Genomic DNA, 57,671 nt, shown 5'->3' with positions numbered 1-57,671 from the left:
CAATTCTCTTAAAGACAGCGAAGATTTTGAATCAACCACCCAGGTAATGAAGCAGATACAGGAAGAATGGAAAACTATTGGGCATGTGCCAAGGAAGTATTCTGACTCTGTTTGGAAAGACTTCAAGGCTGCTTGTAACCATTACTTTGACAGGCTGCATGCTCACCGCAACGAAGCCAACAAAGATGAGATCGAGGCATTTGATAAAAAGAAGGAATACCTTGACACCCTCAAAGATTTTGAGCTTACAGGAGACCACAAAACCGACCTTGATGCCATTAAAAAGCACATAGAGAACTGGAAAGGACTGGGCCGCGTACCGCAGGCAAGAAGGCACATTGAAGGCAAATTCAATAAAATACTTGATGCGCTGTTCGAGAAACTGAGCCTGTCCAAAAAAGAAACCGACATGGTGCGCTTTACCAACCGCCTTGAGCAGATGGCCGAAGGTGATGACAGTCGCAGGCTGGAGAACGAGCAGCTGTTCATCATGCGCAAGATTGATGAGATACAGGGTGAGATTTTCCAGTTGGAAAACAACATCCAGTTCTTCTCTAATGCTAAAGGCGATAACCCGCTGGTGAAAGAGGTGCGCAAGAACATCGAGCGACACAAAGAGGAGCTTGTAACCTGGAAGGACAAGCTAAAGCAGATTAGAAACATGAAAACTGAATAATGAAATCCCGCTACGGCGGGATTCTTATTTTTAATAATTCTGTTTTACTAATAGCAATAATTCAAAGTCTTTCCCTGCCTGCCTAAACGGCCTTGTGAAGCTTGCGTGAGCGATCGAAGCGGCATCCTGCGGAGAGCAGCGGAGCAGATACAGCGCAGAGCGCGACGGCGGAGGCACGGAGCCGGCACGCCCAAATTATCTTCAGCCCATTCAAAAAAAATCCCCGGAAGCCATTACAACTCCCGGGGACCACACATGTAGCAGAAACTAATTACCGCTTCGCTATTTTTAAGGATGCTGTTCCTTTTTCTGTATATACCTGCAGGATATAGTTGCCCTGCTGTAATTGTGATATATCCACCTGTACCTCATTACCGTCTGTTGCCCTATCCATGACTTTTTGGCCCAGGAGGTTCGTTACGGCGATGCGGATGATCTCCAGATCATTAGTAATGTTTAAGACATCGGCCGCAGGGTTCGGGTACACCATAAGGTTGCTTAAGCCAAACTGTCCGGTCGACAGCACTTCATTAGCCGTTACTGCAAGGAAAGCGCTCTCACAGCCATCTGCCCATTGGGAGCAATAGTAGGTTTGGCCATCTTCAAGCACCGTTTCTTCGCTTACCGCGCCGTATGTTGTCCCATCCAGGACATACCATGTTACCGTAGCGCCTTCGTCCGTTGTAACTTCCAGTGAAGCAACTGTCTCACCTTCGGTAAAATCCTGCTCCGCCTCTCCTTCCGGGCTGTCCGGCGTTGCGTGTACCATTGCTACGTACTGGGATGGTTCGCTTTCACAAACACCCAAATGCTGTACGGCAAAGTATGAGGCTCCGTCGACAATTACAGTTGATGAAGGCAATGCTTCGCCGCCTGCAGTTGCATGCCAGGTTACTTCGGCTGATGTACTGTATTCCACCACCACATCGGCCAGGGTGGCGCCGGAACAAAACTCCTGGTCCTGGGCTATGGCCGGCTCATTGAGTTCTATAACAGTCACTTCAACCGGTACACGCGCACTCTCGCAACCGTCAAGGGTTTGCGAAACGTAGTATGTTCCGCTTGTAAATACATAACTTCCCTCGAGTTCCGTACCTCCTGTTTCCGACTCATACACATGGAATATGTCCAGTCCGCCCGTAGCATCGTCTACCGTGATGCCGTAGCAGCCCGTAGCTTCAGGCTCTACTTCCGGCACAGGTGTTACCATAATTGTCACATCAATGCTTTCCCTGTCGCTCTCACAGCCATTTAGCGACTGAGACACGTAATAAGTGCCTTCAGCAAGCGCTGTTGTCCCTGCCAACGGTGTACTGCCTGTGGGCACATCATACCAGTGCAATTCTGCAGAAGCGACACCCGAGGCCACAAGCCCTGCCACTGTCCCGCTTACGCAGAACGCCTGGTCAGCAGCTGTGGGAGCGGGCAGTGCCGTAATTGTAACGCTGACAGCAGCCCTGGCGCTCTCACAACCGCCAACGGTTTGGGACACATAATAGGTAGTTGCAGTCAATGCGGTATCTGAAGAAAGTTCGGTGCCACCTGTTGCAGCAGCATACCAATGGAATGTTGCCCCTGCCGTGCCGGTTGCCGATAGCCCGGCTACTGTGCCCGAGGTACAGAAATTTTGCGGCGATGCAGTTGGGGCGGCAACCGTGTTGATTGTAACCGCAACCGGTGTCCTGGCACTTTCGCAACCGGATACGGTTTGCGAAACATAATATGTTGTTGCCGATAGTACTGCTGTTGTTGCAAGTTCAGTTCCCCCTGAAGCGCCGGCATACCAGTTAAATTCGGCACCCGCGCTTCCGCTGGCGGTCAGGCCGGCTACCGTTGCACCGGGACAAAAACTTTGCGCCGATGCTGTAGGCGCCGCAACCGAATTGATTGTAACCGCAACCGGTGTCCTGGCACTTTCGCAGCCGGACACGATTTGCGATACATAGTAGGTAGTTGCCGTAAGTGGCGTTGTACCCGGTAAAGCCGTACCGCCGGTAGCAGCCGCATACCAGCTGAAAGTAGCTCCAGCTAAGCCCGTTGCCGTTAGAGCGCTTACCGTACTTCCGCTGCACACATTTTGGGCCGCCGCCGTTGGGCTGGCAGGTGGCGTACAGTTAAGCGGCGAATACGTTACAGTAACCGTCCAGCTGTTATTGTCTACCCTGTTCCAGGTAGTGTTGCAGCCCGAACCGCCAAAAGTACGCCAGGCACGTAATTCAAATGTCACAGCGCCCGTAGCCCCGTTGGCTAACGTTAAGCCCGTGCGGTTATAGGCCTGTGTACCTCCGCTATTATTTGCGCCTGCAGTGACTGCAGCTTCAGTAGTATTGGTTGTTGTACAGGCCAAAAGTGAACGTTGTTCGGATGTCCAGCCGTTGGAAGCGGTGGTCATGGTATAGGCAGTAGCAACAGAGGCAATCTGGTAGCCGGCAGGCACGTTTATCGTTATTATACCGGGGCAGGTATTTGCTGTTGTAGTGCTTGGGGTTCCGTAAAGCGTAGGGATGTCGCCGGAATTATACCCACCTGATATCTGGCCGGGTGTAAAAGTGACCATTACCCAAGGGCCTTTTTCGGTTTCACTGCAATTGGACCGTACCCAGGCGTAATGCAACTGTCCTGTTGCCAGGCCGGAAAGGCCAACCGTATTGACACCCGACGCCACATTGCCGGAAGGTACTGTAGAACCGGTAGGCGGCGTACTGCTTGTTGAATAATAGTAGTCATAACCTGCGGCAGGAAGCAGTACCGAAGGTGTCCAGTTTAAGGTTGCCGCGTCGGCTGTGGCTACTGCCGTGAGGCTGCCCGGCGAAGGGCAGGCGCCTGTCAGTTCGGCGGTTACTGCAAATACATTCAATATGCCTTCAGCTGAAGAGGTTTTAGTAAACTGTATGCCGGTAACGGTTTTCAGCTGGTTTTCAGGCAGTATATTTAATGCCAGCTGGTACATCCTCGGATTATTTGCCGGGTTTTCGATTGCATTGGTAGTACGCAATACCCTCCCGAAGCCCCATGCAGCGATTGGCTGTGCGGTACTGTCAAACCAATCGGGAACTGCGACACCCGGAATTACCTGTGTTGACGCATCAGAAAATTGTATGGTCGCTGTAATTGTTGAAGCACCGCTGCCTGTAGTGGCTATAACATAAAGCCTTGATGCAATGACTGTATTGGTAAATGTAATTGTACCGCTGGCATTTTGGGCAGAAACCTGCAAAGCATTATTGCCGCTCAGGGGTGCAAGTTGGTACGTAATGGCACTGTTGACTAAAGAAGTAATCAGGCCCGAGGCAGGCAACGCATAAGCCGGCGGGGGCGCAGCTGTTGGCTGGAAATCGTTACTCATAAAGTTATAGTTTGCAGCATCTACAGCCGCAGTGGTAGAGCTCATGGCCGTACCGGCACCATTGGCAATCACGTCGGCCGAAAAGCCCGTAGCTACCTGAAGGTGTTCATAAGTTTGTGCCTTTGTCACATAAGAAGATAAAACAGCAGCAAAAACAGTAAGAGTGCTAAATAATTTTTTTTTCATGCAAGGGATTTTTAATTGGTTGCACAGTCAGTAAATTTTGTGCCTTCAAGTTACCCAAAACCAACCAATTAACAAGAAGCTTACGCATTTTGCCCTTTTATCCCAAAAAACACCTGCACAATGACAAAAAATTAAAATAAACCATTTAAAAAACAGTTCTATTAATAATAATTTAAAAAACGAACCTCTAAAAATATAAATAGCCTTTGCGGAAAAGAAAAGGCTTGAAGTTTTCACAAAAAAGGCAGCGAATGTTATTTACCCACAGGAACCGGTATCTCCCGGGTCATTATTTGAGGTTCACGTACAATTTTTTTTCCATAACGCGGCGTGATTGTCTGATCAGTATACTTTTCGTCTTTGTATTTGATATGCTCAATGATCACTGCAACTTTTACATTTACATCAATAGGCTGTACAAGGTTGTCATTAGCCAGGGCAATGTTGAATTTCCCCTGTAGCCTGTCGGCATCGGTAATGCGCTTGTAGCCCGCTACGCCTTTACCGCTATCGAACGCCTTATAAGGTTTGCCTTCGAGGAACAGCTTATAATTTTGGTCATTTACCAACGCATACTCTACATCTTCGCCGTTAACGGGCAGCATCAGGTTGGTTATGGCTCCTGCGGCAATTCCCCCCAAAGGCGATGTAAAATAAGTTGCAGCGCCCTGTACGGCACCGGTAATGAGCTTGCGGTTCTGCTTCCAGAATTCATTGCTCTCCTCACCCACGCCTACCCAATAAGCCCAGGCTACCACTTTTTTGGTTTCGTCTTTTGCAACAACACTTAAAGGAAGTGAAAAGCTGAGACCCGATTTTGTTTCCCCAAAACTGCTCCTGGCATTTACCCTTTGGCTTTTGTCGAAAACCATTTCCTCATACTTCTTTTCAGAAGCAATCACGCGGCGGGTTTTCTGCGCATGCAGGGTATCATAGCCCACAACAACCTCTTTGGTAACCGAGGTCCAAACGGTATCCTGCACTTTTATCCATTTTACCGCGGTATTGAAGTTTTTTGTTTCAGATCTCTTTGGGGCTCTTTGGATGGATACCCGGCAGTTACGCTTACCTTTGGTAATATTGCCGAACCGGAACACATATACCGAATTGCCCTGTACTGTAAATTCCCTTTTTTCCTCTTTTACGTTCTGTCCTTTATATTTTAGGGCCGACGGATATTCGGTCACTGTGACCTCGCTTATGGCGCTGCCATCAGCTTCTATGGTAAAGATGATCCTGTCGCCATCGGCAAAACCATACATGAGTTCTTCGGTTGCTCCGGGATTAAGTTTTATCTGCAGGTCGGCAACGGGTATCTTTTGTGCGAATGCTGTAAATGTACACAACAGCATCAATAGGACTTTATTCATCGGGCTCTATAACTTTTTAGCTTCATTCCAAAACACATCCATCTCGGCCAGGGTCATGTCGGCCAGCGACTTGCCCATCTCGCCCGCTTTGCTTTCCAGGTAGGTAAAGCGCTTGATGAACTTTTTGTTGGTACGTTCCAACGCATCTTCGGGGTTGATGTTGAGGAAGCGCGCATAGTTGATCATCGAAAACAGCACATCGCCAAATTCCGATTCTATCTTTTCGGCATCACCATTTTCTACCTCATCCTTAAACTCCTGAAGCTCTTCCTGCACTTTTTCCCACACCTGCTCCGGCTCTTCCCAGTCAAAGCCAACGCCTTTGGCTTTGTCCTGTATGCGGCTGGCCTTCACCAGCGCGGGCAGGCTTTTCGGCACGCCTTCCAGCACCGACTTCTTGCCTTCCTTCAGCTTGAGCTTTTCCCAGTTTTGCTTTACCTGCTCTTCGTCCTCCACAACCACATCGCCGTAAATGTGCGGGTGGCGGTGTATCAGCTTGTCGCAAATTTCATTGGCCACATCGGCAATGTCGAAGTCGCCCGTTTCACTTCCTATTTTTGCATAAAAAACAATGTGCAGCAATATGTCGCCCAACTCTTTCTTTATCTCCTGCAGGTCGTTGTCCAAAATGGCATCGCCCAACTCGTAGGTTTCCTCAATGGTAAGGTGGCGCAGGCTTTGCAGTGTCTGCTTTTTGTCCCACGGGCATTTTTCGCGGAGGTCGTCCATTATGTCGAGCAGCCTGTTGAAGGCATCGAGCTGTTGCTGGCGTGTGTTCATGGTGAGAATTTTGGGGCTAAATTACAAATAGCTACCGAAATATACTTCTTACGGGAAATCTAAAAAAGTTCTTTTGCGTGAATAAATAAAAAATCCTGCCTCTTGTTACCAAAAAGCAGGATCAATTAATTATATAAGTAAGATGAATTATTCTTCAGCTTTTACCTCTTCGGCAGGCGCGGCTTCCGCTTGTGCAGGCGCAGCAGGCTTTTCTTTGCTTACAAGGCCTTTTGCCTGAAGCATGTTGTACCAGTTAAGGATCTTTTTGATGTCAGACGCATATACCCTGTCCTCATCAAATTCAGGAAGCACCTCGCGGAAATACGTTTCCAGTTTGGCATTGTCTTCTTTATGCGAAAGCGCAGGGCCGTTGTCCTCTTTTTCGGCAATGGCACGGAATACTTCAGAAAGCTTGATCTCGCCATCATAGGTGTACACCGATATTTCAGACAGCAGGCTTACATTGCTCCTCATGCCCACGGTCATCTTTTTGCCGTCGATAAGCGATTCGGCAACAAAACCTGTGCGCGTTTGTATCTTCAGTTCATATAGTCCTGGCTTGCCTGATATGGCTAATATTTTTTCAACACTCATTGTTCAATTTTTTTAAGGGATGGCAAATATGCAATCTTTGGTTTTAAAAACAAAAAATTACCTGCCTTTTTTGGCAATAAATTTCATTTTATAGTCGGGCCTTGTCTTGCCTTCCATGATGTTCTGAAGCTTTTTTTGTATCAAACGTTTTTTGAGCGATGATATTTTATCGGTAAATAAAACACCCTCAATGTGGTCGTACTCGTGCTGTATCACCCTGGCGATCAAACCGTCATACACACCGGTATGCTTGTTGAAGTCTTCATCATAATATTCGATGGTGATCTTTTCGTGGCGGTACACGTCCTCGCGGACTTCAGGTATGCTCAGGCAGCCTTCGTTAAAGCCCCACTCCTCGCCTTCTTCCTTTAGCATTACCGGATTGATGAAGGTTTTTTTGAAGCCGGCCAATTGCTCCTGCTCCTCCTTGGAAAGGTCTTCATCTTCGCTGAACGGCTTGGTATCTACTATAAACAAACGTATGGCAAGGCCCACCTGAGGCGCAGCCAGGCCCACGCCGTAAGCATTGTACATGGTCTCGTACATATCGGCAATGATCTGTTTCAGGTTCGGCATATCCTTTGCGATGTCTTCGCCCTTCTTCCTCAGTACCGGGTCGCCATATCCTACAATAGGTAATATCATATCAAATGTCTTTTAAAATAAGGCAATACGCTTTTTTCCAAACGGCAAAAGTAAGAAATAAAAATGATTCTTCAGCCCCCGTCCAAATGCTAAAGTTTTGTGAGAATTCACTTTATCCCTGTTGAATGATTAAACCATTAAGTACCTTTGCGGCACAGCCGATTTGTATGTTCGAGAAGATCAGGGAATTTACCGACAGTACCAATTTTACGCGGGCCGTAACCGTTACGGTAGCCGCAGTCCTGCCTGTACTCATCCTGGCACAGTTCGGGCATTTTGAGACCGGATTTGCAATGGCTATCGGGGCACTTCTTACATATCCGGCCGATATCCCCAGCAATCTGCTGCACCGCACCAAAGGGCTGCTTACAGCCTCGGTTATCGTAGCGGGATGCATGCTGGCTGTAAACCTCCTCCACCCCTGGCCATGGCTGTTTTTCCCGATACTCACTGTACTGGTTTTCTTCCTGTCGATGATTTCGGTTTACGGGCAGCGCGCCACAATGGTCTCGTTCTCGGGACTGCTGGCACTTGCATTGGCATCAGGGCATATACACACAGGGTGGGACATTCTTACTTATGCAGGAATGGTACTTGGCGGAGGGCTTTTTTACACGCTCGTTTCGGTAACATTCAACTACCTCAGCCCGCACCGCTACACCGAATTGCAGATTGCCGAGTGCATGAAGCTTACGGCAAAATACATGAAGCTGCGCGGCCACCTGTGGGACGCCGATGCCGACAGGGCTTCCATTGTAGAGGAACAGCTCAAGCTGCAGGTAGAAATCAATGCCACACACGAAAACCTGCGCGAGATACTCATACGCAACCGCAGCAACGCAGGCCATTCCAACCGCAGCCGCCGTATGCTGCTGGTGTTTATTTCGCTCATGGAAATACTGGAACTGGCGCTGTCTACCTCGTTCGACCATAGCAAGCTGCACGAAAAGTTCAACGAGCATCCCAAAGTACTCGACACCTATCAAAACCTGGCCTATAATCTTGCGGCGACACTAAAAAAGATATCCAAAAGCATTATAAAACGCAGGAAATACATCACCAAACACAAGCTGCACAGAGACATTGCCGCACTGGAAAATGCCATTGCCGCATACCAGGACCAACTTGGCAGGGAGGCGGCTTCCGAAGGTGTATGGATGCTGAGCAACATGATGCACTATGCCGAAAAGCAGGTAGAAAAGATACGCATCATAGAGCGCACCTTTACCAATAAAATCGACTTTAAAGACCTGAAAGGCCGCGACAAGGACCTCGAGAAATTCCTTGCACCCGAATATTATCCTTTGCATACACTAAAGGAAAACCTGGGCTTTTCATCCACCATATTCCGCCATTCGCTGCGGCTGACGATCACCATTGCCCTGGGGTTCATCATAGGGTTGGTTTTCAATTTTGAAAATACCTACTGGATCCTTCTTACCATTGTTGTAATCATGCGCCCGGGCTACGGGCTTACCAAGCAGCGTTCTTTCCAAAGGATTATAGGCACAATAACCGGAGGCATCATTGCATTTGCGTTTCTCAGCGTTGTAGACCACTCCATCATTATCGGTACGCTGGCCATTGTGTGCATGATACTTGGCTTTGCGTTTACGGCGACCAATTACCGCATCGGCGCTACATTCGTTACCATATATGTGGTGTTCGTTTATGGAATGCTCAACCCGAATATTACCGATGTGATACAGTACCGCATTGTTGATACCGCCGTTGGGGCCGCACTGGCGTTTTTGGCGAATTACTTCCTCTGGCCGGCATGGGAATTCATGAACCTGCCCGGATTCATCAAAAAATCCATCGAGGCCAACCGAAACTACCTTGAGGAAATTTCCAGCTATTACAACCATAAAGGCAATGTACCCACCTCCTATCGCCTGGCAAGAAAAAATGCGTTCATAGAGCTCGGGAACTTAATGTCGTCCTACCAACGGATGGCGCAGGAACCCAAGTCCAAGCAAAAACAGCAGCAGCAGGTGTACAAGCTGGCGGTACTGAACCACACCCTGCTCTCGTCGCTGGCATCGTTAGGCACCTATATACAGTCGCATAAAACCTATAAGGCCTCCGAAGCATTCAATGTGGTGGTAACTACAGTAATCCGCAACCTTGACCATGCCATTTCGCTATTGAACATGGAAATACAGGCTGCCGAGGCACAGCAGGCCCAAAGTGAGGAACTGGCCATGCGCTTTACCGAACTTAAGAACATCCGCGCGCGGGAGCTTCGCGAAGAGCACCTCACTGAAGAAGAGGAATTCCGCCTAAAGATGGAGGAAGCCCATCTTGTTATAGAACAGCTGGTATGGCTCAACAGCCTGTCGGAAAAGATCGTAAAAGCGGCACGGCAGCTGGAGCTGAAGTAGTTTTTTAATCACACATTGAGAAAATAAAAATCCCGAAGGCAAACCTCCGGGATTTTTTATTTTTATATACAAGCCACCGATGTTACTCCGCCAGCCCAAGCACCTCCGCGCTGTGGTGCCTTACCGCATTGAGCGCGCTCGGGTTGCTGTTAAGCGACTGCCCGTAGGAAGGGATCATTTCGCGAAGCTTGTTTTGCCATTCAGGGCTCTTCATCTGCTCCGCAAAGCATCGCTCCATCAGCTCGAGCATGATGGATACCGCCGTCGATGCGCCCGGCGAAGCGCCCAGCAATACTGCCAACGAACCGTCCGCGCTATTGATTACCTCGGTACCAAATTCCAACTTGCCGCCTTCTTTCTCATCTTTTTTGATTACCTGAACGCGTTGGCCGGCTACTTCCAGTTTCCAGTCTTCCATTTTAGCATCCGGAAGGTATTCCTTCAGGGCTTCCAGACGGTCTTCCGGGCTTTGCATCACCTGGTCGATAAGGTATTTGGTAAGCGACATATTATGGTAGCCCGCTGCCAGCATAGGGCCGATGTTATTGAACTGTATTGAGGTCGGCAAATCCAGGTACGAGCCATTCTTGAGGAACTTGGTGCTGAAACCCGCGTAGGGGCCAAACAGCAGCTCCTTTTTTCCGTTGATCATCCGTGTATCGATGTGCGGCACCGACATGGGTGGCGCGCCTACCGATGCTTTGCCATACACTTTGGCGTTGTGCTTTGCTATCACTTCGGGATTAACGCACTTGAGCCACTGCCCGCTTACGGGGAATCCGCCGTAGCCCTTGCCTTCAGGAATATCGGCCTTTTCCAGCAGGTGCAGCGAACCGCCTCCCGCACCGATGAAGATGAACTTGCTGTACAGCCTGAACTTCTCCCCTGTTTCGAGGTTCTTTATTTTAAGTTTCCATTTTGGGGCTTTTGCCGAACGGCGCATACCTCTCACCTCATGGCTAAAGTGCAGGTTCACACCCGGCTGGCTGCCCAGCCATCCGAACATATCGCGGGTCAGTTCGCCAAAATTCACATCGGTGCCTATTGGCATGTTGGTAGCCGCAATGGGTTCACCGGGCTCGCGGCCTTCCATAACCAGCGGCATCCATTGGGCTATAACTGCCGGGTCTTCGGTATATTCCATACCACCGAAAATAGGGAACTTCTGCAATGCCTCATGGCGTTTCTTCAGGTACTCCACATTTTCCGCACCCCACACAAAACTCATGTGCGGGATGGTTTTCACGAATTCCTCAGGGTTCGTAATGAGCCCTTTTTCTACAAGGTGGGCCCAAAACTGCTTTGACTGCTCGAACGATTCGGCAATCTTTACGGCCTTTGAGGTATCAATGCTGCCATCCGGCTTCTCGGGAGTGTAATTGAGTTCGCAAAAGGCCGAGTGGCCGGTACCGGCATTGTTCCAGGCGTCGCTGCTTTCGGCGGCTGCCACATCGAGCCTTTCATAAATATCGATGGTAATTTCGGGCATGAGCTCTTTAAGGAACATGCCAAGTGTGGCGCTCATGATTCCTGCGCCAATCAGAACCACATCGGGTTCATGAGTTATATGTGCTGACATCGGGTCGGGGATGTAAATTTGAATAGGCAAATTTACGTCACAACTCTCTAAAAATTATCACAATAGGCTAACTGCTGAAGGGGAGAACTTATTTTTACCGAAAGTGAAAAAATTAGCGAAAATTTTTTCGTGATAAATAATCCTGTAGTAAAATTGTTGCCGAAATCTCATCGATTAAACCCTTATCCTGACGCTGCTTCTTTTTCAGCCCGCTGTCTATCATCGTTTGGAAAGCCATTTTGCTGGTAAAGCGCTCGTCTACCTGTTCCAGCGGCATATCAGGAAACTGCTCTTTAAACTTCACAATGAATGCCCCGATGATGGGTGCGCTCTGCGAAGGCTGCCCGTTCATCTGCTTCGGTTCGCCTATCAGCACGCGTTCCACTTTTTCTTTCGCAAAGTAATTCCGCAAAAAATCAATGGCCGTCGCCGAGTCAACAGTCGTCAGCCCGGAGGCAATAAGCTGCATTTCGTCGGTCACCGCAATGCCGGTGCGCTTCAGGCCGTAGTCAATCGAGAGTATTCTCATTTCTATTTCAGATTGTAGATTTTAGATTTCAGATTGAGCTTCACTCTTGCCGTCAATACTTAGGGTATGAGTGGCAAATCTGAAATCTACAATCTGAATTCTGAAATTTTTCCTATCCGCAAAAGTAAAGGAAATGTAGCTCGTCCATCATTTTTCTCCCACGATTCTTTCAGTTCATCACGGATAAGGTCTACAGGGTGCGTACCGTTCTTCCTTATATAATGCTGTACGGCTGACCAGGATTCGATGTAGCCCAGCAGGTGCTCAAACGACCAGGTAAAGGTTTCGGAAAACTGTTTCGTTTCAATTTCCTCAAACGGGAACGGAATGGTTTGGTAATTTTCATCCACAAACCGGCGCTCGGGATCCCAGTAGTCGCCAAGTATATTTTCATGCAGGTGATGAATCAGCCGGTCGCTTTCGGGATTAGTGGAAAACAGCCCATAGCCTGTAACCACAAACAACCCGTCCGGTTTCAGGATGCGGTACACTTCTTTATAAAAAGCATCAAAATCGAACCAGTGTATGGCCTGCGCTACTGTTATGAGGTCGAACATTTTATCGTCAAAAGATGTCGCCTCTGCCCTTTCCACCTTGTAAATGATATTGCCGGCGGGAATGGCATTGTCCAACTGCTTTTGGCTGATGTCGGTCGCATAGACCGTATCAAAATGCTTTGCCAGCTTTGCAGCTACCTGGCCGTTGCCAGTAGCCACATCGAGTGCGGCAGTTTTATTTTTCACGAAAGAGGCGATGTAGTCGATGAATTCCTGAGAATAATTGGGGCGGTAGGTGGCGTAGGTTTTGGCTTGTGCCGAGAAGTTGTCTTTCATTATCCGATGTTTACGATAAAGATAAAAAATATAACAAAATAAGGCTTGGCATTGAAAAATATTTGTACTTTGTCCCGACAAATTGACACGGCTTTATAACGCTGTATTGTTATCTTTGCCGAAAATTATTGAAACCACCATGAACGCCCTTCAACCCATTATAGAAAAGGCCTGGGAAGACCGCAGCCTGTTACAGAATGAAGAAACCACCAATGCCATTCGCGAAGTTATTGAGCTGTTAGATGCAGGAAAGCTGCGTGTTGCCGAACCCACAGAAGGCGGCTGGCAGGTAAACGAATGGGTGAAGAAAGCCGTGGTGATGTACTTCCCGATCCAAAAAATGGAAACCCTTGAGGCCGGCATATTCGAATACCACGACAAGATGCCGCTGAAGCGTGGTTATGCTGAAAAAGGCATCCGCGTTGTACCCAATGCGGTAGCACGCCATGGGGCTTATATTTCATCGGGTGTGATCCTGATGCCAAGCTATGTGAACATCGGCGCTTATGTCGACGAAGGTACTATGGTTGATACCTGGGCCACCGTAGGCAGTTGCGCGCAGATAGGAAAGAACGTACACCTGAGCGGCGGCGTAGGCATCGGCGGGGTACTGGAGCCGCTTCAGGCAGCACCGGTAATCATCGAGGACGGCGCATTCATCGGCTCCCGCTGCATTGTAGTGGAAGGCGTACGCGTAGAGACCGAAGCCGTGCTTGGCGCCAATGTGTGCCTTACCGCTTCGACCAAGATCATCGATGTGACCGGCGATGCACCGGTAGAAATGAAAGGCGTGGTACCTGCGCGCAGCGTAGTGATACCGGGCAGCTATACCAAAAAATTTGCCGCAGGCGAATACCAGGTGCCATGTGCCCTGATCATAGGTAAGCGCAAGCCGTCCACCGACCTGAAAACTTCACTGAACAACGCCCTGAGGGAATATGATGTAGCGGTTTAACCCGAACGTATGAGTGGCCACAAAACAAGAATATCTGCCCTTGCCATAGTTTTTAACGAAGAGCACAACATAAGGGAATACCTGCAAAACATGTCGTTTGCCGACGAGATTGTTGTTGTGGACTCTTTCAGCACCGATAATACACCTAAAATCATACAGGAGGAATTCCCGCACGTGCGCTTTTACCAGCGCGTGTTCGACGATTTCTCCTCGCAGCGCAACTACACCATAAGCCTGGCCGAAAATGACTGGGTGGCTTTTTTTGATGCCGACGAACGCATAACCGAAAAAGGCATTGCCGAGATCATTTCTGCAGTGAACAGCAACCCTGAAGAAGTGGCGTTTTGGGTAAAGCGCATTTTCTATTATCAGGGCAAACCCCTCATAAATAACAACTTCAACGAAGACAGGACAGCAAGGGTTTTCAGGAAATCCAAATGCCGCTATTCTGACAAGCTGGTACATGAGCAACTGAGCATCAACGGGAAAAGCCGTGTGCTGAAGCACGCCATACACCACTACTCCTTTAAGGACAAGGAAGACTTTTTGCATAAAAGGCTGCAATACTCCAAGCTGAAAGCGAAAGAGTTCTACCAGCACGGGATAAGGCCCAACGTATTCCATTTTACGGTACGCCCTGCTTTCCGCTTCTTTAAATATTATGTGCTTAAATTCGGCTTCATCAACGGCAGGCGCGGCTATGAGATTGCCTCCATTCTGGGCCACCATGTGTACATGCGCTATGTATACCTGAAGGAGATGTATGCCGGCGAAAGCAAAAAAATACTGGTCATCCAGCAAAAGATGATTGGCGACGTGCTGGCCAGCAGCGTGATATGCAACACCCTCAGGGAAAACTGCCCCGGCTCGCGCATAGACTACATGGTACATGACTTTACGCGCCCTGTAATTGACAACAACCCGAACATTGACAACATTGTCGTTTTCAGGGAAGAATACCGTAAAAGCCGCGTAGCCCTTTTTAAATTTGCATGGCGCATCCGCAAGGCAAAATACGATGCAGTGATCGATGCCTATAACAAATGGGAAAGCGGCATCATCACCCTGTTTTCGGGAGCGGAAACAAGGATAGGCTTCAAAAAGTGGTACACTTCCTTCTTTTACGACAAAACCATACAACCTGACTGGAAGGCTCCCAATTCGGCCCTCGTACACCGCATGCAGCTGGCCGAAGCCCTTACCGGCAAAAAACACCCCGTGGTATACCCCAAGATATACCTTACCGACAGCGAAATTGACCATGCCCGACAAACCCTGGCACAAAGCCTTGATCCTTCGCTTCCCGTTATCATGATCAGCGTGATGGGCAGCGACGACATCAAGAGCCTGCCGGTGGGCGAAATGGCCGCAGTACTCGACTTCATCGTTGCCAACAGCACTGCACAGCTGCTCTTTAACTACCTTCCCAAACAAGTAGTTAAAGCCACTGAGATATACAACTTGTGCCGTCCCGAAACCCGTCAAAGGATACTGTTCGACCTATACACAAAAGGGTTGCGTGAATTCATCGCAGTGCTTTCGCAGTGCGATGCATTGGTAGGCAATGAAGGCGGCGCGGTAAACATGGCCAAGGCGCTGGGCGTACCTACTTTTACCATTTTCTCACCGTGGATCAACAAAGGGTCATGGAGCATGCTCACCGATAACGAAACGCACATAGCGGTGCACCTGCAGGATTTTTACCCTGAAATATACGGTGACAGGCACCCTAAGGAATTCAAGGAGAAATCGCTTGAGCTTTACCAAAAGCTGAAGCTGGATTTGTTTAAAGACCAACTGATGCGCTTCCTGAAGATCAATATCAAACAGCAGGTGGGCGTATAAAAAGTTATCCCTGAATTACAATTGATTTTCCTACATACTCACAGTCATTGCGAGGAGGAACGACCCCGCCAAGGCGGGGTAAACTAAAGCAATCTTTCCTCGTATACTTAACTCAACTATGGCCAGAAGAAAGATTGCCGCGCTCCGTAAACTGCGCTCGCAATGACAGCACGTGGCTTGTAGTAATGTGTTGGGGAGTTTAGTTTACTCCACCGTAACACCCGGCTCTTTTACAATGCCGTAAGGTGTCCACTTGATTTTCTTTTCCTTAACCTCCTTGCGGATGGCAAGGTTGGCCGCCAGCGATTCGGGGGTTTTGTAGCCGCGGGCATGGTCCAGGTGCAGGCATACGGCCTTGTGGCGTATCTGCTTGCCTTTTACACCCATATTCTCCAGGCGTTCGCCGAATTCACGGTCGGGGCCGCCGTATTTCATCCTTTCATCATAGCCGTTGATAGCGATCATGTCCTCGCGGAAACCGGATGAGTTGCAGTTATTGAATGACGGCGTAGTTGTAGTAACGGTATCGAGCACAGCACCCAGTACAGGGCCTGCCGATAATTTAAGTGTTTGCGAAAAGCCCAGCTTGTCCTGCTTTTTCAGCCAGTCCACATCAAAGCAGTTTTCGTTGAGGATATCCTCTTTGGTGATGGCCTCGCTTGCCTTCATGGTCAGCTTGCAGTAGCCGCCGGAAAGGAACCTGCCCTTCTCAGCAAATTTAGCATGCACGGCAACAAAATCCCTGCGCGGAATGCAGTCGCCATCGGTCATGATGATGTACTCGTTGGCCGCCTCCATTATGGCAATGTTCAGGATCTCCTGCCTGCGGTAGCCTTTGTCCTCGTGCCAAAGGTGACGCACAGGAACAGGGTAATCAGCAGCATAACGGTCGATAAGCTCCTTTGTGGAAGGGCGAGAGCCGTCGTCGGCAATAATAAGCTCAAAATCTTTATAGGTCTGGTTGCTGTAGCCAATCAGGACATTCTCCAGCCATCGTTCTGCATTATAGGTACTCACTATTACGGATATTTTCATTTTGTTCTGAGGTGCTTAGTTGCTGAGGTTCTTAGCGGCTAAGGCACTCAGTCCCTTAGTCCCTCAGACCTTTTTCCGGCAAAGATAGTTATTTTGTTTTTTTGCGAAGCCCAAGCTTTTCCTTGATGCGGCGCTTGCGGTGAAAGCGGTTGCTGAAATATTCGGTATACTTAACCATCAGGGACAGCACCTCATCATAAGGCCTGCCGTACAGCTTTGCATATTCGTCGCACATCACCTCCACCAGGCGCATTTCGGGGGTGAGCTTAGCCATGTTGATGACCCTTTGCTTCAGCGTCATTTTGCTGCTGTGGAAGTTCATCCGGTTCAGGTCGACCAGGAAGAACTCATATTTTTCGTGGCCCGTCTTTTTAATCAGGGTATTGCCCGGTGTGTGATCCAGGAACTCAATGCCCAGCTCGTGCAGCCTGAATGTAAATTGCGTAAACTGGCGCAGTATGGTTTCGTGTTCCGGGTAGTCCGGTATCTCAATCAGTTGGCGGAAGGTAAGGTCGGCCTCCAGCTGCTCGCTCATGTAGTAGCTGTCCTTAAAAGAGAAAGGGCCTTTATTCTCAAAATAGGCGATGGGCTGCGGTGTTCCGATGCCTTTTTCGAGCAGCCTGTTGGCAAACTCATAGGAGCGCTGTGCCTTGCCCTTGCGGAAAAAGCGGTACACCAGCTTATTGAGGATGTTAGGTACTTTGAAGGACTTTACATTTACCGTCATGCCACCAAGCGGGAAGAGCCTGATCTTGTTGCGCTTGCCGTCGATGAAAAGAACGCCTTCTGTCTCGAAATTCTCAATGATATGGGTTATTTCTTTTGACTGCGAAAGGAATTCAGGATGGATGGCTTTGGTCATCGGCAATTGCAAATTTTGTACAAAAGTAACCATTTTGCATTTTACACTTCAAATAATTGCGCTATTTTTACCCAAATTAAGTATCTGTCTAAAATATCATAACCACATAGAAACATAGGGTTCATAGTGCTTTTGGCAGCCGTGAGACAGCATATTGCCACATAGATGAAGCTACGCTTCACGCTTTGTGTCCTTAAGCATCCCTTTTCAAGGCTTTAAACCTATGTATCTATGTGGTTAAATAAATTAGATTGTAATTATCAACCTAAGCCGCATTATGTTCAGCCATTACCTCATTACCCGCTTTAACCTGAAAAACCCAAAGTGGGACGTTACCAAAAACAACGAATCCCTGCTTACCGATGAGTGGCTGGAGCACCGGCTGTGGCTGTTCGAGAACTTCTGCTTCCCGTCGGTGGCGGCACAGGTAAACAAAAATTTCCAGTGGCTCATCTATTTTGATGTGACCACGCCCGAAACCTACAGGCAGAAGATTGCCGCCATCATTGGAAACGAGCCGAACATCAGGCTGTTTTACATTGAGGGCATGCCGGCTTTCTACCCCGAGATACAAAAGCTCATCACTGCCGAAACCGTTGGCAAGCCCTACCTCATCACCTCGCGCATCGATAACGACGACTGCATCCGAAACACTTTCATCGACGAGGTGCAGAAACAGTTCAACAACCAGGATTACCTTGCCATCGACGTGATAAAAGGCTATTCGCTGCAAATAAAGCCCGTGATCATGCTGGGCAAAAAGGAACATATCTTCAACCCGTTCATCAGCCTGATCGAGAAGAACGAAAGCCCTACCACCGTGTGGGCCAACGACCACAACCACTGGAAAAATGAGACCCGTGTAAAGCAGGTGACCGACAAAAGGCTGTGGATGTCCATCATCCACGAGAAGAACAAGGTGAACGAGTTTGACGGCTACGGCAACATCAAATGGGACGATGTGAAGAATGACTTCATCGTGTCCAAACCGATGGAAGCGACCATAAGCAGCGGCATACTCCCCCACGCTGCATGGTGGTGGACCAGTTTCAAGAACGGCCTGTACGTAAACTGGGTGCTGTTCAATAAATCGCTTAAAAAAGCATTGGGGATTTACCGACTGAAGGGAAAGTAGTTTTTTAACCACATAACATCCGGCAATGATGAAGAACAGGGTATTAAATACAGACAGCTCAAAAACAACAATCCTGATCAGGTTGATGGTTGGGGCCGTATTTCTTTCCGAAGGGATACAGAAATTTTTATTTGCCGACATACTTGGCGCGGGAAGGTTCGCAAAGATAGGCTTGCCTTCGCCTGAATTTTTAGGCAGTTTTGTTGGAGTCTCCGAAATTATTTGCGGAACGCTGGTCCTCATTGGACTCTTAACCCGACCGGCAAGCATCCCGCTTATCATTATCATGCTCGTAGCTTTTGCCACAACCAAATCGGAAGTTTTGGCCGAAAAAGGCTTTTGGGAAATGATGCACGGAAGCCGGACCGATTGGGCAATGCTCCTGGGCAGTATTTTTTTGTTGATCAAAGGTGGCGGTATGTGGTCGGCTGACAAAAGCCTCTCAAAAAATGGAGCATAATGCGCCTTTAAACGAAATTGCACGACTTTTCCTGAAGCTGGGCATCATTGGCTTTGGCGGGCCGGCTGCCCATATAGCCATGATGCAGCACGAAGTGGTCACCAAAAGAAAATGGCTGTCCGAACAGCACTTCCTGGACCTGATGGGGGCAACGAATTTGATTCCCGGCCCCAACAGTACCGAAATGGCAATTCATATAGGGCGCGAAAAAGGCGGTTACAAAGGCCTGATCCTGGCGGGCACCTGCTTCATTTTACCGGCCGTTTTAGTTACCGGCATTTTCGCTTACCTCTACAGGCAATACGGGCAGGTCCCGGAAGTACAGCCGTTCATTTACGGAATAAAGCCTGCCATTATTGCCATTATCCTGGCAGCCATTTTTCCATTGGCCAAGAAATCACTGAAGTCGGCAGGATTAATCCTTACCGGATTAGTTGCCCTGATCGGTTCTTTGTATGGCATCCACGAAATTTACCTGATGTTTGGAGCAGGTTTTTTGGCATCGGGCGCAGCTTACCTGGACAACAGGAAACAGCAAAACCTCAACGTTTTCATTCCACTGGCTTTATTTCCTGTTGCCAATAGCGCCTTACTTACCGAAACCAACGCAAGGTTGTTTTTGATTTTCCTGAAAATCGGAGCCATCCTCTATGGGAGCGGCTATGCCTTGTTTGCTTTTTTGGACACGGAGTTAGTATCTGCAGGGCTTTTGACAAAACAGCAATTGATTGATGCCATTGCGGTAGGGCAGATTACGCCCGGCCCTGTTTTTTCATCCGTAACTTTCATCGGCTACCAGATTAATGAGTGGACAGCGGCAATCATTTCGACAATCGCCATTTTTTTACCTTCTTTTATTTTTGTCGCCCTGCTAAACCCAATCGTAAAGAAAATGCGGGATTCAAAACTGTTTTCGGCCTTTTTAGACGCTGTAAACGTAGTGTCTGTCGCCATCATTACAGCAGTGTGTATTGAGATGGGTAAAGAAACAATAACCGATTGGCGGACAATTTTAATCGCAGTTATCAGTATGGCTGTTTTATTAGGATATAAGAAATTAAACAGCGCGTTTGTTGTTTTGGGCGGTTCCTTAATGGGTTATTTATTGACACTCATGTGACGTAAAGAACAACGGCGACTGCATACAGCCATCCGCAGTCAACTGATGCTGTGTACTACTGTTCCGCGAAGTCTCCCGACTTTGCGGGAGCGTTTAAAGGTCTCCAGACCTTTTTACCCATGTCAGAGACATGCCATCACTTCCACGAAGTCAGGAGACTTCGCGGAGCATTTTACCTCGCCGGCAATTTTATCAAATCCCCCATTTCCTTATTTAATCTTTCCACCGCCAGGCGCTTGATGCCTCCGGTCGGGAAGAACGTCATTTCGCCAAACAGTGTTTTACCGTTAACAGAATACAGGTCGACGCGCATGAAGATAAAGCCTTCGGATAGCTTTACGGCCACCTCCCTCATTTCATCAAAGTTGGATGGTTTGGGGATGTCGGTCATCAGGAAGCCGGCACCCGGATTTTCGGGCAGTACCTTTTGCCAGTCCATGCTGTAATAGCACTTTTTGTCGGTCCCCCCTTCATTTACCTTTACAAGCACATACTCCGGCTTGCCGTGAAAACAGTAAAATTTGTAGTCGATAAGGGAACCGTCGGCCAGTTCGCTCAGGTATTTCTCAGCGATGATGCGGGGATGGATATCCTTATAAATTCGTTCGCGGCTTTTTTTGTAGTAATTGGCCGCCAGCCATTTTTTTAGGCGCTTTGCAGCCTTCGGCCAGTCCAGCCTTCTTTTGTCCTTCACCACGATGTTCGTGCCCGATGCATGGGTGCATTTGAGCACAAAGCTGTTTGGCAGCTCGGTAAGGTCGATCTCCTCCGGATATTCGTAAATGCCATAGATATCATTGAGTATGTGGTCACCCACTTTATCCCTGACATACTTGCGCACCTCATACTTGTCGGCAAAGTCCTTGTAGGCCCCCGTATAATGAAACAGCTTGAGCCACTGTATCTTTTCCATGAACTCTTCAGGTTCCTCAAGGTTTAGATGGCGCTCATTCTTGAGGTAGTACTGGGCCTTAACGTATTTTATATCGTTATCCGAATAGGCGCTGAGATAATCTACATAAAAACGATAGAATTTCCTTTTGAAAAAGTTCATAGTTTATTTTTTGGAAGCAATTAGTACTTCGTTGAGTTCGTCAAACATTTTTTTGGCGATCACTTCCTTGGTGAAGTTATCCTTCAGGAATTCGTAGCCGTTATGGGTAAATTTCTTTTGTAATGGTTCATCATAAAGCAGTTCCTGCACCTTGTCGGCAAAAGACGATGGGTTGCCTACTTCGGCCATCAGCCCGGTTTTGCCGTGAATGAGCACCTCTCCGATACCCCCGGCATTGTTAGCTACAATGGGTACACGGCAGGCATACGATTCCAGCAGCACCCCGCCCGTAGGCTCGTTGTTGGAGGTAAACAGGAACAGGTCGAACTCCGGGAGCACCTGCGGGATGTCTTTACGGAAACCGGCCCAGATGATGTCATCGTATACGCCAAGCTCCTGTGCCAGCGACTTCACTTCGGGTTCCTGCGGGCCATCGCCGATGATGATGTAGGCAGCCCTCACACCCCTGCTTTTGAGCTCGGCCACGGTACGCACCCAGGTAAACAGGTCCTTCATTGCGGTAAATGCCGCAATGTTGCCTATGATCTTCATATCCTGCGGGATGTTGAACTCTTTCCGCAAAATACCGGTATCGGTGTGTTGGAACTTATTGATGTCGGTCACGCTGCCCACTACGCACAGCTTGCTGTGGTCCTTCACGGCATATTTGAGCACTTCGACCACGGGCTGCGACACGCAGATGATCTTTTTGATGCCTTTGTAATTGTATTTCCATTTACGCAGGAAATTGGTATCTACCCTCTTGATGAGCGTACGGCACAGCACCAACGGTATCTTCAGCCCATAGAAAAGCGACGACAGCACAGCAAGGGTATGCGACTCGCTGTTGTGTATGAACACGATGTCGGCGCGGTTTTCGTCGGCTATCCTCTTTAGCGCTTTGGCAAATTTGAGGTCGTACTCGCCACCCAGGTCCATGCCTATTACCTGCATGTTCTTGCTTTGGGCCACTTTATATATCTCGGAATCCTTTACACAAACGATCCACTGGTCCTCTACATAGCCGTAATCACGGAACGCCTCATACAGATAGATGATCTTCTGCTCGTGCCCGCGCCAGCCTTTTGATGCCGTAACCTGTAGTAGCCTCATACATTGCATTTAGTTGCGCAAATGTAATAAAATCGGCGTGCCCGAAAGGCAACAAAACAAAAAGGAAATGTTTTTTAATGGCGTTGTCTATAAAGTTTCTATATTTTTGTTTGTCAAATCCGGTAAAATGATAAAGTTCCTCGACCTGCAAAAAATAAACCTCCTGCACCAGCAGGAAATTGAGGCGCGCCTGCTGAAGGTTTTCAGGAGCGGGTGGTACCTTTTGGGCGACGAGGTAAAGCAGTTTGAGGCCAACCTGGTCCAATATATCGGATGCAAAAATGCCATTGGCGTGGCCAACGGGCTGGATGCGCTCCGCCTGATACTGAAAGCGTATATGGAGCTCGGCATCATGCAGGAGGGCGACGAAGTGATCGTTCCGGCAAATACGTACATTGCCTCCATACTCGCCATTACCGATAACCGGCTGGTGCCTGTTCTGGTGGAGCCGGACATCGATACCTATAATATAGACATTTCCAAAATTGAAGCTGCCATTACGGCAAAGACCAGGGCCATCATGATCGTGCACCTGTACGGGCGGGTGGTGTTTTCGGAAGAACTGAAGGCCTTGGCACAAAAGCACGGCCTGAAAATAATAGAGGACAACGCGCAGGCCATAGGCGCGGAATGGAATGGCATAAAGACAGGCAACCTGGGCCATGCGTCAGGATTCAGTTTTTACCCGGGCAAGAACCTCGGGGCGCTGGGCGATGGCGGTGCAGTCACTACCAATGATGACGCATTAGCCAAAACGGTGAGGGCACTGGCGAATTACGGATCGGAAGAAAAGTATGTAAACAGGTACCGGGGTCTGAACTCAAGGCTGGACGAGATACAGGCAGCGGTTCTGGATGTAAAGCTGCAGTACCTTGATGCGGAGAATGAAAAACGCAGGGACGTTGTGAACTACTATCTGGAAAATATAACACATCCTGAAATAGTATTGCCGTGGCTTCCCGATAATGAAAGGGAACATGTTTGGCACCTGTTTGTCATTCGGACGAAAGATCGTGACGGGCTGCAGCAATACTTGAAGGAGAACGGTATCCAGACGCTCATCCACTACCCCATACCGCCCTATAAGCAGGAAGCGTACCCGGAACTGAATAACCTATCCTTCCCGATCACGGAAAAAATACATGAGGAGGTTTTGAGTTTGCCGGTAAGCCCGGTGATGAACAAGGAAGAATTGCAAAAAATTATTGAAACAATAAATAGCTATAAATAATTTCGATATAACGTAAAATTCAACTTTTTGCGAATGAAAAATGACTCGGAAGGACCCGATTTTGGGATTGTAGTTCACATAAAAGAAAACCATACCCAAAAATCATCATGTCAGCCATCAAAAGTCATATTTATCGGTACAAAAAAACACCCCCGGCTCACCCCTAAATCCTATATTTAATATGATTTTAGGGGTATAGGGAACTAAAAATATTTTAAACAGATCAAAATGTCAGATCAAAACATAAACCAGGAGGTTCATAACGCCTTTGAAGCCATAAAAAACGGCGGCATTATCCTGTACCCAACTGATACTGTGTGGGGTATTGGCTGCGATGCGACTAATCCCGAAGCCGTAAAGAAAATATACGCCCTGAAGCAGCGCGAAGAGAGCAAAAGCATGATCGTGCTGATGAACAGCGACCGCATGATGCACAATGTATTCAGGGAGATACCGGAGGTTGCCTGGCAGATACTCGACCTTAGCGAAAAGCCCACTACCCTGATTCTGGACAACCCGCGCAACGTGGCGCCGAACATCATTGCAGAAGATAAGAGCCTTGGCGTACGCCTGGTTAAGGAGCCTTTCTGCTACAAGCTGATGGAGCGCATGAAGAAGCCCCTTGTGTCTACTTCGGCCAATATCAGCGGGATGCCTACGCCCAATTCTTTCAAAGAAATAGACCATCATATTTTGGACGGCGTAGACTATATCGTAAATTTGCACCGTGAAAAAGTATCTGCAAAGCCTTCGGCCATCATCAAGCTGGGGAACAACCTGCAGGTAAAAGTGATTCGACCCTAAATGGAAAACAATACTTCATACAAAGAAGCCCTTACCAATACAATATTCAGCATTACCTCGCAGGCCGCAAAGGAGCTTGATGTTAAAAGCTACGTCATTGGCGGTTTTGTGCGCGACCTGCTGCTTAAGCGTGACTTTAAAAAAGACATCGACATCGTGGCTGTAGGCAGTGGCATCGACCTGGCGCAAAAAGTCTCGTCGCTATTGCCAAAAAAACCTAAAGTGCAGATTTTTAAGACTTACGGTACTGCCATGCTCAAGTTTGAGGACATCGACATCGAGTTCGTAGGTGCGCGCAGGGAATCATATACCGAAGACAGCCGTAACCCACATGTCGAGACCGGCACGCTGGAAGACGACCAGAACCGCCGCGACTTTACTATAAATGCACTGGCGCTTTCGCTTGACGGGGAGGATTTCGGCGCGTTGGTCGACCCTTTTAACGGCGTGGAAGACCTGAAAAACAAGGTCATTCGCACACCTTTAAACCCTGACATTACCTATAGCGACGACCCGTTGCGCATGATGCGCGCCATACGCTTTGCCACACAGCTTAACTTCACCATTGAAGAGGAATCGCTAAAGGCCATTGAGCGAAACAAGGAGCGCATAAAGATCATTTCAGGCGAGCGCATTGTAGACGAACTGAACAAGATACTCTCAGCCCCGGTGCCATCCATCGGGTTTACATTATTATACCAAACAGGACTGCTGGACATCATCCTGCCTGAGCTTACAGCCCTCAAAGGCGTTGAGGAAGTAGAAGGGCAAAGGCATAAAGACAATTTTTACCACACCCTTGAGGTAGTGGACAACATAGCCCCAAATACCGATGATGTTTGGCTGCGCTGGGCGGCATTGCTGCATGATATAGGCAAGGCACCGACTAAGAAATTCAGCAAAAAAGTGGGCTGGACATTCCACGGGCATGAGTTTGTGGGCGGCAAGATGGTGAAAAAACTGTTTGAGCGCCTGCACATGCCTATGAACCAGAAGATGAAGTTCGTATCAAAGATGGTGATGCTGAGTTCGCGCCCGATAGTGCTGTCGCAGGACATCGTGACCGATTCGGCTGTGCGTCGGCTGGTATTTGATGCCGGTGAGGACATTGAAAGCCTGATGACACTTTGCGAAGCCGACATCACGACCAAGAATCCGAATAAGTTTAAAAAGTACCATAACAACTTTAAGATCGTACGCCAAAAGATCGTGGAGGTAGAGGAACGTGACCATGTGCGCAACTTCCAACCGCCCATTACAGGCGAAGAGATCATGGAAACATTCGGACTAAAGCCCGGGCGTGAGATTGGCACTTTAAAAGAAGCCATTAAAGAGGCTATACTTGAGGGCGAGATACATAATGATTACGAGTCAGCGCATGCTTTCATGATGGAGAAAGCGGGGAAGATGGGGTTATCGGTTCAGGGTTCATAGTTTAGCGCCATGGCTTCAGTGTCATTTCGACCGAAGCGCAGCGGAGTGGAGAAATCCCATATCCTGAATTGAGATTTCCCCATAATGGAAATGACAAAGCGCAATATAAAAGTGACCAACATCATATAATACATTACGGCAACATCCGTAATTCGCAATAAATTTTTAAGATGCAAAAGCTTTTCATAAAAGTTACAAAAATATCCCTGGTACTTGTATACCTCGTAATTGTAGCAGGCGCACTCGTACGCATGACCGGCTCCGGTATGGGCTGCCCTGACTGGCCAAAGTGCTTTGGTTACTACATCCCCCCAACTGATATATCCGAATTGCAATGGTCGGCTAACCATGAGTTCCACAAGGGGCAGGTGATCATTAAGGATGAAAAGCTGTGGGTAGCGAAAGAGACCTTCACCACAGGCGCAGCATATGACGCGGCACAATGGGAAGCCTACACAAAGCATGACTATGCAGAGTTCAATCCCGTGCATACCTGGGTTGAATATGTAAACCGCCTTGTAGGGGCATTGGCTGGGATGGCAGTTTTTGCAATGGCTGTCCTTTCAGTAGCTGCTTTCCGGAAAACAAAAACCGGTATCGTATTATTGTCGTGGCTTTGCGTGTTGCTTATGGGATTCCAGGCCTGGCTGGGCGCAACGGTAGTTTATTCGGTACTGAATCCGGTGAAGATCACGATACATATGGTAATGGCTTTGGTGATAGCAGGGCTTATTCTATACATACTTGACAAGGCAAAGAGCTTATCGTCCAACTTAACTTTAATGAAGCAGGACAGGCTTTATAAAACCTTGTTATGGATTTCTTTAGCACTGACACTCATACAGGTAGTATTGGGCACCCAGGTGCGCCAGTTTGTAGATGAACGCGTAAAAATGCTCGGCTATGAGAATATGAACCTGGTACTGGACAACCCGCTGGTGGCATTCTATTTTCACCGTAGTTTCTCGTTCGTGGTATTTGGCATCAACCTGTGGCTGTACCTCCGCAACAGGAAACTCAACCTTGGCTACACCAAAACAAACTGGGTTATGTGGCTGATTTTCTTAGAGATTGCTTCTGGTGTTGCAATGTACTATCTTGATTTTCCGTTCGGCATGCAGAGCGTGCACCTGGTTATGGCATCGGTATTGTTTGGGGTGCAGTTTTACATGATACTGGAAATCAAGAGGAAACACTAAAATTCATCCACATAATTTCTGCATCCATTCTGTTTTTATAAATTTATATTTTAAAAACACAATAATGGATAATATTACAACTTCATTAGCTTTCTCAATGTTTAGTAATAAAGGAGTTTATGCTCTTTTATTAGGAAGCGGGATATCAAGAAATTCAGGTATTCCAACAGGATGGGATGTCGTTATGGATCTTTTAAAGAAGTTGTCTGTTTTAGAAGGCAATACCTCTGTTGAGAATTTAGAAGACTGGTTCATTGAAAAGTATAAAGAGGAACCTGACTATTCCAATTTACTTGAAAAATTAGCCTCTACTCCTTCAGAAAGGTTAAACATAATGAAACCATATTTTGACATTTCTGAGACAGACTCCGAAAATGGTTTAAAGAAACCAACTTTAGCACATCAACATATTGCAAAACTTGTCAAAAAAGGTCTTATCAAAGTTATCATAACAACCAACTTTGATAAACTTTTAGAAAAGGCTCTTGATTTGGAAAATATCCAGCCGCAAGTTATTAAACATTTTACTGATATTCAAGGCGCTATGCCTTTGGTACATTCTCAATGTACTATCATAAAAATCAATGGAGACTATATGGATAGTCGCTTTTTAAATACTAAAACAGAATTACAGGATTACGATATTTCTTTAAAAGAATATTTAAGTACAATCTTTAATGACTTTGGGATTATTTCTTGTGGGTGGTCGGGAAAATGGGATAGGGCTTTACTGGAATCAATTAGACAAACAAACAACTATAGGTTTGGAAGTTATTGGTGCTACCTAAGAAATTGTGAACCTGAACTAATTGAATTAGCTAAAAATCGAAAAGGGCAAATTCTTCAAATTGATAGTGCAGATAAATTTTTCTTTGAGATATTTGAAAAAATCCAAGCTTTGGAATATTTAAATGATAATCATCCACTTAATGCTGATATCGCTGTAGCAAGAATAAAAAAGTATATAACTAAAGAAGAAAATAAAATTTTACTTTTTGACTTATTAACTTATGAGGCAAAAGAATTAGACAGAAAGCGAAGATTGAAGTTTAATGCAGGACTTTATCCCAATAAAGAAAATTTAAAACCAGTATTAGATTACTACATTTCTAACCTAGACATAATTCTTCCTATGTCAATTACAACTACCATTTGGGGGGAAGAATATCATCACGAATATTTGTTAAAGGTATTAAAAATTATAACAGAGCCTATTAATTTTATAGGATCGCTATATGATGATTCAAAAAGGATGCAATATATACCAGGATTATTTGTCTTTTATAGTATTGGAATTTCGTGCATTATAAATCAAAATTATACGCTTTTAAATAAAATATTTCAACTTAAAATTTTTAAAGTTCCGGAAGATTATTCTAAAGTTTTTATTGTAGAAAAATTACACTCTTTTACAATTGATAGGGATGTTGCAAATAGTATTTTGGAAAAAAATTACAAAACACCTTTGAGTACATATTTACACGAAAACCTTAAGCCATTTTTTCAAGATATAACATCAAATGATCAGGAATTTATAGAGAATTTTTGCATTTTCGAATATTATATATCTTTAAATTATTTATCCAAACAGCCCAGGATAACATCTTGGGCACCTGTTGGAGAGTATATTTGGAGGCATGCTTGGAGAAACGACGAAGACTACATAGAAAATCATTTTAGTCAAGCAGAAATTCTCCAAAACGATTGGGCTCCTTTGATATCTGGCATGTTTAACTCATCATATGAACATTATCGAGATATTAGAAACAAACTTATAGATTTTTTACGACAGGTTCATTTTTAATTTAGCATAGCTTTATAATTTCCTTACCATCAATTTGGCAAAAACAGGTTGTAATTTTACAATACGGAAAACAACTAATAAAATATACATCATGCCAAATTCAACGGAGATCCAGGGAGGCTGGGACGAATTCAAAGGAAAACTGAAACAGAAATATGCCGAACTTACAGACGACGACGTTACGTATGAGGAAGGCAAAGAAGATGAAATGTGGGGAAAACTTGAGCAGAAATTAGGCAAGGCAAAAAAGGAGATACTCTCTTTATTCCAATAGCCTTTTCCCTTGGGAAACGTACCACATATTCCGAAACTGTTCTATGAGTGTAATTGCTTATCGAACAGTTTTTTTTGTTTCATTTGAAGTTTCAAATTGTAGATTTCATATTGAGCTTTACTGATACTCAATAAAATCATCCAATTCGTGGCTGAATTCTTTTATTGGGTTTGCCAGTCGTAAAAATTAAAGTACTTTTGCACCAGTTTAATTTTATACTGACAAATGAAACCTAACACACAACAACTTAACGACTTAACAATCCAGGTAAGAAGGGACATCCTGCGTATGGTACATGCCGTAAATTCTGGCCACCCGGGCGGATCGCTTGGCTGCACCGAATTTTTGGTAACGCTTTACCAGGTATTGATGGACCGTAAGGAAGGCTTTGACATGGATGGCTTAAATGAGGATATCTTCATTCTTTCCAACGGGCATATTTCACCTGTATTCTACAGCGTACTTGCACGCAGCGGATACTTCCCCGTACCTGAACTGGCTACTTTCCGCCACATCAACTCAAGGCTGCAGGGCCACCCTACCACACACGAAGGCCTACCAGGCGTACGCATCGCATCCGGATCGCTTGGGCAGGGAATGAGTGTTGCCCTTGGCGCGGCACAAACAAAAAAGCTTAACGGTGACAATCATATCATATACAGCCTCCATGGCGACGGCGAGCTCCAGGAAGGGCAAAACTGGGAGGCCATCATGTATGCAGCAGCTTATAAAGTGGATAACATCATCGCAACCATCGACGTTAATGGCAAGCAGATTGACGGGCCAACCGACGAAGTATTGCCAATGGGCAGCCTGAATGCCAAGTTCACTGCTTTTGGTTGGGATGTTGTGGAAATCCTTTTAGGTAACGATATCGAAGCCATCATCAAGGGCATGACCGATGCCAAAGAACGTACAGGCAAAGGAAGGCCGGTTTGCGTATTGCTGCACACCGAAATGGGTAATGGCGTTGATTACATGATGCACACGCATGCATGGCACGGCAAAGCGCCAAACGATGAGCAGCTACAGCTTGCTTTTGCACAGAATGCGATAACACTTGGTGATTATTAATATTTCAGATTGTAGATTCCAGAATTCAGATTAAGCTTCACTCGTGCCGGACCCCCCCCCGCAACCTTAATTGGAATGAGTGGCAATCTGAAATCTGAATTCAAACTTACAATCTGAAATTCAAACTTACAATCTGAAATTCAATGAAAAAATACACAAATACAGGAAGTAAAGATACACGTTCGGGTTTTGGTGCAGGCCTTACCGAGCTTGGAAAAACTAATGAAAATGTCGTTGCCCTTTGTGCCGACCTAATCGGTTCGCTTAAGATGGACGACTTTAAAAAGAACCACCCTGAGCGTTTCTTCCAGGTGGGTATTGCCGAGGCCAATATGATAGGAATGGCAGCAGGCATGACGATTGGCGGAAAGATACCTTTTACAGGCACTTTTGCCAACTTCTCTACCGGAAGGGTATATGACCAGATACGCCAGTCAGTTGCATATTCAGACAAGAATGTGAAAATATGTGCATCGCACGCCGGGCTTACCCTGGGCGAAGACGGAGCTACTCACCAAATCCTTGAGGACATTGGCCTTATGAAGATGCTTCCGGGCATGACGGTCATCAATACCTGCGATTACAACCAGACAAAAGCCGCGACAATTGCCATTGCTGAACACCACGGACCTGTCTACCTTCGTTTCGGAAGGCCTTCAGTGCCTAACTTCACGCCTGAGAATGGTGAGTTTGTTATCGGGAAGGCAGTTTTGCTAAACGAAGGCAATGATGTAACCATTATCGCCACCGGCCACCTGGTTTGGGAAGCACTTATTGCAGCTGAAGCCCTGGAAGCGAAAGGCATCTCTGCAGAAGTAATAAACATCCACACTATCAAGCCGCTTGATGAGGAAGCCATCCTGAAATCAGTTGCCAAAACAGGCTGTGTAGTAACTGCTGAAGAGCACAATATTCTTGGAGGCCTTGGCGAAAGTGTTGCACGTACACTGTCGCTTAACCACCCCGCACCGCAGGAATTTGTAGCTGTTAATGATAGCTTTGGCGAATCAGGAACTCCGGCTCAATTAATGGAAAAATACAAACTCAACAACCAGGCGATTGTTGAAGCTGCTGAGAAAGTGATCAGGAGAAAATAATTTTTCCCATCATTATAAACAAATCCCGTTCGGAAATGAGCGGGATTTTTTGCTTGTACATTACAAAAAAATCCCGATGCCGTTACGACATCGGGATATATTTTTGACTGTTATCTAGTTGTGGCAAGTGGGGTCAAGATGCCTTTTGACTGTACCCCCCGTACAGGTTGGTATGGCATCAAACTCATAGTATTCTGCCGGATCGCTACCCGGTATTTTGATTTCATCTATAGTCAGGTAGCCATCGCCATCATCGTCGATGTCCAGGTAGTTTGGCGTTTCATCACCATCGGTATCGTAATCATTAAGGTCGATTCCCGGCTCTGTTTCATCTTTATTGAGGATACCATCATTATCAAGATCAGTATACTCAAGATCATATAACTTAAAGGTAAATATCAGCGAATCATATGCCGATATGAGTCCACGTGGCGAATTGTAATACCCCAGACCTGAAGGCAGGAACATGATACCTGCCCCAAAATTTTGGAAAGACGCAGGATTTGGATCATTAGGTATATCAATGTACTCACCTGTTTTAAATAACGGGATAATTTCCTGCCAACCTTCGATTGATGACATTAGCGAAGATTGGTTTTGCGGATAAGGCGTATAATCGAACTGTGTGCCATCCAGCAACTCACCCCTATAGGCAGTAAGAACATTATCAGCCCTTGTAGGAGAATCGCCAACACCTTCATTCAGTGTAATATAATATACTGTATAATCAACATCGTTGCTGTTCACGATTTTACTTTGAAGCGGGTATTCCGTTTGGTCCCAAATAGAAACCTGCGAACCTCCCTCCTGTATCTCGGCAAATGTTACATCAAATGTTGCCGGATCCACTGTCATGTAGTGTGATTTCAGATAATTCTCTATATCAGCTTTCTCAGTAGCATACTGTACAGCATAATCTCTTGGTGGGGCAACATTGGCACCATCATCTTTTTTGCAGGCAGTAAAAACAGCTATAAGTGAAAGAAGGCCAAAAGCCTTTAAAATTCTATTCATTTTAATTTTTTTTAATGGCGCAAGATACAATTTTCATTTATTTTTGTATGGCATTATAACAACGATTTTTAGGAATTAGTATGAGGATTGATAAATATTTGTGGTGCACCCGCTACTACAAAACCCGCAGCCTGGCTACTCAGGCCATTCAAAAAGGACATGTAACCGTAAATGGGCAGCAAGCGAAGGCTTCAAGGGACATTTTTCCGACAGACAGAATTACAGTGCGTCGTGACCAAATCAATTATATCCTTACCGTACTGGACATTCCCAAGAGCCGTATTGGCCCAAAATTGGTAGACATTTACAGAAAAGACGAAACACCACAAGAGGCCTTTGAACATTTGGAACTGCTGCGCCTTACAAAAGAGCATTACCGTGCTAAGGGTACAGGAAGACCTACCAAAAAAGACCGACGTGACCTGGATGAATACGGTGATGATTTTGACGATGATTTTTGAATCTGACGAAAAATAATGCCTTATATTTACAAAACGAATCCACCCAAATGAAAAATATCATTCTTACACGCCAGGAAATTGAGCATAAAACAAGGCGTATTGCCTACCAGATATATGAAACGTTTCCCGACGAAAGTGAAATAGTTTTGGCCGGGGTTGCCAACAGCGGCTACCTGTTTTCCAAAATGATTGCTGAGGAATTAAAAAAGATAGCTCCGTTTGGAGTGACATTGTGCGAAGTAAGGATAAACAAAGAGAATCCGATAGATATAATTGAAACATCGCTTACGGCAGAAGAATATACAAACAAATCACTTGTATTGGTGGATGATGTATTAAACAGCGGTACAACCCTTATATATGGTGTAAAACACTTCTTGGATGTTCCCCTCAAAAAGTTCAAGACTGCGGTACTCGTAGACCGTAATCACAAACAATTCCCTGTAAAGGCAGATTTTAAAGGCCTGTCATTGTCGACCTCGCTTCGGGAACGTGTTCAGGTAGTACTCTCTGAAGAAGATAAGTACGCTTATCTGGAAGATTAGTAAAGACTCATAATTGCATCCGCCACTTCACCAGGAGATTTATCATCAGTGGCAACAATGTGTTTTGCCTGATGGTAGTAATAACTGCGGTCAAAAAGGTGTTTGGCAACATATTCCTGCAATTCATTATAGGGCAGGTTGTCCAATAAGGGCCTCCCTTTTTCCTGTTGCATAAGGCGTTTCACTATTTCATCAATGCCGGTTTTCAAATAAACTGACACTACATCTTCCTGCTGTAGAAAAACATGATTGTTTGCATAGCAGGGAGTACCTCCGCCAAGGCTCAATACAAAACCTTCTTCAAGAATAAGAAGTTCCTTAAGGCTTTCGTGTTCCAGCCTGCGAAATTTTATCTCACCATCTTCGGCAAAGATCCTTGAAACAGTTTTCCCGGCTTTTTGTTCTATGATTTCATCGAGATCGATTGCAGGCAAAGCCATTGCTTTACCCAATATTTGGGCAACTGTCGTCTTCCCTGAAGCCATGTACCCACACAAAATTATCTTCTTCATAGTAATAAAACCCTACAAATTAGGGTATTGAATAATTTAATCAAAAAAAACTCAAATTTATAATAATTTCGCTTTGAATAATTAATAATACATCCGTATATTTGCACCCGCATTCAGGGAATGAATTTATTGACTCGGTAGCTCAGCTGGTAGAGCACATCACTTTTAATGATGGGGTCCTGGGTTCGAATCCCAGCCGGGTCACAAAGACCTTATATTTCCTGATGCCACGACTCGGTAGCTCAGCTGGTAGAGCACATCACTTTTAATGATGGGGTCCTGGGTTCGAATCCCAGCCGGGTCACAAAAAGTTAAGCCGCGACGAAGCATGCTTAACTTTTTTTATTTGAAATGTTACCGGCCATGTGGAGAAATTGGTAGACTCGCCATCTTGAGGGGGTGGTGCTGCAAGGCGTGCTGGTTCGAATCCAGTCATGGTCACAAAAAATGAATGCTATTACCTAAATAAAGGTAATAGCATTTTTTGTATCCTTCAATTCCAATATCAGGCTAAATAACCAATTCTCACAAAATTTATCTTAAAAGGCATAAAATTTGTTAGGGTATTTTAAATCCTAACTGTTTAAAAGATTATTTCTTACAAAAAATTATCCATTTTGCTTCGTACAAATAAATTGTTAACAATATATCAACTTTTATTAGTTAAATATGAGGTAGCTGTACTTTTTAAAGTCATTTTTTGTTAATATTGCTATAATAATTACGGCTATGAGAGTTGATAGCAACTTAATATTTGTCGATTTAAAAATCATGAAATTCCTGAAAGCATTTTTCGTAACAGGGATACTTTTTTGTACCCTTGCCGCAAATGCCCAACTTCCGGATTTTGGTTTTGCAGTTGATGTTGAGAATGAAACCTGCCCCGGCAACGGAACACTTACTTTTAGTATATCAGATGCAGTACCCGGAGCTATATTCCTTTTTACTGTTTATAATAATTCAGCTCCGACAGTACCCGTATCTTCATCTCCCGGCTTGTTTGTTGATGGGCTTTCGGCAGGTACCTACAAAATAATCGCGTTGCAAACGCTTGGCCCTGAAACCAATATACAACAAGCAGAAGTAATCATAGAGGAACAGATTGAACCGCTCACATACAGCATTACCTCATCAACACACAATTGCTCTGAAGGCGGACAAATTGAAATTACAACACTGACAGGGATAGCATCGGAATATGAAATCATTTCCGGCCCGGTAACCCGGCCGCTACAGGCTACAAATGTATTTTACGATTTGCCACCCGGCCAATATAATATCAGGGTTTTCAATAATTGCGGACAGGGTGTTGTAACAACATATACGGTGTCTACTGCAGTGGGACAGCCAACGGTATCCCCTCCTATTTTTGATGATGTGCTATCGGGCGACTGCACTACTGTAAACATTACCAATACCATTTCCTATCCGCCCGGTACGGTTATAAGCTATCCAATAGATATTGTTTACACCATTAACATACCCGGTGGCGACCCGCAAATCGTTTCACTCCATTTTGACACCGGTGCTCCTTCATTACTGGAATTTTCTAATGTTTTCCCTGTTATTCCGGGCCAGCCGTATACTTATGATATACAGGTAACAAATAGCTGTGGGATACAGTATGGGAATACAGGAATGGAAGTTAACCCACTCCCTTCTTTATCTGAAAACCTCAATCCAATACCGTGCGGGCGGTTTTACTTTACACTGGAAGCTGCCAACTATATGCCTCCATTTAACCTTAATTTCAGTGCTGTACCTGACGGATTTGACCCGGCGGCATTTACAGGCAATTATCCGGGCCCCTATAACGATAGTCCCATAGTATTTGGAAATGAAGAACAGCCTGTACCTGAAGGTGGTTATACCGTAAGCATTACCGACGCATGCGGAAGAACCGAAACCCATTCGTTTACCATTGAATACATAGTCCCTGAACCGAATGCCAATGGCCGCAACAATGGCTGTTACTCCGTTTTCGGGCGCATAACGGCAAACATACCTGAACGCGAAATTGTTTTTGCCGAAATTATTTCCGGCCCGCCGGAATATACAGCTCCCGTACCAACAGATGTAACTGCCTTCATTAACCCTTCAGGAACATTGGTGGTTACAGACCTTCCGATTGGAGAATACACCCTAAACCTCATCGATGATTGCGGGATAGAATATGAAGAGGTAGTAGTCATAATTCCGGCCTTTACTGAGAGGGATTTTACCGCAACAGCATTTGCCGATTGCTCTACTGCAAAAGGTGCAGTGAGGGTATCAAGCGGCAATGGAAGACTGACTTCTCTGTCTGTCATCGATGCACCCGATGAATTTGAAGAAACCCTTCCTTATGATGTGACTTCAAACATCAATACAGGCGGCGTTATGTTTATGGATAACCTGCCTGAAGGGGAGTATACCTTTCATGGCATTGATATATGCGGCATTCAGCGATCGGTAACCATTACCATCACGGGCTACCAGCCCGGTACCGGGACGTCTTTTGCATTTGACCCGAATTGCAGCTCTTTTGATATCGATCTTTTTGATAATGATTCCTCAGGCACCCCTACTTACTGGCTCCAGAAGGAAAACCCTGATGTGCCCGGACAATGGGTGCACCCTGCAACCAATGTAGTCTATACCGAAGGCACACTTCCCACTGCACAAAACTCACTAAGCCTGCAAAATAGCCAGACTACGGTAAACCTGCTTTATTTCGGTTCTTTCAGAATTGTAAAAGCTTTTGAGACTGTTGGCAGCGGTGTTGCATCAAAAATTTGCTTCCAGGTTTTGGGTAACTTTAACTATTACGACGGGGTCAATATCGAAAACATTTACAACATCTCCTGCCTGCCCAATACTGATGACATCTATATAGAAGCCACTGGACTTGAACCATTACAGTATCGTATTGAGAGGAGAAATGGCGAACCTTTTCTTATGGATAATGGTACGAACAATATTTTTACCGATCTCCCTGCAGCTTCATATCAGTTTGTGGTGGAAGATGCTTGTGGACATATTGGCCGAAGGACAGAAAATATTAACCTCCTGCCGGAACTGGCTGATGCCCATGATCCCGGAGGGATGATGCAATGCATACAGCCCGGGGAATCTGTATCTAGGGAGTTTGACCTTTCCGAGCAGAATGCCGGGATACTTGAAGACCAAAGCCCAAGCGTTTATACCATAACCTACCACGCTACGCAGGAGGATGCCGATAATGGGGCCGACCCTTTACCCATTCTATATACCAACACAGCTAATCCTCAAATAATATATGCGAGGCTTGTACATAATTATATTTCCATCTGCCACGATGTTGTCCCATTCGGCCTCCAGGTGTCAGAATATCCGCAGCTAAGCATGGAACGGGAAACCTATATTTGCCAGGGAAATGGTCCAGTAACGCTAACTGCCGATCCCGGATTTGATTCTTATGAATGGTCCACAGGAGAAACTACAAACTCCATACAGGTTGACGAACCGGGGAATTATTCTGTAAGGGTAGCGAATGTTTATGGCGATGTAGAATGTGAAACTACAACTGATATTACAGTAAATCTTTCGGAGGAACCTTCAATAAATGAAATTGAAACTGATGACTGGACAGACAATCATAACTCCATTACCATACATGCAAACGGCGCCGGTTCTTATGAATATTCCATTGATGGTGATACTTATCAGGACAGCCCTGTTTTTAGCGATCTTGCAACAGGCATATATTATTTACACATACGGGATATTAACGGTTGTGGCAGTCTAACACAGATGTTCTACCTGCTCAACTATCCTAAATTTTTTACCCCGAATGGCGACGGTGTAAATGATACCTGGCGAATTAAATACTCGTCACTAGAACCCGATATGGAAATATATGTATTTGACCGTTATGGAAAATTCATAATATCCTTTCCTCCCGAAAGTGAAGGTTGGGATGGCACTTACAATGGCCGTCCTCTACCCTCCACCGATTATTGGTTTGTTGTAAAGAGAGAAGACGGCGAAATCCACAGAGGGCATTTTACCATGAAACGGTAATTAAAGTGTGGAAATTCTACACTAAACTGTGGAAATTCTACACTAAACTGTGGAAATTCTACACTGATTTTTAACCCACACAACAAGAAAGGTGCTCAAATACAACACCTTACACTTAACCTTTAGACTGGTACGATTATTTCATATTGTTAATTCGTAAAGGTCGCTGCATATGAAGGAGTTGTTGATAATATCATTCTTAATGGCACTCGGTGGAAGCGCAGGAGAGTCGATTGCCCACAATGCTCAGCAACTGAACATCAACCAAAAAAACAATTACCGGAAGATCAAAATTGATGAAGTATCGGCCAACGTACTGAAAGCGATCAGCGATAATTATATAGGCTATACCGTAATTGAAGCTTACATATCTGAAGAAGAAACTGGCGAGTATAAGCTGGTATTGAAAAAAGAAGAAAAGCAACTGGTTGTATATTACAAAAGCTCAGGCGAACTTATAAAACAAGATGTGAAATAGAAAAACATATAGTAAGGTGATTTGAAGAATGTTATTCTTCGATGAAAGGAGATGAGAGCATCTCCTTTTGTTTTTCTTAACACTTTAAAACTTGCAAAACCGTTACATTTGCATATATCACTAAAAGTAATGAGTCCCAAAATACTTGTCGTAGACGATGATACTGCTTTTTGCGTAATGCTGAAAACATTCCTTCAAAAGAAAGGTTTTGAAGTAGCGAATGCTTTCACAGGATTAGAGGCAGAGGAAACACTGAAAAAAGCGAAATTTGATATAATTATAACCGATATCAGATTGCCTGACAGTGATGGGATGCACATTCTTAAAGCGGCAAAAGAAGCCTCAATGGATACTAAGGTGATTCTGATGACCGGATATACCGATATCAAGACAGCGGTAAATGCAATGAAGCTTGGAGCCTATGATTATGTAGGCAAGCCTATTAATCCTGATGAGATACTGCACATCATTGGGCAGGCGCTGAACAAAAAAACAGATAATTTCAAACCATCTTCGGAAAAAAAAGATACAAAACAAGCAACGCTGCCATTTGTAAAAGGCATAAGCAATGATGCTTCAAGACTTCATGAACACATAACACTCGTAGCCCCTACAAATATGTCGGTCCTGATTATTGGTGACAGCGGTACCGGCAAAGAGCATATAGCCCATTCCATCCACTCGCAAAGTAAGAGGTCAGGAGAGCCCTACATACCTGTGGATTGTGGTGCTATACCCAAGGAACTGGCTTCCAGCGAATTTTTTGGACATTTAAAAGGATCTTTTACAGGCGCTATCAATGACAAAACAGGACATTTTGAAGCTGCAAACGGGGGAACCCTTTTCCTTGACGAAGTTGGAAACCTAAGCTACGACGTGCAGGTACAACTACTAAGGGCTTTGCAGGAACGCAAAATAAAGCCTGTAGGCAGCAATAACGAAATTGAAGTAGACATACGGGTTGTAGCAGCAACTAATGAAGATCTTGCAGAAGCTGTAAAGCGTGGTGACTTTAGAGAAGATTTATACCATCGCCTTAATGAGTTCCTTATCAAGGTACCAAGCCTTGCAGAACGTAAACAGGATATAATGATATTTGCGCATCATTTCCTTGCGCAGGCCAACGACGACCTCGAAAAAGACATTGAAGGATTTGATGATGAAGTTACTACCCTATTCAAAAACTACAGCTGGCCGGGCAACCTGCGTGAAATGCGTAATATTATAAAGCGATCTGTCCTGCTTGAAAAGTCATCTATTATACACATTGGAGTATTGCCACCTGAAATGCAGGAAGCCTCAAAAATTGAAGGCTCGCTTTCAGGATATACCAAAAGCAATGAAGAAGAGGCTATCCGTAATGCACTTGAAAAAGCTAATTACAATAAATCCAGGGCAGCCATGATGCTGGATATAGACCGGAAGACACTTTATAACAAACTCAAACTCTATAACATCGATCTTTAGGCCGTTTCCTGTTCTAAAGCCAGGCAAAGTGCTTGCATCTTGTTGCATATATCGCCAATATATATTTCCAACTCGTCCCAACTATGGGTTGCTGTCCCATCTTCAAGCGGCACTAATAATCCTGCAATCGAATGAACCTCCATCTGCCTGAGCATGGGTATCATCCTGTGGGCAGTTTCCGCTAACCAACGTGCATCTCTTGCCCCGGCCGACTCCACAAGCTCATGGCAATTGGTTTTGGCGCTGTCAATAAACGTCATCACAATATTGCGAAGGGATACTGGGTCGTTATTGGTAAATTTCTTCAGGCTTTCGAGGTTATATAATCTTAGTGATAAATCAGCTTGCTCTTTTGCTTCCATTACGCTCACAGGCTTTCCTGAGAGAAGCACTTCTATAAGCTTTAATAATTCCTTAAAATTTACAGGTTTAGAATGATATGCAGAGAATCCTCTATCAAGAAAATCGGAAGCAGAAAGGTCTTTCCTTCCTGAAAGTACAATAACCGGTAGTGAGGCAATCATGGTATCGCTGTGATTTCTTATTGCTTGGAGCACTTCAAACCCATCCATGTTTGGCATTTGCAGGTCGGTAATTATCAAATCCGAATTTCCTTCTTCAATCATGTTTATCACTTCAGCGGAATTGTTCAGGGTCTGTATTTTCCCAACGTGCATTCGCAGCAATTCTGACATAAGCGCTAACTGTGTGGTATCATCGTCAACAACAAGGATATTTTTATGCTTCAGTGCAGGGGATACCTGTACCAATTCAGAAATTTTGGCTGTTGCAGCATCGCCTTTTCCAGCAATACGTGGTATGGAAATGGTAAAAATAGAGCCCCTCCCTTCTTCACTTTCCAAGTGTATGGTACCATCAAGCAACTCAATGATCTTTTGCGATATTGTAAGTCCAAGTCCGGTTCCCCCAAATTTCTTCTCAATACCCTCATGAGCCTGTGTAAACTCCTTAAAAACATCCGCATGTTTTTCGGGAGCAATACCTATCCCTGTATCCAGTACAGAGATTTGTATCTCAAACCCATATGCCTTTGCAATAACTTCTACTGATCCGTGGCTTGTAAATTTTATTGCATTACTTACAAGATTGGTGAGCACCTGCTTAATGCGGTATGAATCAGAAATAAAGTTATCATCCAACATATCATCCACATCCCAGTTAAGTTCAATATTTTTCTTGTTCGCCATGGGTTCGAGCGCCATACAGGTACTCTCCACAAGGCTTTTCACATTAAAAGGCGATTCTTCGATATTTATACGGTTATTTTCCAGTCTCGAAAAATCAAGCAGGTCATTTACCAGCTTTAATATGTAATCTGCCGACTGTTTTATATTGCTAAGGTACTGGCCCTGTTTTGAAGATATGCCTGAATCTTTAATAAGGTCGTGAAAACCTATTATGCTTCCAAGAGGCGTTTGAAGATCATGGGTAACAGTTGCCATAAGCATGGTTTTTGTACGCAAAAGATCCTCATTTTCAAGGTTGAGCGCCTCAAGCTGCTTACGATAATTTTGATTGCTGGTAAGGTCGCGAATAATGAACCATGCAAAAACAATGAGAAAAAAGAGCGTTATGGCGCCGATCCATGCAACCTTTCTTATGGTAGCAGCTACAGCCGATTTAGATTCATCAATTTTTGCATACGATTTTTCAAGGAAATCTTTTTCAACAGAAGTGAGGATTGTGCGCAACTGATCGGATATGATACGGTTCTCATCAAGAAGCCTCTGTTCCCTTTCTATTAGGCCGCTATTTACTTTACGGCTCCTGTCGATGACATTGGAAAGTACTTTGTCGAAAATTATAGCGAGCGAATCGTTGGAAACCTGAAGCTTGCTCAGGGAATCGAGCATTTTTTGAGGTAGCGCCGAATAAACGAGCTGCCTGGCCTCATATTGTTTTCGGGAACGAACTGGTTTTGTTTGATCCCATACTGAGTCTTTTGCAGAATAAATACCGTCAATCGCGATGTTTAGAGGATCACGCTTACCGTATTTATTCCTGTAAATACGGATATCAGTAATACTCTGTTTTTTCCGGGCCAAAAGCATCCTTATGGAATCAAATTTAGGCACCTGGGCAGGTTCTACACTACTTTTGACAGTTTCAATTTCACTGCTTATACTGTCAATGGTCTGGATATATCGGCTGTAATCCTCAGCCTTGCCCGACAGGATGGCACTCCTTCCCATAGCTTCAGAAGCATAAAGGTCGGCTATTGTATTGCTTATCCGAACAATATTCTTATTATCATTACCTGCTTGTTCAGGAATGGCTATCCTTACAATCTCCATGTAAAGGAACCACACCGAAAGCACAGCCACAGCAAAAAGCAGCACATAACCGGCGATTACTTTATATTTTACGGCTTTAGGTTTCTGTACCATAAGATAAACTTACGATTTTATCTCCTAAAAACGCTACAATGGTATTTAAAGTATAGTTTGCATTTAGCTACGTACCATCATACGTAAAAAGTTGACTTCTTCTTTCAGGTGCTGGATTTCAGAAGTAAGGCTTTCTACAAGGATGTCGTAAACTTCCTTATTCATGCCGCCAAATCCGGCTGTATCGCCCGACTCACCAAAAAGCTGGCAAATGTTGATATCGAGTATTCTTACAATTTTAAGAAGCTTAACAATGTTCAGCCTCCTGTCATCTTTTTCAAGGCGCCCATAGTTGCTTTGCGTAACGTCAAGATGAAGTGCCATTGTTTCCTGAGTGATGCCTTTGTCTTCCCGGATGTTTTTGATTCTCTGTCCAATTACATTCATTGTGGTAAATTTTAGTAAGTTTTCCTGTGAATTTCACAGCCTTCTGGATAAAAAATCCTTTTGCTGAAATACAAAATCTGTCCTAATTCATTTAACTGCCCCGATCCGGATTCCAGTGTAGTAAAAACCGCAGCATAATTAAACTAACAGAACAACATTCTGTTTATAAATAATTATTTTATAACTGAATTTTATTTCTACGTAAAAATAGCATAACGGGATTAGCTGAAAAACAGAAAACTTATTTATTCGATATAATGCAGTTTTAGTCGTTTAAATTCACTTATTAAATACTTACAGGCACTATCTCATTATTTAAATTATAAATCAGCTAGTTTGCAACATTTTAAATAGTAAGAAAAAACCCACGCTGCTTGCGTGGGTTCATTCATTATGCTATTGTGTGAGTATCGATCGCGAGATAACGATTTTTTGTATCTCTGAAGTCCCTTCATATATTTGAGTAATCTTCGCATCACGCATAAGGCGTTCTACATGGTATTCTTTTACATAGCCATTGCCTCCGTGTACCTGTACCGCCTCAACAGCTGTATCCATGGCCACTTGCGAAGCATAAAGTTTGGCCATAGCCCCACTAAGGTCATAATTATTGCCATTATCCTTATCCCATGCAGCCTTCATGCACAAATGGCGCGCTGCCTCAATCTGAACTGCCATATCGGCCAGTTTAAATGCAATTGCCTGATGGTTACATATTTCAGTTCCAAAAGCTTTACGTTCTTTAGAATATTTAAGTGCCAGTTCATAAGCACCTGACGCAATACCAAGGGCCTGCGAAGCGATGCCTATCCTTCCGCCTGAAAGTGTTTTCATGGCAAATTTGAATCCAAACCCGTCTTCACCAATCCTGTTCTCTTTCGGAACCTTTACATCTGTAAACATTAATGAATGCGTATCGCTTCCGCGGATACCCAGTTTTTGCTCTTTTGGGCCAATTTCAAATCCTGGCATCCCTTTTTCAACGATTAATGCATTGATGCCCCTGTGTTTTTTATCCACATCGGTCTGAGCAATAACCAAATATACATCAGCTGTACTACCATTAGTTATCCAGTTCTTAGTACCATTTAATAAGTAATGGTCCCCCATGTCGATGGCCGTAGTCTTTTGTGATGTTGCATCACTCCCAGCTTCAGGCTCACTAAGGCAAAAAGCCCCTATTACTTCGCCGGTTGCCAAACGTGTAAGATATTTTTGTTTTTGCTCCTCAGAGCCAAAAGTCTGAAGGCCCCAGCACACAAGTGAATTATTTACTGACATAACTACTGAAGCTGATGCGTCTATCTTGGATATTTCTTCCATAGCAAGCACATACGAAATGGTATCAAGGCCGCTTCCTCCGTATTTTGGGTCGACCATCATGCCCAGAAAGCCAAGTTCGCCCATTTTTTTGATCTGTTCAGCAGGGAAAATTTGTTTTTCATCTCTTTCAATAACCCCCGGAAGCAACTCGTTTTGTGCAAAATCGCGCGCTGCCTGCTGAATCATCAGATGCTCTTCAGTTAGTTTAAAATCCATATTACCTAAATTATTTCGTTGTGATTTTTGTTTTATGTGCGCCCAAATGTAATTATTTATTGTGAATTTTTCAATATCATTACTTAATTTTAGCCCATGCTAAAAGAAAACTATAACGTTGTAGGCGTAATGTCAGGCACTTCGCTGGACGGAGTTGACCTTGCCCATATTTTACTGAAAAAAAATAACCAAAATTGGGCTTTTGAAATAAAAGAGGCCGTTACCGTACCCTATAGCCCGGAATGGATACAGCGCCTTAAACATGCAGTTGATTTTGATCCGGAGGAACTGATAAAACTTAATAGTGACTACACCTTATTATTATCAGGTATAATTAAGGAGTATCTTAAGAAGTATTCCATAAATCGGATTGATGCCATTTGCTCGCACGGGCATACCATACTACACCGCCCGAAGGAGGGCATAACATTACAAATTGGCAACCTGCCTGAAATAGCCACACTAACAGGAGAAACAATTGTTTGCGACTTCAGGGTACAGGACGTAGAACTTGGTGGCCAGGGAGCACCACTTGTGCCAATAGGCGACAGGCTGTTATTTTCCGAATATACTTACTGCCTAAACCTGGGAGGGTTCTCTAATATTTCCTTTGAAGAAAAGGGCAACAGGCTTGCTTTTGATATTTGCCCGGTAAATACCGTGTTAAACCACTATGCAAACAAGCTTGGCCTGGAATATGATGCCGGTGGCAATCAAGCAGCGAAGGGTACAATGATTTGGGAGCTTTATAACGAATTGGAAAACCTTGAATTTTACACTCTTCATCATCCTAAGTCATTGGGATTTGAGTTTGTAAAAGAAGTCATATTACCATTAATGGAAGAGCACGAAGGAACGTTGGAAGATAAATTACGGACATTTTCTGAGCACATTGCCTCCCGCTTAGCTGAAACCATAAACCAAAAAGAGGCGAAACAAAGTATGCTCATCACAGGTGGTGGTGCATATAATACATTTGTCATTAATCGGCTGAAAGAATTGTTGCCGAATACCTCTATCACTATTCCTGATGACAAAACCATCCAGTTTAAAGAAGCGCTGATATTTGCGTTGCTTGGGATTTTAAGGTTAAGGAGTGAGGTAAATACGCTGTCCAGCGTTACAGGTGCCCGCAGTGATCACAGCGCCGGAAAAATATATCACCCTTAAAGAATGCCCATCCTTTTAATAGCCTCTATGAGTTCCTGGTCGTCGCCTCCCCTACCCTGCATGAGCATGTTTTTCATGCGGGCTTTACGTTCCTGTATCGCATGAAGCGGAAGCGGTATATAATTTGGAATATCAGCAGTCTTTATGCCCTCTGTAAGTCGCATAAGTATTTGTTTGTCATAATTATCAAGGTTATAATTATCAAACACCTTATCTTTTAATGACTTCACAATTTTATTGCTCAGATAATTATCTCCTGAAAAAATGATCCTGAACGCATTGATGAACTCATCAATATCAATGTCACTTTTACACAAGATTCCCTGCGGGTTTATTTCCTTAATAAGACGGTCTATCAGCGATGATTCGCTATGCATGGTCAGGATAATTATTATGCAATCAGGCATTAGTTGCCTGATCAACTTCCCAAGATCCATACCTGAAAAAATATTTTTATCAGCATAGGGCGGCAGGCTTAGGTCCAGATAGGCTATATTAAACGGATTTCCACCTTGCTTTCTGTCATTTATAAGATTATATGCCTGCTCACAATCAATTGCTTTTGTAAAAACAAGCTCATAGCCTTCAAACTTTTCATCAGACAGCACATTGACATACCCATTGACTGTCATGGGGTGATCATCAACAATAAGGATATTAAGGTTTTGAGGCATAAAAGAATCCAAAAGAAAAAATTAAAAATGCTTTTGTGTAAAATTAATAATTATAAATTACATATCTTGCTTTACTAAATTTTAATAGTGATTGGTACAGTTTTCCTATTTGGTTGTAGCTATATCTGAGCCAAATGTAAAAGTAATATTGTCGCAGTTTGAAAGCTTTCATGAATATTTTTACATCGGTTCGGCAATAAATGGTGAAGATGCGGTAAACATGATATTGGAACTTCAGCCGGATTTAGTGTTTTTGGAGCTCCCGCCCAGGATAAAAAACTCTTTTCCCCTGAAATTCATTACCGATTTGCATCAATATATAAACGTTTTGCCGTACATTATAGTATTGGCAGATAATGATGCATTTGCATTTGAAGCAATAAAAGCAGGTATAAATGACTACCTTATTAAACCTGTAGCTTCCATTGAACTTCGAAAAAGCCTCCTGCGATTCCGCAAATCTGCCTTGGCGCAGCATCCTGTTACTATTCATCCGCATTCTCTCAATGAAATAGAAAAAGAAGACGAGCAGGAGTTAGACAGCCAGGCAGAAGCACAGCGTTCAGAAATAGATATCCAAATATGCATTAAGTCCTACGGGGATTATCAGTTCATTGCTCTTAAAGATGTACTTTATCTCAAAGCTGACAATAATACTACCGACTTTTACCTCTTTAACGGCAAAAAGCTAACGGCTTATAAAACCCTAAAACATTACGAGAATAACCTGCCATCATTCTTTTACCGGATACATAACAGTTATATTGTAAATAGCAATTATGTTTCCCGTATCAATACCGGAAAGCAACTTTGTTACCTCAATAACAACGAAATATCGGTTTCTTTTTCAAAAACCTTCAAGGATAATATCGACACAATTATCCGTAAGATTGCTCCCGAATATCTATAAAACGCATTATACCCTTTAGAAATGGTGAGTTACTCGTATTCGAGGGCAAGTGACTAAACCTCTTGTTATTTATAGTTGTTAGCTAAAACAAGCTTGTAACTTTGCCTCAGTAATAATCGGTAAACGAATTGCAACTAAAAAAATTTAATTATAAAGACATCTATAAAAACTTACTACCATGAAAAAATTTATCCTTTCTTTCGCTCTTATCGCAACATTAGGTCTTACTACAGTTTCTTGTTCAACTGACGACAGTGCACTTGAAACATCTGCAGACAATGCAATTACGCAGCCTGGACCAGGCGATATTGCCCTTCCACGCCCTACTACTCCTAAGCCGTAATTGGCACATAAAAAAAATATAGTATTTTTGAGGCACTAGTCAAACACTAGTGCCTCAAAAATTTTGTACAGACACCTAGTATATATATATGTTTTATTTTTTTTCATTCTTGTAGTTTCCTGCAAAAAAAACGCTATTAATGAAAATGATAAAAAATATACTCATGTTGAAAAGCTATTCGAAACAGGTGAAGATGTTTACCAAAAGCCAAAAATAAGGGAACATTATATCGATTCCGCTCTCGGCTCGTTTTCAGGCAATGACAATGATTCAATTACACGTTTTTTTTACAGGAGGGCTACAGTAGCTTATTACGATCTAAGAGTTTATGACAAAGCGCTACATGCAAGCCACTTAGCATTTGACCTGGGCTTAGAGGCAAATGATTCGCTTACAATGGCTAAAGCCTCCTATTTTTCGGGGATATCCCACTCTGAAAAAAATCACATTGACAGCGCTTTTTTTTATTACGCACAGGCCGAAAAACTTTTTAGAGACATTAATGACAAAAGCCTACTAGGCGAAATTGGCCTCTATAAGGCATATATATACCATAATATTGGCGAATATGTTTTGTGTGAAAGCGAAGCCATTAAGGCCCTACGCTTGCTTGAGGAAAAACAAAGCTCCATAGATATCTATAAATGTAACAATCTTATTGGCAGCGCCCTTTTAGGGCAGGGTAACTTTACCGAATCTATAAAGTATTACCGTAGTGCCTTAGATCAACTTGAAAATCTTAGAAAAGAAGGCTATCCCGAGGAAGTAATTGCTGGCTTCAGGGCATCAAGCTACAATAATTTAAGCCATGTGTACCTAAAACAGGAAGACTATCCAAAATCCATAGGCATTTACCAGGAAGCATTAGCAGGAGAAAACGTAAATACTATGGGTGCAAGCCTCTATGCAAAACTCCTCAATAACCTGGCATATGCTAAATTTAAATCAGGAATCAGAAAAGACGTTCCTGAGATGCTTTACCGGTCATTGCGCATCAGAGATAGTATAAATGATATGCCCGGAGTTGTAGCAAGCCATATCAGTTTGGGCGAATATTTTACCGCTACAGGTAATCCGTCTGCCGGTATCACCTACTTAAAAACTGCTTACGATGAAGCAAAAAGGATTAAAAGCAATGATGACATATTAACCAGTTCCAAGCTATTATCAGACATAGATCCTGTTAATGGGCAATTTTATGCCGAACAATATATTGACTTAAGCATAAAAATGCAGAACGCTGCTAAGGCAAATCGTGAAAAATTTGCCCGGATAGAATATGAAACTGATAAACTCCAGAATGAAAAAGAAGCATTGGCAAGAAAAAACAGCTATATCATTGGTATTTCGCTTATTGTACTCTTTTTTATTGCCGCAATCTTTATGATTTATTATCTGAACTCCCGCAACAAAGAGCTTTTGCTTATACAAGAGCAACAAAAAGCAAACGAGGAAATATACCAGCTGATGTTCGAACAGCAATCGAACATTGAAACGGCCCGTTCTGAAGAAAAGAACCGCATTGCAATGGAACTCCACGATGGAATTCTCAATAACATTTATGCTGTACGGCTAAATTTGGAATTTATAAATAAAAAATCGGACGATGAATCCGTATTGAAACGTAAAGAATACATTAAGGAATTACAGAGTGTTGAAAGTGAGATACGGGCTGTTTCGCACGATCTTAGCCGGAATGATATTTTCAGCAAAGGACAGGACTTTGGTGCTATGCTACACTATATGATTACTTCTCAAAAAAACAACTTCAATACAGGTTTTGATGCCCACATTGATACTCAGATTGATTGGGAAACGATAAGCAATACAAATAAAATCAATATTTACCGTATAGTACAGGAAGCATTACAAAACATCAACAAATATTCACAGGCGCGGTATGCAGGCGTTGAAATAATGGAAAAAGACAACAAACTTTCAATTCTGGTAAACGATGACGGTATAGGCTTTGAGCCTGAAAAAGTGAAAGGCGGCATTGGCCTGCGCAATCTTCGTAAGCGTGCCGAGGCGCTAAAAGGCATCCTAAATATTCGCTCGAATCCCGGGAAAGGCTCTTCTATTGAAGTGGTTTTCCCTTTGTCATAAAATCAAAAAATACGATATTCTCATTTATTGTTTTTATATATTTGTGTCGATTTAAAAAAACACAACAAAATGAAAGATTTACTTAGTAAATTTGAAAATAAACAGCCTGAAATAGTTTTTAACTGGAAAGATACAGAGACCGAAGCTGAAGGTTGGACGGTTATAAACTCCCTTCGTGGTGGAGCAGCCGGTGGTGGTACAAGGATGCGAAAAGGCCTTGATATTAATGAGGTGCTTTCACTTGCCAAAACAATGGAGGTTAAATTTTCCGTTTCTGGACCTTCAATTGGCGGTGCAAAATCAGGAATTAATTTTGACCCCAACGATCCGCGCAAAAAAGGTGTGCTTCAACGCTGGTACAAAGCTGTTTCCCCTCTGCTCAAAAGCTACTATGGCACAGGCGGCGACCTTAATGTTGACGAAATACACGAAGTTATCCCAATGACAGAAGAGTGTGGTGTATGGCACCCCCAGGAAGGTGTTTTCAATGGCCACTTCAAACCTACAGAGGCTGACAAGATCAATAGGATTGGACAATTGCGTCAGGGTGTAATAAAAGTTATTGAAAATCCTTCATTTTCACCTGATGTAAACAGAAAATATACAGTTGCTGATATGATTACCGGTTATGGTGTTGCGGAGGCAGTGCGCCATTTTTATACAATTTATGGAGGCGATGTAAAGGGCAAAAAAGCCATTATACAGGGCTTTGGCAATGTAGGTTCGGCAGCGGCATTTTACCTTGCAGAAATGGGCGCAAAAGTAGTAGGCATCATAGATCGTGAGGGAGGGCTTATCAACAAAGATGGCTTTACATTTGAAGAAATAAAACTACTCTTTCTAAACAAAGACGGCAACAAGCTTGTATCTGACAACATGATACCATTTGAACAGATTAATGCCGAAATATGGAGTATTGGGGCTGAAATATTTACACCATGTGCAGCCTCCAGACTGGTTACCAAAGAACAGATAGACAACATGATTGCTGCAGGACTCGAGGTTATTTCTTGTGGCGCCAACGTTCCCTTTGCAGATAAGGAAATTTTCTATGGACCAATAATGGAAGCTACCGACAGCAAAGTAAGCCTTATCCCTGACTTTATTTCAAACTGTGGCATGGCAAGGGTTTTTGCCTATTTCATGGAGACAAAAGTAAGTATGACCGATGAAGCCATATTTAATGATGCCTCTGAAATAATAGGTAATGCGATACAAAAAGTGTACAACCAGAAAAGCACTAAAACGGGCATAAGTGCAACAGCTTATGAAATTGCGCTAAAGCAGCTTGTATAAGCAGAATAAAAATGATTAATTTTAATGGCAGGTAATCCCTGCCATTTTTTTAATATATGGACTATAAAGAAACCGTTGAATGGATGTTCAGCCGCCTGCCTATGTACCAAATGCAGGGGGCATCAGCTTATAAAAAAGACCTGACCAATACCCTGCTGCTGGCAAAACACCTTGGTAACCCTGAAAAAAAACTATCAGCGATACATGTTGCAGGCACAAATGGAAAAGGGTCTACCTCAAGTATGCTTGCTTCTATACTACAGGAAGCAGGATATAAAACAGGACTGTACACATCTCCACACCTCAAAGATTTCAGGGAACGCATAAAAATTAATGGAGAGGACATACCCGAAGCCTTTGTAACAGACTTTATAAAAAAGAATAAGCCATTTTTTGAAGAGCAGGAACTCAGTTTTTTTGAAATGACTGTCGGCCTGGCATTCGATTACTTTGTGTCGGAACAAGTTGACATTGCCATAATTGAAGTGGGAATGGGCGGCAGGCTCGACTCAACCAATATCATCTCCCCTATAGTTTCGGTAATAACCAACATCGGAATGGATCACATGCAGTTTTTGGGCACTACAATGCCCGAAATCGCTGCTGAAAAAGCGGGCATCATAAAACCTGGCATTCCTGTAGTGATTGGAGAATATACAACCGATACGAAGCCTGTTTTCATAAACAAAGCAAAAGAATGCCATTCTTCTATTTATTTTGCTTCTGATGAAGTAGCTGAAGATTATCCATCCGATCTAATCGGAGATTATCAGGTCCAGAATAAGAAAACGGTATTTAAAACGATAAGTGTTATCGAGGAGCTATTTCCGATATGCAAGGAGGACATTGAAAAAGGCCTCTTGAGTGTAGTGCAAAATACCGGTTTAAAAGGCAGATGGCAGAAGGTTAACTTAATTCCTACTGCTATTGCCGATACTGCCCATAACAGCCATGGACTTAAAATTGTGATCGCCCAGCTGCAAAAACAAAAATATGACACGTTACGCATTGTTTTAGGCGTAGTAAATGACAAAGACCTGGGTGATATACTTCCACTTTTTCCACAAAATGCCGTATATTATTTTTGCAAGCCCAATGTACCCCGCGGCCTGGATGAAAAACTTTTGCAGGAAACCGCATCACACCACGGGCTTAATGGAAATCTATATATTTCGGTTGCAGCAGCTTATGAAGAAGCTTTGGCCGAAGCTTCAGAAAATGACTTTATCTACATTGGCGGAAGTACCTTTGTGGTAGCAGAAATTTTATGATTTTTTAATTTATTGTTTGCAAATACCAAAAAACAGTCTATATTTGCACTCGCAATAAGGAACAAACAGCATTGCAAAACACATTGGGGCGATTAGCTCAGCTGGTTCAGAGCATCTCGTTTACACCGAGAGGGTCGGGGGTTCGAATCCCTCATCGCCCACCACTTTAAAACTCTTCAGGAAACTGAAGAGTTTTTTTGTTTTTTGCTAACTTTTAGTATCGATCCATACTCACATCTAAATATTTGTATATTAGTGCCTGATAACCATAACAAACCGCAAACTTGTTTAGTTTAATGTACACAGATAAACAAAGTAATGCCCGCTCAATCATTTTTATTGATACCGAAATCGAACCAAATAAAGGTAAAATACTTGATATAGGTGCAACGAAGGGAGATGGCAATCATTTTCACAAAGCATCTTTAACAGATTTTACCCAGTTCCTGAAAGGCAACGAGTATGTGTGCGGGCACAATATCTTAAGTCACGACATTAAATACATAGGTAATGCAATCAATGATGCCGGTGTTAACCCTTTAAACATCATTGATACATTATACCTGTCTCCCTTATTATTTCCAACCAAACCCTATCATGCCTTACTAAAGGATGATAAACTTCAGACTGAAGACACCAATAATCCGTTGAATGATGCCATAAAGTCCAGGGATTTATTTCATAGTGAGGTTGCCGCTTTCAGACAGGCCGATGAAACACTAAAAGAAATATTTTATTTTCTGCTACATCCAACAAAAGAGTTTGGTGCATTTTTTAGATTCATGGATCACAGGAGTATAATTCCTGATGGCGAAGCGCTGATTAGATTAAAATTTACTGATGCAATTTGTGAACAGGCTAATCTGGCCAAAGTAATAGCTGAACATCCAATTGAGCTGACTTATTGCCTCGCATTGATCAATTCATTTATTACCCATAAAAAATTTCATTCCATTACGCCTGCATGGGTACTGAAAAATTACCCGGAAGTAGAACGCATTATGTTGCTATTGCGTAGCAAGCCATGCCTAACTGGCTGTACTTACTGTAACAGTGCCCTTGACATACACAAAGGCCTGAAAAAGTTTTTTGACTTCAATGCTTACCGTACTTACGGTGGCGAGCCACTTCAGGAAAAAGCCGTTCAGGCAGCTGTCAGCAACAAATCACTATTGGCCGTATTCCCCACCGGTGGAGGAAAGTCGATAACATTTCAGGTTCCGGCCCTAATGAGCGCCGAAAACTCAAAAGGATTGACGGTTGTTATTTCGCCGTTGCAGTCGCTGATGAAAGACCAGGTGGATAACCTTGAAAAAAATAATATAACCGAGGCAGTTACCATTAACGGTTTATTAGATCCGATTGAAAGAGCCAAATCGTTTGAAAGGATTGAAGATGGTTCTGCATCAATTTTATATATTTCTCCCGAGTCCTTGCGCTCAAAAACCATTGAAAAACTGATTTTAGGCCGGAAAGTTGCCCGATTTGTAATTGATGAGGCACACTGTTTTTCGTCGTGGGGACAAGATTTCAGGGTTGACTATCTGTACATAGGAGACTTTATAAAATTTATCCAGGAAAAGAAAAATCTCGAAGACAGCATACCGGTATCATGCTTTACGGCAACGGCCAAGCAGAAAGTAATAGAAGATATCCGGGATTACTTCAGCAAAAAATTGTCATTGGACCTTGAATTATTTACTTCAAAAGCATCCAGAACCAACCTTCAATATAAGGTTTTTGAGAAGCAAAATGAAGAGGAAAAATATCTGGCAGCCCGTGATTTAATTGAAGAGAAAAATTGCCCGACAATTATTTATGTATCCCGGACTTATAAGGCAAAAAAACTCGCTAAAAAGTTAACAGAAGACGGATTTAGTGCAAGGCCTTACCATGGCAAAATGGAGAAACAGGATAAAACCGAAAACCAGGATGCCTTTTTAAATGGTGAAACTCAAATCATGGTGGCCACTTCCGCATTTGGCATGGGGGTTGACAAGAAAGACGTTGGCCTTGTCATTCATTATGAAATCTCAGATTCACTTGAAAACTACGTGCAGGAAGCAGGGCGCGCCGGCAGGGATGAAAATATTTCAGCAGATTGTTTCGTGCTGTTTAATGAAGAAGATCTTAGCAAGCACTTTATTCTGCTCAACCAAACCAAACTTTCGATCAAAGAAATCCAGCAGGTTTGGAAAGCGATAAAGGATATTACAAAATTTCGCTCAAAGGTATCTAATTCAGCATTGGAGATTGCGCGAAGAGCAGGTTGGGATGATAATGTGGTGGAAATAGAGACACGTGTAACCACAGCAATTGCCGCACTTGAAGATGCCGGGTATTTAAAGCGCGGACAGAATATGCCAAGAGTGTTTGCCAACAGCATTTTATCTAAAAATGCCCAGGAAGCCATTGATAAAATAAACACATCGGAAAAATTTGAAGAAAAGCAAAAAGAGCAGGGAGTCCGTATTATAAAGAAACTCTTTTCCAGTAAAAGCAGAAAGGAAACCAATAATGAGGCTGCTGAATCCAGGGTTGACTATATCAGTGAACATCTTGGCATTGTGAAAGAAGAGGTCATCAATGTGATAAACTTGTTGCGTGAGGAAAATATACTCGCCGATGCTAAGGATCTCACAGCATATATAAAGAAATCAGAAAATAAGAACCGCTCTCTTGCCATAGTAGAAACCTATGGCAAAATTGAAAGTTTTTTGCTTCCTGCTTTCAAAGAGGAAGAAAGCGTTTTTCATTTAAAAGAATTGAACGAGGAAGCCGAAAAAAGCGGATGTGAGGGAGTAAGTACCAATAAATTGAAAACGATACTTAACTTTTGGTCTATCAAGAACTGGATTAAACGGAAAAATGCGGATTATGCTAAAAACTACATTGCTGTACTATGCCTTCAAAGCAAAGGGCAATTAAAAGAGAAGCTTGAAAAACGCCATGAGCTTGCAAAGTTTATCATTGGGTATTTTCATTACAAAACATCTACTGAAAACCATACGGATAAAGATGAGATTTTAGTAGAGTTTTCAGTACATGAGTTAAAGGCTGCTTATGATAATGGCCTTAGCCTCTTCAAAAGAGAAATAAGTATAGATGATATTGAGGATACACTGTTCTATCTTTCACGGATTGAGGCTATAAAGATTGAAGGTGGTTTTCTTGTCGTTTATAATCGCTTAACTATAGAACGGACTGAACAAAATAATAAAAAGCAATATACCAAAGACGATTATCAAAAGCTCAATCAGTTCTACGAAAACAAAATACAGCAAATCCACATAGTGGGCGAATATGCCCAAAGAATGATTGCTGATTACAGGAATGCACTTCAGTTTGTAGAGGATTATTTTCAACTCAATTATAGTTCTTTCTTAGATAAGTATTTTAAAGGCAACAGGCAAAATGAGATCAAGAAAAACATTACTCCCGCAAAATTCAGGCAGCTTTTTGGGGATTTATCACCAACACAACTCAAAATCATTAATGACAAGGAAACACAGCACATGGTTGTTGCAGCCGGTCCCGGTAGTGGCAAAACCAAGGTGTTAGTGCATAAACTGGCTTCCCTGCTGCTTATGGAGGATGTAAAGCACGAACAGCTATTGATGCTGACATTTTCCAGAGCCGCCGCTACCGAATTTAAAAAGCGTTTATTGAAACTAATTGGTAACGCAGCCAACTTTATTGAGATTAAAACATTCCATTCTTACTGCTTTGACTTACTCGGTAAAGTCGGGACTTTAGAAAAATCGTCGGATATATTAAAAACAACCGTTGAAAGAATTAAAAATGGTGATGTTGAGGCTAATAAAATTACGAAGACTGTTTTAGTAATTGATGAAGCCCAGGATATGAACGCGGATGAATTTGCACTCATAACTGCATTGATGGAGCAGAATGAAGAAATGAGGGTAATTTCCGTGGGAGACGACGATCAAAACATTTATGAGTTTAGGGGGGCTAGCTCCAAATATCTCGAACAATTCATAAAAGATAATAATGCCGTAAAACATGAGTTGATTATGAACTACAGGAGCAAAAGTAACCTTGTCGATTTTTCAAACCAATTTGTTCGGCAAATTCCACATCGCCTGAAAGAAACACCAATTATTGCTAAGCAAAAAGATAATGGTAAAATCAGAATAGTAAAATATCAAAGCGGCAATCTTGTTACGCCTCTTGTAAATGACATAGGAAATACAGACCTTACAGGAACTACATGCGTACTCACAAAGACTAACGAAGAAGCTACAAAAGTTACGGGGTTATTGTTAAAGAATGGCATTAAGGCAAAACTAATACAATCTAACGACAGCTTTAATTTGCACAATCTTGTTGAAGTTCGGTTTCTATTAAGTAAGGTAGGCTTAGCAGATGATGTTTACACGATTAGTGATGAAGTCTGGAACAATGCCAGTCGAGAATTAATCAGCGCTTTCGGTAAGAGTGATAAATTAGAGATTTGCCAGAACATAATCAAAGATTTTGAAACTACCAATCCTGGCAAAAAATACAAATCTGATTTGGAGGTTTTAATCCGGGAATCTAAACTGGAAGACTTTTATAATGAAAATGGTGAAACAATTTTTGTATCTACCATACATAAAGCAAAAGGAAAAGAATTTGATAATGTCTTCCTTTTACTCGAAAACTTTGATCCCGAAACCAATGAAGCCAAACGCCAATTATATGTGGCAATGACAAGGGCAAAACAAAATTTATACATCCATCAAAATGCAAATCATCTCAATCAGTTTATAACGGAAAATCTTGAGCGTTTAGATGACCATACGCATTATCCTGCACCGGGCAAAATTGCGGTACATACAACGTTAAAAGACGTTTGGCTGGATTATTTCAACAACAAGCAACATCTGATTTCACAGTTAGTGAGTGGCGATGAATTAGGTATTAATGGTTACGAATGCCTTAATTCAGATGGGCAATCCGTTATGAAATTTTCAAAGGATTTCATTGCGAAAATCGATGAAATGAAATCAAGAGATTATGAGCTCAAACACGTAAAAGTCAACTTCATCGTATATTGGCTGAAAGAAGGAGCACCACAGGAAATCAAAATAATTTTACCTGAGCTTTATTTTGAAAGAAAAACGAGTTGAAACCGTCTTGTATTATAAATCAAGGTGATTTATATAATTATGATTGGATTCAACCAAGGCTAAATTATAAACTCACTCCAAATAATTCTTACACCGAAGTTTTATCCTTACAAAACAAAAAACCCTTCATCTAACCGATGAAGGGTTTCAAAAAAAAGGCGATGACATACTCTCCCACAAGATGCAGTACCATCTGCGCAGGCGGGCTTAACTTCTCTGTTCGGGATGGGAAGAGGTGAGCCCCGCCGCAATAATCACCTTAAGCCTTTAGTTGAAGGTTGTAAAAGTTGAAAGTCATAAAGTCCGCTAGGGAACTTTTAAACATTTAAACATGCAACATTCGAACTATAATAAGTTAACATACTGAGATAAATTTCGTAGTATTTGATTTAGAAAGTTCCTTCCTCCCCCGCCGTGGCGGGGAAGGAGGTTTGTACATAAGCTTACGGGTTATTAGTACTACTCGACTATGACATTACTGCCTTTACATCTATAGCCT

General features: G+C 43.6%; 45 protein-coding genes, 4 tRNA genes and 1 rRNA gene (1 of these 50 running past the window's edge). 31 read left to right on the top strand and 19 right to left on the bottom strand.

Annotated features, from left to right (window positions below; genetic code table 11):
- A protein-coding gene (locus OGH69_RS05260; RefSeq protein WP_265173402.1) for a DUF349 domain-containing protein crosses the window boundary here: on the top strand, window positions 1-676 show its final stretch. It extends 1,490 nt beyond the left edge of the window; 676 of the gene's 2,166 nt are visible here — the last part of the coding sequence; its start codon lies off the left edge, out of view; the stop codon is at window positions 674-676.
- Window positions 677-947: 271 nt separating this feature from the next.
- Here the strand turns inward: OGH69_RS05260 and OGH69_RS05255 are convergent, their stop codons facing one another.
- The 5 genes from OGH69_RS05255 to def all read right to left on the bottom strand — a co-directional run bounded on the left by OGH69_RS05255 (window position 948) and on the right by def (window position 7,597).
- On the bottom strand, window positions 948-4,208 hold the full coding sequence (locus OGH69_RS05255) for an Ig-like domain-containing protein (protein WP_265173401.1): 3,261 nt from the start codon (window positions 4,206-4,208) through the stop codon (window positions 948-950).
- A 254-nt stretch (window positions 4,209-4,462) separates the two neighbouring features.
- On the bottom strand, window positions 4,463-5,578 hold the full coding sequence (locus OGH69_RS05250; RefSeq protein ID WP_265173400.1) for a hypothetical protein: 1,116 nt from the start codon (window positions 5,576-5,578) through the stop codon (window positions 4,463-4,465).
- Window positions 5,579-5,584: 6 nt separating this feature from the next.
- Window positions 5,585-6,358, bottom strand: a complete 774-nt coding sequence (gene mazG, locus OGH69_RS05245; protein WP_265173399.1) for a nucleoside triphosphate pyrophosphohydrolase — start codon at window positions 6,356-6,358, stop codon at window positions 5,585-5,587.
- A 147-nt stretch (window positions 6,359-6,505) separates the two neighbouring features.
- Window positions 6,506-6,952 carry a DUF5606 family protein gene (locus OGH69_RS05240; protein WP_265173398.1) on the bottom strand — a complete coding sequence of 149 codons (447 nt, stop codon included), beginning with the start codon at window positions 6,950-6,952 and terminating at the stop codon, window positions 6,506-6,508.
- Window positions 6,953-7,009: 57 nt separating this feature from the next.
- Entirely contained in the window at window positions 7,010-7,597 is a 588-nt protein-coding gene (gene def / locus OGH69_RS05235) for a peptide deformylase (protein WP_265173397.1), read from the bottom strand.
- A 125-nt stretch (window positions 7,598-7,722) separates the two neighbouring features.
- Here def and OGH69_RS05230 point away from each other — a divergent pair, with 125 nt between their 5' ends.
- Window positions 7,723-9,981: an FUSC family membrane protein gene (locus tag OGH69_RS05230; protein ID WP_306354363.1), complete on the top strand. Its 2,259-nt coding sequence runs from the start codon at window positions 7,723-7,725 to the stop codon at window positions 9,979-9,981.
- Window positions 9,982-10,063: 82 nt separating this feature from the next.
- Here OGH69_RS05230 and OGH69_RS05225 read toward each other — a convergent pair whose 3' ends face one another.
- The 3 genes from OGH69_RS05225 to OGH69_RS05215 form a co-directional block, all read right to left on the bottom strand.
- Complete coding sequence (locus tag OGH69_RS05225) at window positions 10,064-11,560, bottom strand: malate:quinone oxidoreductase (protein ID WP_265173396.1); 1,497 nt, start codon at window positions 11,558-11,560, stop codon at window positions 10,064-10,066.
- A 112-nt stretch (window positions 11,561-11,672) separates the two neighbouring features.
- Window positions 11,673-12,089, bottom strand: a complete 417-nt coding sequence (ruvX, locus tag OGH69_RS05220) for a Holliday junction resolvase RuvX (RefSeq protein ID WP_265173395.1) — start codon at window positions 12,087-12,089, stop codon at window positions 11,673-11,675.
- Between the two features lie 86 nt (window positions 12,090-12,175).
- A complete protein-coding gene (locus tag OGH69_RS05215) occupies window positions 12,176-12,922 on the bottom strand; it encodes a class I SAM-dependent methyltransferase (protein WP_265173394.1) in 747 nt (248 codons plus the stop codon).
- A 139-nt stretch (window positions 12,923-13,061) separates the two neighbouring features.
- Between OGH69_RS05215 and OGH69_RS05210 the strand changes: the two genes are divergently transcribed.
- Window positions 13,062-13,877 (top strand): 2,3,4,5-tetrahydropyridine-2,6-dicarboxylate N-succinyltransferase, encoded by an 816-nt coding sequence (locus OGH69_RS05210; RefSeq protein ID WP_265173393.1) that lies wholly within the window; start codon window positions 13,062-13,064, stop codon window positions 13,875-13,877.
- A 9-nt stretch (window positions 13,878-13,886) separates the two neighbouring features.
- Window positions 13,887-15,722 (top strand): glycosyltransferase family 9 protein, encoded by a 1,836-nt coding sequence (locus OGH69_RS05205; RefSeq protein WP_265173392.1) that lies wholly within the window; start codon window positions 13,887-13,889, stop codon window positions 15,720-15,722.
- Window positions 15,723-15,926: 204 nt separating this feature from the next.
- Here OGH69_RS05205 and OGH69_RS05200 read toward each other — a convergent pair whose 3' ends face one another.
- Entirely contained in the window at window positions 15,927-16,757 is an 831-nt protein-coding gene (locus tag OGH69_RS05200) for a glycosyltransferase family 2 protein (RefSeq protein WP_265173391.1), read from the bottom strand.
- An 88-nt stretch (window positions 16,758-16,845) separates the two neighbouring features.
- Window positions 16,846-17,619 carry a lipopolysaccharide kinase InaA family protein gene (locus tag OGH69_RS05195; protein ID WP_265173390.1) on the bottom strand — a complete coding sequence of 258 codons (774 nt, stop codon included), beginning with the start codon at window positions 17,617-17,619 and terminating at the stop codon, window positions 16,846-16,848.
- 277 nt (window positions 17,620-17,896) lie between these two features.
- On the opposite strand from OGH69_RS05195, the gene OGH69_RS05190 reads away from it, so the two are divergent.
- Genes OGH69_RS05190 through chrA form a run of 3 tightly spaced genes read left to right on the top strand, consistent with a single transcriptional unit; the run spans window position 17,897 to window position 20,334 of the window.
- On the top strand, window positions 17,897-18,754 hold the full coding sequence (locus OGH69_RS05190) for a glycosyltransferase (protein WP_265173389.1): 858 nt from the start codon (window positions 17,897-17,899) through the stop codon (window positions 18,752-18,754).
- Window positions 18,755-18,779: 25 nt separating this feature from the next.
- Entirely contained in the window at window positions 18,780-19,214 is a 435-nt protein-coding gene (locus OGH69_RS05185) for a DoxX family protein (RefSeq protein WP_265173388.1), read from the top strand.
- Window positions 19,204-20,334, top strand: a complete 1,131-nt coding sequence (gene chrA, locus OGH69_RS05180; RefSeq protein ID WP_265173387.1) for a chromate efflux transporter — start codon at window positions 19,204-19,206, stop codon at window positions 20,332-20,334. Before OGH69_RS05185 ends, chrA begins: the two co-directional genes overlap by 11 nt.
- 172 nt (window positions 20,335-20,506) lie before the next feature.
- Here the strand turns inward: chrA and OGH69_RS05175 are convergent, their stop codons facing one another.
- Together OGH69_RS05175 and OGH69_RS05170 are read right to left on the bottom strand one after the other, a co-directional pair.
- Window positions 20,507-21,388, bottom strand: a complete 882-nt coding sequence (locus OGH69_RS05175; RefSeq protein ID WP_265173386.1) for an ATP-grasp fold amidoligase family protein — start codon at window positions 21,386-21,388, stop codon at window positions 20,507-20,509.
- 3 nt (window positions 21,389-21,391) lie between these two features.
- Window positions 21,392-22,501: a glycosyltransferase family 4 protein gene (locus OGH69_RS05170; RefSeq protein WP_265173385.1), complete on the bottom strand. Its 1,110-nt coding sequence runs from the start codon at window positions 22,499-22,501 to the stop codon at window positions 21,392-21,394.
- Window positions 22,502-22,628: 127 nt separating this feature from the next.
- Between OGH69_RS05170 and OGH69_RS05165 the strand changes: the two genes are divergently transcribed.
- The 8 genes from OGH69_RS05165 to OGH69_RS05130 all read left to right on the top strand — a co-directional run bounded on the left by OGH69_RS05165 (window position 22,629) and on the right by OGH69_RS05130 (window position 31,418).
- Window positions 22,629-23,732 carry a DegT/DnrJ/EryC1/StrS family aminotransferase gene (locus OGH69_RS05165; protein ID WP_265173384.1) on the top strand — a complete coding sequence of 368 codons (1,104 nt, stop codon included), beginning with the start codon at window positions 22,629-22,631 and terminating at the stop codon, window positions 23,730-23,732.
- Between the two features lie 228 nt (window positions 23,733-23,960).
- Window positions 23,961-24,536, top strand: coding sequence for an L-threonylcarbamoyladenylate synthase (locus tag OGH69_RS05160; RefSeq protein WP_265173383.1), 576 nt, complete (start codon window positions 23,961-23,963; stop codon window positions 24,534-24,536).
- Complete coding sequence (locus OGH69_RS05155; protein WP_265173382.1) at window positions 24,537-25,970, top strand: CCA tRNA nucleotidyltransferase; 1,434 nt, start codon at window positions 24,537-24,539, stop codon at window positions 25,968-25,970.
- A 170-nt stretch (window positions 25,971-26,140) separates the two neighbouring features.
- Window positions 26,141-27,169, top strand: a complete 1,029-nt coding sequence (locus OGH69_RS05150; protein ID WP_265173381.1) for a COX15/CtaA family protein — start codon at window positions 26,141-26,143, stop codon at window positions 27,167-27,169.
- A gap of 64 nt (window positions 27,170-27,233) precedes the next feature.
- Window positions 27,234-28,973 (top strand): SIR2 family protein, encoded by a 1,740-nt coding sequence (locus OGH69_RS05145; RefSeq protein WP_265173380.1) that lies wholly within the window; start codon window positions 27,234-27,236, stop codon window positions 28,971-28,973.
- 91 nt (window positions 28,974-29,064) lie between these two features.
- Window positions 29,065-29,247, top strand: coding sequence for a CsbD family protein (locus OGH69_RS05140; protein WP_265173379.1), 183 nt, complete (start codon window positions 29,065-29,067; stop codon window positions 29,245-29,247).
- A 225-nt stretch (window positions 29,248-29,472) separates the two neighbouring features.
- Entirely contained in the window at window positions 29,473-30,321 is an 849-nt protein-coding gene (locus OGH69_RS05135; protein ID WP_265173378.1) for a transketolase, read from the top strand.
- 143 nt (window positions 30,322-30,464) lie between these two features.
- Window positions 30,465-31,418 carry a transketolase family protein gene (locus OGH69_RS05130; RefSeq protein ID WP_265173377.1) on the top strand — a complete coding sequence of 318 codons (954 nt, stop codon included), beginning with the start codon at window positions 30,465-30,467 and terminating at the stop codon, window positions 31,416-31,418.
- A gap of 114 nt (window positions 31,419-31,532) precedes the next feature.
- On the opposite strand, the gene OGH69_RS05125 is transcribed toward OGH69_RS05130, so the two are convergent.
- On the bottom strand, window positions 31,533-32,432 hold the full coding sequence (locus OGH69_RS05125; protein WP_265173376.1) for an FKBP-type peptidyl-prolyl cis-trans isomerase: 900 nt from the start codon (window positions 32,430-32,432) through the stop codon (window positions 31,533-31,535).
- A gap of 80 nt (window positions 32,433-32,512) precedes the next feature.
- On the opposite strand from OGH69_RS05125, the gene OGH69_RS05120 reads away from it, so the two are divergent.
- Entirely contained in the window at window positions 32,513-32,893 is a 381-nt protein-coding gene (locus OGH69_RS05120) for an RNA-binding S4 domain-containing protein (RefSeq protein WP_265173375.1), read from the top strand.
- A 47-nt stretch (window positions 32,894-32,940) separates the two neighbouring features.
- Window positions 32,941-33,438, top strand: coding sequence for a phosphoribosyltransferase family protein (locus OGH69_RS05115; protein WP_265173374.1), 498 nt, complete (start codon window positions 32,941-32,943; stop codon window positions 33,436-33,438).
- On the opposite strand, the gene OGH69_RS05110 is transcribed toward OGH69_RS05115, so the two are convergent.
- Window positions 33,435-33,950, bottom strand: a complete 516-nt coding sequence (locus tag OGH69_RS05110; RefSeq protein ID WP_265173373.1) for a shikimate kinase — start codon at window positions 33,948-33,950, stop codon at window positions 33,435-33,437. The genes OGH69_RS05115 and OGH69_RS05110 overlap by 4 nt on opposite strands.
- A gap of 131 nt (window positions 33,951-34,081) precedes the next feature.
- On the opposite strand from OGH69_RS05110, the gene OGH69_RS05105 reads away from it, so the two are divergent.
- From OGH69_RS05105 to OGH69_RS05080, 6 genes are all read left to right on the top strand, one after another.
- Window positions 34,082-34,154 (top strand) — tRNA-Lys (locus tag OGH69_RS05105).
- A gap of 27 nt (window positions 34,155-34,181) precedes the next feature.
- Window positions 34,182-34,254, top strand: a tRNA-Lys gene (locus tag OGH69_RS05100).
- Between the two features lie 55 nt (window positions 34,255-34,309).
- Window positions 34,310-34,391 (top strand) — tRNA-Leu (locus tag OGH69_RS05095).
- A gap of 330 nt (window positions 34,392-34,721) precedes the next feature.
- Window positions 34,722-37,991 carry a T9SS type B sorting domain-containing protein gene (locus OGH69_RS05090; protein WP_265173372.1) on the top strand — a complete coding sequence of 1,090 codons (3,270 nt, stop codon included), beginning with the start codon at window positions 34,722-34,724 and terminating at the stop codon, window positions 37,989-37,991.
- A gap of 202 nt (window positions 37,992-38,193) precedes the next feature.
- Window positions 38,194-38,469 (top strand): hypothetical protein, encoded by a 276-nt coding sequence (locus tag OGH69_RS05085; protein ID WP_265173371.1) that lies wholly within the window; start codon window positions 38,194-38,196, stop codon window positions 38,467-38,469.
- Between the two features lie 129 nt (window positions 38,470-38,598).
- Window positions 38,599-39,936 carry a sigma-54-dependent transcriptional regulator gene (locus OGH69_RS05080; protein ID WP_265173370.1) on the top strand — a complete coding sequence of 446 codons (1,338 nt, stop codon included), beginning with the start codon at window positions 38,599-38,601 and terminating at the stop codon, window positions 39,934-39,936.
- Here OGH69_RS05080 and OGH69_RS05075 read toward each other — a convergent pair.
- From OGH69_RS05075 to OGH69_RS05065, 3 genes are all read right to left on the bottom strand, one after another.
- On the bottom strand, window positions 39,933-42,344 hold the full coding sequence (locus OGH69_RS05075) for an ATP-binding response regulator (protein ID WP_265173369.1): 2,412 nt from the start codon (window positions 42,342-42,344) through the stop codon (window positions 39,933-39,935). The genes OGH69_RS05080 and OGH69_RS05075 overlap by 4 nt on opposite strands.
- A 63-nt stretch (window positions 42,345-42,407) precedes the next feature.
- Complete coding sequence (locus OGH69_RS05070) at window positions 42,408-42,731, bottom strand: helix-turn-helix domain-containing protein (RefSeq protein WP_265173368.1); 324 nt, start codon at window positions 42,729-42,731, stop codon at window positions 42,408-42,410.
- A 396-nt stretch (window positions 42,732-43,127) separates the two neighbouring features.
- Window positions 43,128-44,270 (bottom strand): acyl-CoA dehydrogenase, encoded by a 1,143-nt coding sequence (locus OGH69_RS05065; protein ID WP_265173367.1) that lies wholly within the window; start codon window positions 44,268-44,270, stop codon window positions 43,128-43,130.
- A 96-nt stretch (window positions 44,271-44,366) separates the two neighbouring features.
- On the opposite strand from OGH69_RS05065, the gene OGH69_RS05060 reads away from it, so the two are divergent.
- Window positions 44,367-45,440 (top strand): anhydro-N-acetylmuramic acid kinase, encoded by a 1,074-nt coding sequence (locus OGH69_RS05060; protein WP_265173366.1) that lies wholly within the window; start codon window positions 44,367-44,369, stop codon window positions 45,438-45,440.
- Here OGH69_RS05060 and OGH69_RS05055 read toward each other — a convergent pair.
- The gene (locus tag OGH69_RS05055) at window positions 45,437-46,126 is read right to left on the bottom strand and encodes a response regulator (RefSeq protein WP_265173365.1); all 690 of its coding nucleotides are present in this window, start codon (window positions 46,124-46,126) and stop codon (window positions 45,437-45,439) included. The genes OGH69_RS05060 and OGH69_RS05055 overlap by 4 nt on opposite strands.
- 79 nt (window positions 46,127-46,205) lie before the next feature.
- Between OGH69_RS05055 and OGH69_RS05050 the strand changes: the two genes are divergently transcribed.
- The 7 genes from OGH69_RS05050 (at window position 46,206) to OGH69_RS05020 (ending at window position 57,172) form a co-directional block, all read left to right on the top strand.
- Window positions 46,206-47,024: a LytR/AlgR family response regulator transcription factor gene (locus OGH69_RS05050; RefSeq protein WP_265173364.1), complete on the top strand. Its 819-nt coding sequence runs from the start codon at window positions 46,206-46,208 to the stop codon at window positions 47,022-47,024.
- A 178-nt stretch (window positions 47,025-47,202) separates the two neighbouring features.
- Window positions 47,203-47,367: a hypothetical protein gene (locus OGH69_RS05045; protein ID WP_265173363.1), complete on the top strand. Its 165-nt coding sequence runs from the start codon at window positions 47,203-47,205 to the stop codon at window positions 47,365-47,367.
- Window positions 47,368-47,430: 63 nt separating this feature from the next.
- Window positions 47,431-49,473: an ATP-binding protein gene (locus tag OGH69_RS05040; RefSeq protein WP_265173362.1), complete on the top strand. Its 2,043-nt coding sequence runs from the start codon at window positions 47,431-47,433 to the stop codon at window positions 49,471-49,473.
- A gap of 69 nt (window positions 49,474-49,542) precedes the next feature.
- Window positions 49,543-50,769 (top strand): Glu/Leu/Phe/Val dehydrogenase dimerization domain-containing protein, encoded by a 1,227-nt coding sequence (locus OGH69_RS05035; protein ID WP_265173361.1) that lies wholly within the window; start codon window positions 49,543-49,545, stop codon window positions 50,767-50,769.
- Window positions 50,770-50,825: 56 nt separating this feature from the next.
- Complete coding sequence (locus OGH69_RS05030; protein WP_265173360.1) at window positions 50,826-52,040, top strand: bifunctional folylpolyglutamate synthase/dihydrofolate synthase; 1,215 nt, start codon at window positions 50,826-50,828, stop codon at window positions 52,038-52,040.
- An 86-nt stretch (window positions 52,041-52,126) separates the two neighbouring features.
- A tRNA-Val gene (locus OGH69_RS05025) sits at window positions 52,127-52,204 on the top strand.
- A 132-nt stretch (window positions 52,205-52,336) separates the two neighbouring features.
- Entirely contained in the window at window positions 52,337-57,172 is a 4,836-nt protein-coding gene (locus tag OGH69_RS05020) for a RecQ family ATP-dependent DNA helicase (protein ID WP_265173359.1), read from the top strand.
- 153 nt (window positions 57,173-57,325) lie between these two features.
- Here OGH69_RS05020 and rrf read toward each other — a convergent pair.
- Window positions 57,326-57,434: ribosomal RNA gene (gene rrf / locus OGH69_RS05015) — 5S ribosomal RNA — on the bottom strand.
- Between the last annotated feature and the right edge of the window lie 237 nt (window positions 57,435-57,671).

Source organism: Flavobacterium sp. MFBS3-15 (genome assembly GCF_026107645.2).
Lineage (GTDB): Bacteria > Bacteroidota > Bacteroidia > Flavobacteriales > Flavobacteriaceae > Flavobacterium.
Note: the sequence above shows the minus strand (reverse complement) of the source record. Positions and strands in the feature narration are given on the sequence as shown.

Coding starts and splice junctions, on each gene's coding strand:
- OGH69_RS05255 (WP_265173401.1), bottom strand. CDS start 4,208: ATGAAAAAAAAATTATTTAGCACTCTTACTGTTTTTGCTGCTGTTTTA.
- OGH69_RS05250 (WP_265173400.1), bottom strand. CDS start 5,578: ATGAATAAAGTCCTATTGATGCTGTTGTGTACATTTACAGCATTCGCA.
- mazG (WP_265173399.1), bottom strand. CDS start 6,358: ATGAACACACGCCAGCAACAGCTCGATGCCTTCAACAGGCTGCTCGAC.
- OGH69_RS05240 (WP_265173398.1), bottom strand. CDS start 6,952: ATGAGTGTTGAAAAAATATTAGCCATATCAGGCAAGCCAGGACTATAT.
- def (WP_265173397.1), bottom strand. CDS start 7,597: ATGATATTACCTATTGTAGGATATGGCGACCCGGTACTGAGGAAGAAG.
- OGH69_RS05230 (WP_306354363.1), top strand. CDS start 7,723: ATGATTAAACCATTAAGTACCTTTGCGGCACAGCCGATTTGTATGTTC.
- OGH69_RS05225 (WP_265173396.1), bottom strand. CDS start 11,560: ATGTCAGCACATATAACTCATGAACCCGATGTGGTTCTGATTGGCGCA.
- ruvX (WP_265173395.1), bottom strand. CDS start 12,089: ATGAGAATACTCTCGATTGACTACGGCCTGAAGCGCACCGGCATTGCG.
- OGH69_RS05215 (WP_265173394.1), bottom strand. CDS start 12,922: ATGAAAGACAACTTCTCGGCACAAGCCAAAACCTACGCCACCTACCGC.
- OGH69_RS05210 (WP_265173393.1), top strand. CDS start 13,062: ATGAACGCCCTTCAACCCATTATAGAAAAGGCCTGGGAAGACCGCAGC.
- OGH69_RS05205 (WP_265173392.1), top strand. CDS start 13,887: ATGAGTGGCCACAAAACAAGAATATCTGCCCTTGCCATAGTTTTTAAC.
- OGH69_RS05200 (WP_265173391.1), bottom strand. CDS start 16,757: ATGAAAATATCCGTAATAGTGAGTACCTATAATGCAGAACGATGGCTG.
- OGH69_RS05195 (WP_265173390.1), bottom strand. CDS start 17,619: ATGACCAAAGCCATCCATCCTGAATTCCTTTCGCAGTCAAAAGAAATA.
- OGH69_RS05190 (WP_265173389.1), top strand. CDS start 17,897: ATGTTCAGCCATTACCTCATTACCCGCTTTAACCTGAAAAACCCAAAG.
- OGH69_RS05185 (WP_265173388.1), top strand. CDS start 18,780: ATGATGAAGAACAGGGTATTAAATACAGACAGCTCAAAAACAACAATC.
- chrA (WP_265173387.1), top strand. CDS start 19,204: ATGGAGCATAATGCGCCTTTAAACGAAATTGCACGACTTTTCCTGAAG.
- OGH69_RS05175 (WP_265173386.1), bottom strand. CDS start 21,388: ATGAACTTTTTCAAAAGGAAATTCTATCGTTTTTATGTAGATTATCTC.
- OGH69_RS05170 (WP_265173385.1), bottom strand. CDS start 22,501: ATGAGGCTACTACAGGTTACGGCATCAAAAGGCTGGCGCGGGCACGAG.
- OGH69_RS05165 (WP_265173384.1), top strand. CDS start 22,629: ATGATAAAGTTCCTCGACCTGCAAAAAATAAACCTCCTGCACCAGCAG.
- OGH69_RS05160 (WP_265173383.1), top strand. CDS start 23,961: ATGTCAGATCAAAACATAAACCAGGAGGTTCATAACGCCTTTGAAGCC.
- OGH69_RS05155 (WP_265173382.1), top strand. CDS start 24,537: ATGGAAAACAATACTTCATACAAAGAAGCCCTTACCAATACAATATTC.
- OGH69_RS05150 (WP_265173381.1), top strand. CDS start 26,141: ATGCAAAAGCTTTTCATAAAAGTTACAAAAATATCCCTGGTACTTGTA.
- OGH69_RS05145 (WP_265173380.1), top strand. CDS start 27,234: ATGGATAATATTACAACTTCATTAGCTTTCTCAATGTTTAGTAATAAA.
- OGH69_RS05140 (WP_265173379.1), top strand. CDS start 29,065: ATGCCAAATTCAACGGAGATCCAGGGAGGCTGGGACGAATTCAAAGGA.
- OGH69_RS05135 (WP_265173378.1), top strand. CDS start 29,473: ATGAAACCTAACACACAACAACTTAACGACTTAACAATCCAGGTAAGA.
- OGH69_RS05130 (WP_265173377.1), top strand. CDS start 30,465: ATGAAAAAATACACAAATACAGGAAGTAAAGATACACGTTCGGGTTTT.
- OGH69_RS05125 (WP_265173376.1), bottom strand. CDS start 32,432: ATGAATAGAATTTTAAAGGCTTTTGGCCTTCTTTCACTTATAGCTGTT.
- OGH69_RS05120 (WP_265173375.1), top strand. CDS start 32,513: ATGAGGATTGATAAATATTTGTGGTGCACCCGCTACTACAAAACCCGC.
- OGH69_RS05115 (WP_265173374.1), top strand. CDS start 32,941: ATGAAAAATATCATTCTTACACGCCAGGAAATTGAGCATAAAACAAGG.
- OGH69_RS05110 (WP_265173373.1), bottom strand. CDS start 33,950: ATGAAGAAGATAATTTTGTGTGGGTACATGGCTTCAGGGAAGACGACA.
- OGH69_RS05090 (WP_265173372.1), top strand. CDS start 34,722: ATGAAATTCCTGAAAGCATTTTTCGTAACAGGGATACTTTTTTGTACC.
- OGH69_RS05085 (WP_265173371.1), top strand. CDS start 38,194: ATGGCACTCGGTGGAAGCGCAGGAGAGTCGATTGCCCACAATGCTCAG.
- OGH69_RS05080 (WP_265173370.1), top strand. CDS start 38,599: ATGAGTCCCAAAATACTTGTCGTAGACGATGATACTGCTTTTTGCGTA.
- OGH69_RS05075 (WP_265173369.1), bottom strand. CDS start 42,344: ATGGTACAGAAACCTAAAGCCGTAAAATATAAAGTAATCGCCGGTTAT.
- OGH69_RS05070 (WP_265173368.1), bottom strand. CDS start 42,731: ATGAATGTAATTGGACAGAGAATCAAAAACATCCGGGAAGACAAAGGC.
- OGH69_RS05065 (WP_265173367.1), bottom strand. CDS start 44,270: ATGGATTTTAAACTAACTGAAGAGCATCTGATGATTCAGCAGGCAGCG.
- OGH69_RS05060 (WP_265173366.1), top strand. CDS start 44,367: ATGCTAAAAGAAAACTATAACGTTGTAGGCGTAATGTCAGGCACTTCG.
- OGH69_RS05045 (WP_265173363.1), top strand. CDS start 47,203: ATGAAAAAATTTATCCTTTCTTTCGCTCTTATCGCAACATTAGGTCTT.
- OGH69_RS05035 (WP_265173361.1), top strand. CDS start 49,543: ATGAAAGATTTACTTAGTAAATTTGAAAATAAACAGCCTGAAATAGTT.
- OGH69_RS05030 (WP_265173360.1), top strand. CDS start 50,826: ATGGACTATAAAGAAACCGTTGAATGGATGTTCAGCCGCCTGCCTATG.
- OGH69_RS05020 (WP_265173359.1), top strand. CDS start 52,337: ATGTACACAGATAAACAAAGTAATGCCCGCTCAATCATTTTTATTGAT.